Annotated in this window: 32 protein-coding genes and 1 tRNA gene; 20 read left to right on the top strand and 13 right to left on the bottom strand. The window is 59.2% G+C overall.

The genetic code is table 11. The features are described from left to right. Nucleotides 1–792 precede the first annotated feature (792 nt). On the top strand, nt 793–2,148 hold the full coding sequence (locus LHW45_06310; GenBank protein ID MCB5285186.1) for a DUF3987 domain-containing protein: 1,356 nt from the start codon (nt 793–795) through the stop codon (nt 2,146–2,148). 3,360 nt (nt 2,149–5,508) lie between these two features. On the opposite strand, the gene LHW45_06315 is transcribed toward LHW45_06310, so the two are convergent. From LHW45_06315 to phnE, 5 genes are all read right to left on the bottom strand, one after another. Beyond that, nucleotides 5,509–5,961, bottom strand: a complete 453-nt coding sequence (locus LHW45_06315; GenBank protein MCB5285187.1) for a hypothetical protein — start codon at nt 5,959–5,961, stop codon at nt 5,509–5,511. A gap of 7 nt (nt 5,962–5,968) precedes the next feature. Further along, the gene (locus LHW45_06320; GenBank protein MCB5285188.1) at nt 5,969–8,251 is read right to left on the bottom strand and encodes a hypothetical protein; all 2,283 of its coding nucleotides are present in this window, start codon (nt 8,249–8,251) and stop codon (nt 5,969–5,971) included. A gap of 287 nt (nt 8,252–8,538) precedes the next feature. Continuing rightward, complete coding sequence (locus tag LHW45_06325; protein ID MCB5285189.1) at nt 8,539–9,540, bottom strand: serine/threonine protein kinase; 1,002 nt, start codon at nt 9,538–9,540, stop codon at nt 8,539–8,541. Between the two features lie 20 nt (nt 9,541–9,560). After that, nucleotides 9,561–10,862, bottom strand: a complete 1,302-nt coding sequence (locus tag LHW45_06330) for a thymidine phosphorylase (GenBank protein MCB5285190.1) — start codon at nt 10,860–10,862, stop codon at nt 9,561–9,563. Between the two features lie 15 nt (nt 10,863–10,877). After that, on the bottom strand, nt 10,878–11,858 hold the full coding sequence (gene phnE, locus LHW45_06335; protein ID MCB5285191.1) for a phosphonate ABC transporter, permease protein PhnE: 981 nt from the start codon (nt 11,856–11,858) through the stop codon (nt 10,878–10,880). Between the two features lie 150 nt (nt 11,859–12,008). On the opposite strand from phnE, the gene LHW45_06340 reads away from it, so the two are divergent. From LHW45_06340 to LHW45_06350, 3 genes are all read left to right on the top strand, one after another. After that, the gene (locus tag LHW45_06340) at nt 12,009–12,599 is read left to right on the top strand and encodes a hypothetical protein (GenBank protein MCB5285192.1); all 591 of its coding nucleotides are present in this window, start codon (nt 12,009–12,011) and stop codon (nt 12,597–12,599) included. A 53-nt stretch (nt 12,600–12,652) separates the two neighbouring features. After that, nucleotides 12,653–13,483 (top strand): succinylglutamate desuccinylase/aspartoacylase family protein, encoded by an 831-nt coding sequence (locus tag LHW45_06345; protein MCB5285193.1) that lies wholly within the window; start codon nt 12,653–12,655, stop codon nt 13,481–13,483. Nucleotides 13,484–13,761: 278 nt separating this feature from the next. Next, complete coding sequence (locus LHW45_06350) at nt 13,762–15,189, top strand: T9SS type A sorting domain-containing protein (protein ID MCB5285194.1); 1,428 nt, start codon at nt 13,762–13,764, stop codon at nt 15,187–15,189. Nucleotides 15,190–15,468: 279 nt separating this feature from the next. Here LHW45_06350 and LHW45_06355 read toward each other — a convergent pair whose 3' ends face one another. Together LHW45_06355 and LHW45_06360 are read right to left on the bottom strand one after the other, a co-directional pair. After that, nucleotides 15,469–15,681 carry a hypothetical protein gene (locus LHW45_06355; GenBank protein MCB5285195.1) on the bottom strand — a complete coding sequence of 71 codons (213 nt, stop codon included), beginning with the start codon at nt 15,679–15,681 and terminating at the stop codon, nt 15,469–15,471. Nucleotides 15,682–15,781: 100 nt separating this feature from the next. Beyond that, the gene (locus tag LHW45_06360) at nt 15,782–16,648 is read right to left on the bottom strand and encodes a mechanosensitive ion channel family protein (protein ID MCB5285196.1); all 867 of its coding nucleotides are present in this window, start codon (nt 16,646–16,648) and stop codon (nt 15,782–15,784) included. Nucleotides 16,649–16,881: 233 nt separating this feature from the next. Here LHW45_06360 and LHW45_06365 point away from each other — a divergent pair, with 233 nt between their 5' ends. The 8 genes from LHW45_06365 (at nt 16,882) to LHW45_06400 (ending at nt 31,621) form a co-directional block, all read left to right on the top strand. Further along, nucleotides 16,882–19,530 carry a valine--tRNA ligase gene (locus tag LHW45_06365; protein MCB5285197.1) on the top strand — a complete coding sequence of 883 codons (2,649 nt, stop codon included), beginning with the start codon at nt 16,882–16,884 and terminating at the stop codon, nt 19,528–19,530. A gap of 74 nt (nt 19,531–19,604) precedes the next feature. Further along, nucleotides 19,605–19,680 (top strand) — tRNA-Ala (locus LHW45_06370). Between the two features lie 658 nt (nt 19,681–20,338). Then, nucleotides 20,339–22,801 (top strand): extracellular solute-binding protein, encoded by a 2,463-nt coding sequence (locus LHW45_06375; GenBank protein MCB5285198.1) that lies wholly within the window; start codon nt 20,339–20,341, stop codon nt 22,799–22,801. Next, nucleotides 22,798–25,092: a beta-galactosidase gene (locus LHW45_06380; protein MCB5285199.1), complete on the top strand. Its 2,295-nt coding sequence runs from the start codon at nt 22,798–22,800 to the stop codon at nt 25,090–25,092. Before LHW45_06375 ends, LHW45_06380 begins: the two co-directional genes overlap by 4 nt. Nucleotides 25,093–25,103: 11 nt before the next feature. Next, on the top strand, nt 25,104–28,130 hold the full coding sequence (locus LHW45_06385) for a glycosyl hydrolase-related protein (protein MCB5285200.1): 3,027 nt from the start codon (nt 25,104–25,106) through the stop codon (nt 28,128–28,130). Continuing rightward, the gene (locus tag LHW45_06390) at nt 28,127–29,593 is read left to right on the top strand and encodes a beta-N-acetylhexosaminidase (protein MCB5285201.1); all 1,467 of its coding nucleotides are present in this window, start codon (nt 28,127–28,129) and stop codon (nt 29,591–29,593) included. The genes LHW45_06385 and LHW45_06390 overlap by 4 nt, the downstream gene beginning before the upstream one ends. Beyond that, nucleotides 29,590–30,552, top strand: coding sequence for a glycoside hydrolase family 130 protein (locus LHW45_06395; GenBank protein ID MCB5285202.1), 963 nt, complete (start codon nt 29,590–29,592; stop codon nt 30,550–30,552). The genes LHW45_06390 and LHW45_06395 overlap by 4 nt, the downstream gene beginning before the upstream one ends. Beyond that, entirely contained in the window at nt 30,542–31,621 is a 1,080-nt protein-coding gene (locus tag LHW45_06400; GenBank protein ID MCB5285203.1) for a carbohydrate-binding family 9-like protein, read from the top strand. The genes LHW45_06395 and LHW45_06400 overlap by 11 nt, the downstream gene beginning before the upstream one ends. Nucleotides 31,622–31,721: 100 nt before the next feature. Here LHW45_06400 and LHW45_06405 read toward each other — a convergent pair whose 3' ends face one another. Further along, on the bottom strand, nt 31,722–32,543 hold the full coding sequence (locus LHW45_06405) for a hypothetical protein (protein MCB5285204.1): 822 nt from the start codon (nt 32,541–32,543) through the stop codon (nt 31,722–31,724). A gap of 175 nt (nt 32,544–32,718) precedes the next feature. Here LHW45_06405 and LHW45_06410 point away from each other — a divergent pair, with 175 nt between their 5' ends. From LHW45_06410 to rsmD, 5 genes are all read left to right on the top strand, one after another. Further along, the gene (locus LHW45_06410) at nt 32,719–35,979 is read left to right on the top strand and encodes a tetratricopeptide repeat protein (GenBank protein MCB5285205.1); all 3,261 of its coding nucleotides are present in this window, start codon (nt 32,719–32,721) and stop codon (nt 35,977–35,979) included. Between the two features lie 445 nt (nt 35,980–36,424). Continuing rightward, nucleotides 36,425–37,258, top strand: coding sequence for a pirin family protein (locus LHW45_06415; GenBank protein MCB5285206.1), 834 nt, complete (start codon nt 36,425–36,427; stop codon nt 37,256–37,258). 177 nt (nt 37,259–37,435) lie between these two features. Next, nucleotides 37,436–38,008 (top strand): hypothetical protein, encoded by a 573-nt coding sequence (locus LHW45_06420; protein MCB5285207.1) that lies wholly within the window; start codon nt 37,436–37,438, stop codon nt 38,006–38,008. Continuing rightward, the gene (locus LHW45_06425) at nt 38,008–38,181 is read left to right on the top strand and encodes a hypothetical protein (GenBank protein MCB5285208.1); all 174 of its coding nucleotides are present in this window, start codon (nt 38,008–38,010) and stop codon (nt 38,179–38,181) included. The genes LHW45_06420 and LHW45_06425 overlap by 1 nt, the downstream gene beginning before the upstream one ends. A 7-nt stretch (nt 38,182–38,188) precedes the next feature. Next, nucleotides 38,189–38,728, top strand: coding sequence for a 16S rRNA (guanine(966)-N(2))-methyltransferase RsmD (gene rsmD / locus LHW45_06430; GenBank protein MCB5285209.1), 540 nt, complete (start codon nt 38,189–38,191; stop codon nt 38,726–38,728). 40 nt (nt 38,729–38,768) lie between these two features. On the opposite strand, the gene LHW45_06435 is transcribed toward rsmD, so the two are convergent. Continuing rightward, nucleotides 38,769–40,130: a sel1 repeat family protein gene (locus LHW45_06435; GenBank protein MCB5285210.1), complete on the bottom strand. Its 1,362-nt coding sequence runs from the start codon at nt 40,128–40,130 to the stop codon at nt 38,769–38,771. A gap of 172 nt (nt 40,131–40,302) precedes the next feature. Between LHW45_06435 and LHW45_06440 the strand changes: the two genes are divergently transcribed. The 3 genes from LHW45_06440 to LHW45_06450 are packed head-to-tail and all read left to right on the top strand — an operon-like array spanning nt 40,303 to nt 43,444. Continuing rightward, the gene (locus LHW45_06440) at nt 40,303–40,758 is read left to right on the top strand and encodes a transcriptional regulator (protein MCB5285211.1); all 456 of its coding nucleotides are present in this window, start codon (nt 40,303–40,305) and stop codon (nt 40,756–40,758) included. 32 nt (nt 40,759–40,790) lie between these two features. Further along, entirely contained in the window at nt 40,791–42,155 is a 1,365-nt protein-coding gene (locus LHW45_06445) for a TldD/PmbA family protein (protein ID MCB5285212.1), read from the top strand. Then, a complete protein-coding gene (locus LHW45_06450) occupies nt 42,155–43,444 on the top strand; it encodes a TldD/PmbA family protein (protein ID MCB5285213.1) in 1,290 nt (429 codons plus the stop codon). Before LHW45_06445 ends, LHW45_06450 begins: the two co-directional genes overlap by 1 nt. A gap of 44 nt (nt 43,445–43,488) precedes the next feature. On the opposite strand, the gene LHW45_06455 is transcribed toward LHW45_06450, so the two are convergent. The 4 genes from LHW45_06455 to LHW45_06470 form a co-directional block, all read right to left on the bottom strand. Further along, entirely contained in the window at nt 43,489–44,178 is a 690-nt protein-coding gene (locus LHW45_06455) for a gamma-glutamyl-gamma-aminobutyrate hydrolase family protein (GenBank protein MCB5285214.1), read from the bottom strand. A 258-nt stretch (nt 44,179–44,436) separates the two neighbouring features. Then, complete coding sequence (locus LHW45_06460) at nt 44,437–45,888, bottom strand: serine/threonine protein kinase (protein MCB5285215.1); 1,452 nt, start codon at nt 45,886–45,888, stop codon at nt 44,437–44,439. After that, a complete protein-coding gene (locus tag LHW45_06465; protein MCB5285216.1) occupies nt 45,885–47,030 on the bottom strand; it encodes an FHA domain-containing protein in 1,146 nt (381 codons plus the stop codon). Before LHW45_06465 ends, LHW45_06460 begins: the two co-directional genes overlap by 4 nt. 26 nt (nt 47,031–47,056) lie before the next feature. Continuing rightward, on the bottom strand, nt 47,057–48,565 hold the full coding sequence (locus LHW45_06470; GenBank protein ID MCB5285217.1) for a Stp1/IreP family PP2C-type Ser/Thr phosphatase: 1,509 nt from the start codon (nt 48,563–48,565) through the stop codon (nt 47,057–47,059). Between the last annotated feature and the right edge of the window lie 986 nt (nt 48,566–49,551).

The raw sequence follows: 49,551 nt of genomic DNA on the forward strand, positions 1-49,551 counted from the left end.
TCTCACTACCCCCGCCCTGTCATTCCGGGGAAGGGGCCCCGGAATCCAGTCATCATCTCACTACCCCCGCCCTGTCATTCCGGGGAAGGGGCCCCGGAATCCAGTCATCATCTCACTACCCCCGCCCTGTCATTCCGGGGAAGGGGCCCCGGAATCCAGACCATAACCGCCGCGCCCCAAACCTGCGCCCTGGAGTCCAGCGAGCCTGCGAGCATGGACTACAGGACCTCCCTCACCCCGCCCCGAAGCGTCATTCCGGAACGCAGTGATGACGTGGGTGTGGGTCTTGGATTCCGGGGCCCCAGGGGTTGAAACCCCTTCCCCGGAATGACAGCGCGGCGTAGCGCAGGATTCCGATCCTGCGAATGGCCCCGTAGCGCAGGATTCCGATCCTGCGAAAAACCCAAACTCAGCATTGGCATGCTGCGCCACGGCCCCGTCACCCCGTCACCCCGCCACCCCGCCAGCCTCTTAAACCCCTCTTTTATAAGCCTTTATTACCACCGCAAAATACGTCAGCCAAAGTCCATTTTTATGTTGACAGGATACCCCCTGCCGCTATTTTGGTCACGTAATTAACGCTCAGGAACTCAAAGCTTCAGCCAAGGGGGGCTTGACCGCTCCCAACCGTCTGTCCAGGGTCTGGAAACAGGGTCTGACTCCAGCGCTTGATCTCCCGGCATTTGGCCTTGAACCCATTCGCAATCAGGCCCCGGCGCCAGCCGGGATCACAACCCCGTCATACTTGCCATCCCCCCCGGGGGAAATAACGGAAAAGGAGGAAAATTCATTATGAACCAAGCCTTGCTGGAACTCTTTGGCAAACGTCCGTCTGTGCCGCTCAAGCTGGACAGCCTCCCCGATTTCATGCGCGAATACCTGGAGCTCGTCTCCCAGGGCACCGATTGCCGTCCCGGCATCCTGCTCACCGCCTGGCTGCCCTATCTGGCCGCCAATCTGGGCAACCGCGTCTATGCCGAGGTGGGCTCCCTGAGGATCTACCCGAACATCTGGGCCTGCGTGATCGGCCCCAGCTCGATCAGCCGCAAAACCACCGCCCTCCGCTATGCCGGCCTCACCCACAAGCCCTATCAGGACGAGCTGAGCAAATCCGACCCCGCCAGTTATGAACTGCTCACCCTCGTCCTCAACGGCACCACGGCCTCCAAACTGCTCTCGCTGATGCACCTGAACCCCTGCCGCCTTTTCGTGCACAACGAATTCTCGGGCTGGCTGGCCGACATGCAGCAGAGCTACAATAAGAACTACAAGCAGTCGCTCACCGAGATCTACGACGGCGTTACGCGCAACTACATGAACCAGGAACGCAGCGAACTGATCGAGGAGCCGGCCCTCAGCGTGATCGGCGCCTCCACCCAGGACTGGTTCTACGCTACCATCACGAACCGCGACCAGCTGGTCGGTTTCCTCCAGCGCATCCTTTACTGCGTGGTGCGCAAAGAGGACCTTACGCAGCTCGAACTCTCGTCCGCCAACCGCGCCAACAGCCTCGGGGAAAGCCTCGCCGCCTACGACGCCCGCTTCTACCGCGCCTGGCGCGCCCTGCCCGGAAGACACGAACTCAAGATGGACGCCGCGGCCGCCGACGCCCGCGACCAGTACTACGCCCAGGCCTATCACAAGATCAGCGCCTACAACTCCGACAACCTGATGAGCTACTTCACCCGGGTTTACGACGGCTACTTCTATAAATTCGCGCTTATCATCCACATGGCCAAATGCTGGCGCCAAGTGAACGAAGCCATCCGCCTCCACACCGAGGACGCCTGGTTCCGAAACACCCGGATCGAACTGGAAACCATCGTCGAAGCCGCCTACCTTTGCGACTTCTACATGGAACACATTTTCTCGATCCTGGACATCATGGACGAAAGGGACAGCCTGGCCACCGAACGCAAACTCGTGGACCTGCTGGTGAACCGCTTCGGCGGAAAAGCCACCCATTCAGAACTGATGAACGCCTCCCGCCAAAAAAAGCGCGACTTCAAGGACGCCACCGAATCGCTCATCGATCGCGGCGCCATCACGGTGGAAACCGGAGTGGCGGCCAATAACAAACCCACCCGGCTTTACCTGCTGGACCGGGATCTTCTGAGTTCCTGGAACAACAGGCCGGGTAAAAAGTAATCAAGAAAAGAGATACAGGGGGTGGCTCAGGCTACCCCCTTGTCTGTTTAGGCAGCTGATGTTCAACGGAGGGGGTCAAGCCCGCGGGGCGCGAGGTCGGGAGCTTACAGCTGCTCTCAAATGATCATAATTATCTCAGATTCTCAGGGCCCTGTAACTTGCCAACCCGCACTGCCAAAGGGTTTGGGGGTCAGATTCGCAAAATAACAGCACCCCCGCCCCCCTGGCGGCACGGGCACACCTGCTTGATGCAACCTGCATCAACACTGATGCTATCATCTAATGATATATACATATATACTAATATATTATTATATAATTTTATATTTATGTTATATTTATATCTATGGTATAAAGAGCATTCCCTTACCCTGCCTGGCCTCTCTTTCCACCGCTCCCGTACCTGGCCTGTTTCCTTCTTCCCGGTCCCGGTACCTGGCCTGTTTCCCTCCTCCGGGGGTGGGGGTGCTGTTATTTTGCGAATCTGACCCCCAAACCCTGAACTGATGCGGGTTGGCAAGTTACAGGGCCCTGAGAATCTGAGATAATTTGCGGTAATTTGATGGCGGAGGGCTATACCAATTTTTAGCCGGCGGTTGAAACCGCCGGAGATCGTATCCCCCTGGCCGCTGATACCGAGGAACGGTGGCTGAAGCCACCGCCTTCCGTCTCCTGTCCTGGCGGCTTTGGGCATCTTGGCGTTATAGCCGGCAGGCGTTCCCGGCGTTGTCAATTCAAACACCCACTGTGTGTCATTCCGGGGTGGGGGTTTTAACCCCCGGGGTCCCGGAATCCAGACCTTACGGGTAATGCCCTGTTGGCACATCCCCCACTCCGCCCCGAATTGTCATTCCGGGGTGGGGGTTTTAACCCCCGGGGTCCCGGAATCCAGCCATATCATCCACATAGCCCCGCCCTGTCATTCCGGGGTGGGGGTTTTAATCCCCGGGGTCCCGGAATCCAGACCTTACGGGTAATGCCCTCAGAGGGTGTCGATGCAGACCGCGTCTGGATCGACCCCGCCTTGACCCGGGACCGGGACTGGCTATTCCCGCCAAACCTGGATTCCGGGGCCCCGCGTGCTGGCGCACGCCTCCCCGGAATGACAGGCGTTTGGAACGGGGTGGGTGAGGGACAAGCCTTGGCGGAGGGGTAAACCGGTTTTAAACGGCGCGGGAATATCGGCGATGGCCTCAGCCACAATGCAGCCAGACCCCTCGCGCCAAGACGGAAGGCGGTGGCTTCAGCCACCGTACCCCAAAACACCGGAGCCAGAAAAAGACGATGTCCGGTCGGCTTCAGCCACCGGAGTTGGGACCGGCCTGACCTGGCAGCGGAAAACAGACCGGCGGTTGAAACCGCCGGAGATCGTATCTCCCTGGCCGCTGATACCCAGGAACGGTGGCTGAAGCCACCGCCTTCCGTCTCCTGTCCTGGCGGCTTTGGGCATCTTGGCGTTATAGCCGGCAGGCGTCCCCGGCGTTGTCAATTCAAGTACCCACTGTGTGTCATTCCGGGGTGGGGGTTTTAACCCCCGGGGCCCCGGAATCCAGCCATATCATCCACATAGCCCCGCCCAGTCATTCCGGGGTGGGGGCGTCAGCCCCCGGGGTCCCGGAATCCAGACGTTCAGGGTAATGCCCTGTTGGCACATCCCCCACTCCGCCCCGAATTGTCATTCCGGGGCGGGGGGTTTCAACCCCCGGGTCCCGGAATCCAGCCATATCATCCACATAGCCCCGCCCTGTCATTCCGGGGATTAAAACATGAAGGCCCGACCTCGTTGTCATTCCGGGGTGGGGGTTTAACACCCGGGGTCCCGGAATCCAGACCTTACGGGTAATGCCCTCAGAGGGTGTCGATGCAGACTGCGTCTGTATCGACCCCGCCTTGACCTGGGACCGGGACTGGCTATTCCCGCCAAACCTGGATTCCGGGGCCCCGCGTGCTGGCGCACGCCTCCCCGGAATGACAGGCGTTTGGAACGGGGTGGGTGAGGGACAAGCCTTGGCGGAGGGGTAAACCGGTTTTAAACGGCGCGGGAATATCGGCGATGGCCTCAGCCACAATGCAGCCAGACCCCTCGCGCCAAGACGGAAGGCGGTGGCTTCAGCCACCGTACCCCAAAACACCGGAGCCAGAAAAAGACGATGTCCGGTCGGCTTCAGCCACCGGAGTTGGGACCGGCCTGACCTGGCAGCGGAAAACAGACCGGCGGTTGAAACCGCCGGAGATCGTATCTCCCTGGCCGCTGATACCGAGGAACGGTGGCTGAAGCCACCGCCTTCCGTCTTGTCCCCGGGAAAACCGTTTCTCGAACCCCCCAGCTACCCCTTTCGCGAAGCTCCCGGAAAACCGTTTCTCGAACCCCCGGGAAAACAGGTACGCGAAGCTCCCGGAAAACCGTTTCGCGAAGCTCCCGGAAAACCCCGGATCCGCCCCAAGCCTCATCCCCTTCACATCCCATTTACTTCCCGTTTACTTCCCGTTGGCTGGGCGGGAACTCAGGGGGAGGTGAACAGGAAGCTGGCAGGTTGGGCCTCGGGGCCAGGCAGACGGGGGTGGCGGACGTTTGCGCTGACCGCAAAAATGGAGTGGCAGGCCTCCCCGCCATTTATCCCGCCAACTCCGCCCCGCCATTCACCCCACCAACTCCGCCCCGCCATTTATCCCACCCGCCCCGTCCCAGCCTGTCATTCCGGGGTGGGGGTTTTAACCCCCGGGGTCCCGGAATCCAGACCTTACGGGTAATGCCCTGTTGGCACATCCCCCACTCCGCCCCGAATTGTCATTCCGGGGAGGGGGTTTCAACCCCCAGGGTCCCGGAATCCAGACCTTACGAGTAATGCCCTCAGAGGGTGTCGATGCAGACTGCGTCTGTATCGACCCCGCCTTGACCTGGGACCGGGACTGGCTATTCCCGCCAAGTCTGGATTCGATTCACCCCACCGGCCAACAAGTTGTCCGGCGAGGACCCCGACGGACCTCCGGCGCTGAAGCACCTGCGTCCGGAATGACGTGCGTTCGGGGCGGGGGGTGGTGGATGGTTTCTGGATTCCGGGGTCAAGCCCGGAATGACGTGCGTTCGGGGCGGGGTGGTGGATGGTTTCTTGATTCCGGGTCAAGCCCGGAATGACGTGGGTTTGGGGCGGAAAGGTTGCAGGTTCTGCTGGAGTCGATGCCCGTGACTCGCTCGACTCCAGCGTGGAGGGGCTATTCCCGCCCACACGATTTGCAAGAGATTCCAAAAAAAACGGGCGGACCGAAGGTGATCCGCCCGCCATCGTTTTTCTTTCCGGAGGCCGCCCCAGCTTTGGGCCAGGCGTGGTTGGCGGCGGTCCCGGAGCCAAATTCAGGTTTTCAGGGTTCCAGCAGTTCCCCCATTTTGCTCAGTTCCTCCGCCGCGGCGTTGTTCAGCAGGGCGGGGGTGCCGTAGGTGTTGGTTCCGTAGAGGATGAGGGCGCTGGCCCCGTCGGAGGCGTATTCGCCTTTGAGGGGGATCAGCACGCGCTCGAGGCGGTCTTTGGCGCCGAAGGGCAGGGTCACGGTCAGGGTGTCCGGCCAGATGATCTCGAGGGCTGTACCTGAGGCCTTCAGAGAGTCGATGAGGTCGGGGCTGACGATCAGCCGCGCTTCGTCGTCGGCGGTTTGCAGCAGTTTGAGGGCGCTTTGGGCCAGGGAGTCCGCCTGTTCGCAGGGCCGGGCTTCGCCGTCGCTCCAGAGCAGGGCTTTGATGCCCGGCTCATCGGTGGTGGCGATGCAGCAGCCCGTTAGCAGGGCGATCAATCCGACCACGGCCATGAGGCGTTTCACGCGATCCTCAATAGATGGTGATCTCGTCCAGGAGGGCGGCGGAGTCGTAGATGCTGTCGCCCACGTCGCCGATGGCAATTCTGAGGCGCACCACCTGGCCGCGGTAGGCGCTGATGTCGGCCAGGAAAGTTCTCCAGCCGGTCATGTAGCAGCCGCCCTGGTCGAAGGAGATGGGCGGGGTGCAGCTGGTGAGCCCGTAGTCCACGAAGGAATCGGTGCTTTCATAGAAGAGGACGTGTTCCACCCCGAGGCTGTCGGTGAGCGTGAAGGTGAGGTAGTCCTGATACACGGAGCCCACCCATTCCATGAATTCCTCGGAGATGTAGTTCCACTTGATGCTGAGGTTGGTAACGGAATCGGGGACCTTGAAGGGCTGGGAGATGGAGCCGCTGCTGGTGGTGTAGCCGAGGCCGGTGGAGATGATGCCCATGTAGGATCCCTGAGGTGGCGCCTGGTCTCCCAAAACGGTGATCACGCGGCCGTCGCCGTCGCGGAACCAGCCGTTGAGGTTGCCCATTTCGAAGTCGCCGTTGATGAGGTCGTAGGAATAGTGGAGTTCGTTGGTGGTGGAGTTCATGGTGAAGGTGGCGTGGTGGCTGATGGGGTCGGTTTGACCGGCAACGAAGGCCTGGCCGTTGTTTTTGAGGTCCACGGCCATTTTCTGGAAGATCTCGTCGGTTTTGGCCTTGCAGAAGCTGGTGGAGACGATCTTGCTAAAGCCGAAATAGGCCTTGGCGCCTTTGCCCAGGAAAGCTGTGGAGAGGTTGGCGGTTTTGGAGCTTTCGCAGGAGCCGTTGAAGATCAGGCTGTTCGGCATGGTGCCGGCCAGGGAGGCGATGTAGGCGCTGCGGACGCTGAAGACGGTGCCCTTTTGAACAAAGCCGCCCACGTTGGAGTAGGTGACGTTTTGAAAATAGCCGATCTCGTCGTTGAGGATCTGGAGGATGTAGTCCCAGATGTTGTCGTCGGTCATCAGTTCGCCGGTGAGGATGTGTTCGCCGCCGGAGCCGTGGGTGTCGAAGATCACGGTGCCGAATTCGGCGAGGTTGGTAAGGGAGGCGATGGTGCATTGCTGGTTGGTGAGGGAAACGACGTTGAGGCCGAGGTCGCTGTCGGCAAAGATGGTTTCCAGGCTGGGGCGCATGTCGATGCCGAAGGCGTTTTCAAAGGGGGCCCAGATCAGCACATCCTTGTCCTGAATGGCGTTGGGGTCCAGTTCTTTGGCCCTGTTCCAGTTCAGGTTGGCGATGGCGCCCTCGAGGGTGTTTTGCCCTCTGGTCTGTTTGCGCAGGGGGATGTTGGCGTTGGCGCGCGTGGGGGTGGCGGAGCCGCCCTTGGTGGTGATGAAGCCGTCCTCGTCGGTTTCGGAGAAGATCACGCCGCCCTTGATCCCGGTGTCGTAGGTCACCTCGAGGTAGCCGTCCACCATTTCCGCCTTGGTCACTCCAGGTTGGTCTTCAAACCAGGTTTTCAGCTCCTGGGCGCCTTCCTCGAGGGTGTTGGCGTCGGTGGCGTTGAGCGCGGCGGCGATGCCTTCATGGTTGTTTACCATCTGGTCCATCTGGGTCTCGGTGATCTCTTCATGCACGGAAACCATGTACAGGGGCGAATAGTTCGCCACCTTGGCGTCGGAATAGGCCACGATGCGGTAATAGCGGTCTCCGGGAAGGTCTTCGATGATGCCGGGATAACCGGACCAGACGCCGTCGCCGAGGATCTCGTCGTGATGGTCGTAGAGGTTGCCGTCGTCATAGATCTGGCCGATCTCTTCGATCACGGCGAAGGTGGAATCCACCCGGGCCACCTTGGCCTCGGTGATCCCGCGGGTGGTGGCGGCCAGGCTTTGGCGCACCACGGTGTAGCCGGTCTGGCCGGCGAAAAAGCTGCTCTGGCTGAAGTAGGGATGGCCGGTGAACTCGACGTCCGTGTTCCGGGTGACGATGAAGGTGGCGGTGCCGGAGTTGCCCTTCTTGTCCTTGGCCTCGCAGACGATGATGTTGTCGCCCATGGCCAGGGCGATATCGGTCAGGCTCCAGCTGGTGGTTCCGGTGGCCGCCACGGGAGCCGCGTCGTTGACCTTGATGGTGACGGATTTGATCTCTTTGTTGTCAAAAGCCGTTCCGGCCAGGTCGAGCGTGGCCTGGGTGGTGGCATAGGAAAAGTAGTTGGTGGGGGATGAGATCTGTATGACCGGGTTTTCGTCATCCTTGGGCAGGAGCCAGGCGCAGGCCCCCAGCAAAAACAGCAAACCGATCAACAGGACTGGCGCCAGTCTTGTCAAGCTTTTCATAAGTTCCTCCTTCAAGGACGCATAATGTTTGGCGATGATCCTCCCCCGCGCTGGCGGTGGGCGAACCCTTTTTGCGCAGAATATTCACCAACAAATAGCTGTCAAGTGAAAAATCGCGGGTTATCGCGGGAGCGTGCTTGTTTGAGGTCTCAGCATTAGGGTACGATGGGCCGGAGCTTTGGCCTCAATTCCTTTTCAGACAAAGGTTTGGGGTGGACGTGGCCTGGGCTTCGCTGAGGAAAAATTTCCACAGGGGGATTGACGGATAAAGCTGCCGTATTGCTGGATCAGGGAAAGACCAAGGATTTGACGATCAGCATGATCACAAGGCCGATCAGGATAACCAGGAGGAAGGTTCCGCAACTGGCCCAGAATCCTGTGGGTTTGTCTGCGGTCACATGTTCCTCATCCTGGTCGGAGTCGTTTTCCTCCCCGCCGCCATTTGGCCCGGAGTAGTCCTCGTAATCCGCATCGCCGGTGAAAAGTTCTTCAAAGCTGGAAGGCCGGTCACCCCGGTCTTTGGCTGTCATCCACCCCACCAGGTCCACGATGTCGCCCGAGATGTGGGGATAGATCGCGCGGGGATCGGGAATGGGTTCGTTCACGATCTTGGTTTGCACGACGAAATCGCTGTCGGTGTCGGAGGAGAAGGGCAATTGGCCGCTGAGCATCTCGTAGAGGACCACACCGGTGGAGTAGATGTCGGAGCGGCGATCGATGTCCTTTTCGGCGCGGACCTGTTCCGGGCTCATGTAATAGATGGTCCCCATCCGTGTTCCGGTGCGGGTGAGGTGACCTTCTCCCAGCAGCCGCGCGATCCCGAAATCCATCACTTTCACGGCATCGTTGCGCTCGGGATCCACCATCACGTTGGAGGGCTTTACATCACGGTGGATGATACCTCCGGCATGGGCATGGGCGAGGGCGTCGGCCAGCTGTTCAAAGATGCGCAGGGAGCGCCTTTCGGGGATGGGCCCGGTTCGGTTGATCAGCTCGCGGAGCGTGATGCCCCTGGCGTACTCCAGCACCATGAAATAGTTACCCGCCTCTTCAAAGAAGGCGTAGAGGCTGACGATGTTCGAGTGGGTGAGTTTGGCCTGGATCCGGGCTTCAGTGCGGAAGCGTTCGGCAAACTGGGGGTCTGCGGTGAGCTGGGGATTGAGGCATTTGATGGCCACTTCGCGGTCCAGATGGATGTCCCGGGCCAGCCAAACCTCGCCCATCCCGCCTTCGCCAAGTTGGCTGATGATCTCGTAGTTGTGAAGTGTGTAGCCTGGTTTGAGTTGCATAGTTGCTCCTTGATATATGCTCAGATGCTGTCGAGGATCAGGTCTTCCCTGGGCACGGATTCGGGGCTGAGAGTGTAAGCCGCGCGGATGAGGCGGGCGACTTCTTCAGCCTGGGCGGGGTCGTTGGCATGGACCTCGCCGAGGGGTTCGCCGGCTTCCAGGAAATCGCCGACCTTGGGGATGAGCAGGGCTCCGGCGCCGTAGTCCAGGGTGTCGGTCAGCTTCATCCGGCCGGCTTTGATCCGCACCAGGGCGTAGCCGATGGCGCGGGCGTCGATGGCTTGCACCCAGCCGGCGGTTTCGGCCAGGATGGGGATTTTCACGGAACTGGTTCCCAGCAGGCTGTAATCCTCCAGCGCGCGGGGATCGCCGCCCTGGGCGATGATGATCTCCTCCAGCTTGGCCAGGGCCCGGCCGCCGGACACGGCAGCCTTGATCATCTCCACGGCCTGGGTTTCGCTTTGGGCCAGGCCTCCGCTCAGCAGCAGGCGGGAGGTGAGTTCGGTGGTGAGGGTGCAGGTGTCGGCCAGGGGATTGCCCTTCAGGTATTCGATCGCCTCCACCATCTCCAAGGCGTTGCCCACAGCCAGACCGAGGGGGGAGTTCATATTGGAAAAGACCACCCGGACCTTCTGGCCGAAGCTGGCGCCGGTGGAGACAAGCAGTTCCGCCAGTTCGCGGGCCCTGTCCAGATCGGGCATGAAGGCGCCGCTGCCGATCTTGAGGTCGATCACGAGGTGTTCGGCGCCCTCGGCGATCTTTTTGCTCATGATGCTGGCAGTGATGAGGCCGGGGCTTTCCACGGTGGCGGTCACGTCGCGCAGGGAGTAGATCCGCTTGTCGGCGGGCACCAGTTCCTCGGACTGGCCCACGAGGGCGCAGCCGTGTTTTTCCACCAGGGCCTTGAATTCGTCCGGGCCGTATTGGGTGCGGAATCCGGGGATGGATTCCAGCTTGTCCAGGGTTCCGCCGGTGTGGCCGAGGCCGCGTCCGGAGATCATCGGCACGCTGAGGCCCAGGGAAGCCGCGATGGGGGCGAGCATGAGGCTGATCTTGTCGCCCACGCCGCCGGTGGAATGTTTGTCCGCGACGATCAGTTCCGCGGGAAAAGCGATGGTCTGGCCGCTGCGGATGTAGCTTTGGGTGAGGGCGGCGATCTCTTCCGGGTTCAGGCCTTGGAAAAATATGGCCATCAGCAGGGCGCTCATCTGGTATTCGGGGATGGAGCCCTCCAGAAAACCGGTGATGAAGGCGGCAATATCAGCTGGGGAAAGGGTTTTGCCTTCGCGCTTGGCGAGGATGAGTTCCACGGGATTCTGCATGAATGTGTTCCTTTTTTAGGTGGAGACCAGTTTTTCGCGGATGTAGCCGCTGAAGATGTCCATCACCCAGACCACGATGGCGATCAGCCACATGATGAGGCCCACGTTCCGCCAGGCCAGCATTTGCTGCTGCTGGTTGAGGGCGAGGCCGATCCCGCCGCCGCCCACGAAACCGACGATGGTGGCCATGCGCACATTGATGTCCCAGCGGTAGATGGTGAAAGCCAGGTAGGGGGCCAGGATCTGGGGGGTGACGGCATAGCGCCAGACCTGGAGGGTGGAGGCGCCGGTGGCCTTGATGGCCTCCACGGGGCCGGGATCGATGTTTTCGATCTGTTCGGAATAGAGCTTCACCAGCGCGGCGATGGAATGGATCCACAGCGCCAGCATGCCGGCAAAGGGCCCGATCCCCACCCAGACGCAGAAGATGATGGCCCAAACGATGGCCTCGATGGAGCGGAAAATGGTGGAAACGGTGCGGATCACGACGTAGGCGATCTTGCCCTGGGTGGAGCCGTACATGAGGTTCTTGGCGGCGAAAAAGCTGAGCAGAAAGGCGAAGGGAATGGCGAAAACCGTGGCCAGCAAAGCCAGATAGATGGTTTCCATGAGGGCGGCAAGCATCGGCATCAGTTCCCGCAGATTGGGGTTGAAGATGCCCTTGATGATGTTCTGGGCGTTGCCCGCCTGGGTGAGGAAAGCCAGCGGCTTCACCTCCACGATCACCCAGCCCACCACGAAACTGATCAGGACGGCCAGGCCCAGCTCCGCTTGCCAAAGCTGGAACCGGGGCTTTTCCCCGGAAACGGCCACCAGCCGGCCCAAGCTTCCGGGCATTGATCCTGCCAGCAGAGCAAAGGCCACCGGCAGGCACAGCAACAGCCAGGCCGGGGCAGGCGTGGAATAGGCCCCCAAACGGAACAGCAGCCAGGCCAGGCAGCCCAGGATGTAGAGCCAGAGCAGATATTCGATCGCGCTTGCTTTGAGATACTTCATGGAGTGGTACGCTGAAAAAGGGGGCGGAAAAGTCAAGCAGTTTTTGTTCCGCCGCCCGTGAACCGGCGGCGCGCAAAAAAAGATTGACACAAAGCCAAGCCTCGCGAGCATCGCCACCTTGGCAGATATCTTCTCAGGCAAGGAGAAAGCATGGAAAAGCAAAACCATCAACAGTCCGGCTCAACGGTGCTTCTGGTGGCGATCCTGGTGGCCCTGATCATCCTGATCGGACTGGCTGTGTTCTTCATTTTGAAGCAGAACAAGGAAAAGACGGCGCCCCCGCCGGCGGTGGCGGCGGCACCTGCCAGCCGGGAGATCAGCACTCCCCAGGGCTCGGCCGAACCGATCAACGCCCAGACGGAGATTGACGAGGGCGAGATCAGGAACTTTCTGGACCGCTGGGTTACCGCTTGGTCCAACAAGGACATCAGCACCTACAGCTCCATGTACGATCCGGACAAGTTTGTGGGCTACAGCGTTTCCTCGAAGAAAGCCCGCCGGGAACTCCGCTACGAAGAGTGGATGGATGACAAGTACCAAAAATTCTATGAGGCAGGCTACATCAGCATCGAACTGGAAAACATCATCATCAAATACATGGGCAACAATACGGTGGAAGTGAAATTCGACCAATATTACTACACCGAGGGATACCAGGACCAGGGCAAAAAGATCCTGCGCCTGGTGACATCGAACTACGGCTGGCGGATCATCTTTGAAGACTTCCAGCTCTACAACTGAGCACGGTTTCGGAGGAAGAGGTTTTCCCAAAAAGCGGGGTTCGGGGTCCAGAAATGAATAGGAGCGCGGCAAACCTCATTCGGCTGGGCACGGCCCTGCTGGTGCTGGCGCTGGGGGCATGTTCCTGCCGGGCCAGGCTGGACCAGGCGTCCCTTGAAACCGGCCCGGCGGAGGCCTCCGAACAGCCGGCGAAGCAAACCGGAACTGAAGCTTCCGCGCCCACCCCAGGCGCGCCCTTTCTCGAACCCGGAAAATCCTTCCAGGGCAGGGAGATAACCGTGCACCGCTTCGCGGGCAGCGGGTCCAGGAAGATCCTCATCGTGGGCGGCATTCACGGCAACGAACCGGAAAGCGAGATCTTCGCCAGCGCTCTGGTGCAGCATCTGCGCGGTTTGGAGCCCGGCAGCCTCAGCAAAAGCCTGGTCGTGGTGCCGCTGCTCAATCCGGACGGCAGGATCGCCAATACCCGCAAGAACGCCCGCGGCGTCGATCCCAACCGCAATTTCCCCACCCGGGACTTCAGCGTGGGTGACCCCAGGCACAAGTATTACGGCGGCGCGCAGGCGGGCTCGGAGCCCGAGACGCAATTCCTGATCGCCTTGATGGAGCGCGAAAAACCGGAGCTGCTGGTGATGCTGCACACCCCCTACGACTTCATCAACAGCGACGGCGACACCCAGGGCCTGGGGCCCGGCCTGGCCAAAACCCTGGGCATGGAGTACCACGCCTCGATGGATTATCCCACCCCCGGCTCCGTTGGCACCTACTTTGGCAAGGAACGCGGCGTGCCGGTGATCACGGTGGAGTTTCCGTCCCGGGCGGACGTCTGGGCCAGATACGGGGAAAAAATGCTGAAGTTCTTGCTGGAGGCAGGAGGGGACTGAGCAGCGACCAAAGCCGCGACACCCACCATTGTTGGACGGGTGTCATTCCAGGGTGGGGTCTTGTTTGACTATTCCCGCCAGGCCTGGATTCCGGGGCCCCTTCCCCGGAATGACAGAAAGGTGGGGTTTTGTTTGACTATTCCCGCCAGGCTTGGATTCCATCTCTTCGCGCCGAAAGCGCTCCGTTCCGGAATGACAAAATGAAAAATTCCTTGCCAAGATCGGCAGGGATGATAAATGTGGTTTTTAGCCTTAAATTCCCACAAGGAGAAACGATAATGAAAACCAAGCTTTCGCTTTGCAAGCGGCTGGCCGGCACCCTGATGCTGGTGCTGATGGCCGGATTGCTTTCCGCGCAAACCCCTTTGTTTACTTTTAACGTGGATGACCTCGAAGCCACCGAACGCAACACGGTCTGGCTCTTCGATTTTGACAGCCCTTCCTTTCCCACCCATGACGGGGACTGGTACAGCTTCGGCGACACCCCGCTATATCTCGCTTATCCCTTTTTGCACTACTACGCCGAGGACATCGTGCGCATGGGCAATCCCACCAACGAAGGCGGGCTGACCGTGATCACCTGCGGCCAGGAAAGCATTCCCTTCACCGACGACCCCAGCCAGATCGGCATCACCTTCTCACCTTTTGGGCTCATCGATCTGGACCAGGTGAATCTGGTGAATCCGGGCAATCCCTGGCAAACCCCGGGCGAATCTGGAGACATCCGCACCTATTCCGGCTCCAGCGGCTACATCACTTTTGGAGGTGAAAACAAACTCCGCATCCTGGATCTGGAATATGTGATCACCACCCCCTATCCCACCGGACAGGAAATCCACGACTTCATTCAAACCCTTCCCTACTCCCTGCCCTACGGCTGGGGCACAACCGAAAATATCGGTCCCGGGATCTTTTACGGCCAGACCGGCTACGGCACCGGAATTGTGGATGTGTTCAACAGCGATCCCGCCTGGGCGGCGCTGTTCGAGGACGTGGGCCATGTGGTCACCATCGAGATGCGGAACATCGTTTCCCGCACCACCCTGAACTCCACCTACCACGATTTTGACATGCTGCTCTATGCCGGCACCGAGCCCAACGTCCCCGTGGTGTTGAGCGGCTTCACCGCCGCGGTCAACGCCGCCAACCAGCCGGTGTTGAACTGGAACACCGCCTCCGAGAACGACCTGGTCGGCTTCCGGGTGCTGGGCTCCACCGCTTCGGCCATGGCTGACGCCATCAACCTCACCCCAGTCCTGATCCCGGCCCAAAACTGCAGCTGCGGCGCTGACTACAGCTTCACCGCCTGGGAATTTGACACTCCCGGCACCTACTGGTTCTGGCTGGAAAGCCTGGACATGGTGGGGACAAGCGACTTCTTCGGCCCCGTCTCCGTGACCGTTGGCGCCACCCAGACCCCCGCCCTGCCGGAGCGCAGCAGCCTGGGCAGCGTCTATCCCAACCCCTTCGCCGGCGGCGCCACGGCCAGCATCCCCGTCGAGATCAAAGCCGGCGACAGCGGCGAGCTAAGCATCTACAACCTCTCCGGCCAGCGCGTGGCCTCCTTCCCAGTGCAGCAGGGCAGCCAAACCCTCTCCTGGAATGGCCTGGACCTCAGCGGCAAAGCCTGCGCCAGCGGCATCTATTTCTACCGCCTGAGCGCCGGCAATCACCAGGAAACCAAAAAACTCATCATCCTTAAATAATACCGTCTTCCATTCAGATAGAAGGACCCGGCCCCAGCGGCCGGGTTTTTTCCTGCCATGAAAAAAGCCTCTCTTTCAAACTGGGTGGGTAAAGCTCGGAAGGTCGACGTCCCCGTCGACCAAAAGCCCCAGGGCTTTGCTACCTCCTACGAACCAACTGCCTGGAGAAAGCCAGCTCCTGCGGAGCTTGGTCGACGAGGACGTCGACCTTCCATTCCTCAAAGAAAAAGCCCCTGCCAAAATGGGGCAGGGGCTTCAAATGGAGATCGGATCAGCCTGTCAGGCTTTCTTCCAGTGGAATTCCTTTTCCAGATAGAGGTAGAAGTTTTCCCGGTTGTGGGGCTTGTAGCTGTCTCCGGCTTTGTAATCCTTGCATTTTTGCTTGATGTCGGCCAGGTTGGCGTCGGTTTTTTCGCGACCATAAACCTTGAGGATATGAGCCATTTCGTGTTCCTGTTCGCAGGCAACGAGGTTCGCGTCTTGGTTTGCCATGTTTTACTCCTTGTTATTATATTGTTTGATAATATACTAATCCGCTTGGCTGGCGCTGGCAACTTTCCCGGTCATTTTGCGGCGCGGACGAGGGCTCACTTCACCAGGCGGTAAGTGGGATAAGCCAGATCGATTTTTCCTCGGCGCCAAAGCGGGTGAGGATCTGTTCCCAGATCTTCTCCGCGCCGCCCCTTCTTTTTCTGATCTCGGTCAGATACCTGATCGTGAGCATTACGCCGCTGTCTTCCACGGAGGTGTAAACAATGGGCGTGATGCTGCGGTAATAGATCAGGAATTTCCTGGCTGAGGCGATTATCTCCTGCTCGGCCTCCTTGATCATGGGGCCGGAATGCTCGTCGATGATGCTTTGCAATATGGCCTTGGCTTTCTGCCAATCGCTTTCAAAGGTGATCAATACCGGGATCTCGTTCCAGATGTATTTGAAACCCATGTCGAAATTGCACAGGGCCTGCTCGAACACCTTGCCGTTGGGGATGTGGATGATCCTGCCTGTGCTCTGGTCTGCCTGCACCCAGTTGCCGATCTCCAGGATGGAAAACTGAAAGACCCGGATGTCGATCACGTCTCCGGCATGCTCACCAACCTGGATGCGGTTTCCCACCACAAAAGGCTTTCTCCACAGGATAAAGATCCAGGCCACAAAATTGACCAGGGGGTCCCTCAGGGCGATGGCGATGCCGGCGCTCAGCAAACCCAGGAAAGTCGCGGCGGATTCGAAAGCCTGAAACCAGATCCTGCCCACCACCAGGATCCCCAGGGTCACCAACACATAGCCGATCGTCTTTTTGAGGTTGTAGCGCGTTTTGGGGTCTTCCACCCGCCGGTGCGTAATGCTCACCAGCAGCCAGTGGATCAGCCAAAACAGGGCGATAACCGCCACCGAACCAAGGATCTTGCGGATCATGGGATCCTGGATGAAGGGGATCAGGTCGTTCAGTTTTTCCATATCTTTTCCTGCCTTGTTTTAGGCTTTGGATTCCACACTTCTCACAGAGATCATCCCTGTCAAGATTTCTCTCACGGCCCGTCTTTGCCTGGGCTTGTATCCCGTTCTCCACTGGCTTTGGGGCCTTTTCCCGGTTTTTTTGCTTGACAGCACCGGGGCGTGACATTTTTGGGTCATTTTATCGCATAAAATCAAGCGATCCCGCTTTTTGGGATAAAGACAAGGTGACACCGATGGAGATCAGCAAAACCTACGCAGCAACTCAGATCGAGCCGAAATGGTATCGCTTCTGGGAGGATAAAGGCTATTTCAAGCCGGGCGGAGACGCGTCCAAACCGCCTTTCACCATTTTGATACCGCCGCCCAACGTGACCGGCATCCTGCACATCGGCCACGTGCTCAACAACACCCTGCAGGATGTGGTGGTGCGCTATCACAGGATGCTGGGCGAACCCACGCTCTGGCTGCCGGGCGTCGATCACGCCGGCATCGCCACCCAGAACATGGTGGAAAAGGAACTGGCCAAATCCGGCCAATCCCGCCACGACGTGGGCCGCGAGAAACTGCTGGAACTCATCTGGGCCTGGAAACAGGAAAAAGGCGACCGCATCATCGACCAGCTCAAGCTGCTGGGCTCTTCCTGCGATTGGGAGCGGCTGCGCTTCACCATGGACGACCAGCTTTCCCGCGCCGTGAAAGAGGTCTTCGTGAGCCTTTACGAGCAAGGCCTGATCTACAAGGGAAAATACATCATCAACTGGTGCCCGCGCTGCGTGACCGCCCTGGCCAACGACGAGGTGGAGCACGCCGACGAAACCGGCAAACTCTGGCATATCCGCTATCCCTTTGCCGACGGCAGCGGCCATCTGGTGGTGGCCACCACCCGGCCGGAAACCATGCTGGGCGATACCGCCGTGGCGGTGAATCCCAAGGATGAACGCTTTCAAAACCTGATCGGCAGGGAAGTGCGGCTGCCCCTCACCGGCAGAACCATCCCCGTGATCCCGGATGAGTATGTGGAGATGGAATTCGGCACCGGCTGCGTGAAAGTGACCCCCGCCCACGACCCCAACGACTTTGAGATCGGCCGCCGCCACGACCTGCCCCAGCTGCTGGTGATGGACGAGCACGGCGTGATGAACGCCGCCGCCGGGGCTGATTTTGAGGGTCTGGACCGCTTTGCCTGCCGGGAAAAGGTGGTGCAGCTGCTCACCGCGCAGGGCCTGCTGGAAAAGATCGAGAACCACGAGCACGCCGTGGGCCACTGCTACCGCTGCGACACGGCGATCGAGCCCTATCTTTCGGACCAGTGGTTCGTGAAGATGAAGCCTCTGGCCGGCCGCGCCATCGAGGTGGTGGAAAAGGGCGAAGTGCGCTTCCAGCCGGAACGCTGGACCAAAGTTTACATGCACTGGATGAACAACATCCGCGACTGGTGCATCTCCCGCCAGATCTGGTGGGGCCACCGCATCCCGGCCTATTACTGCCTGGAATGCGGCGCCATGGTGGTGGCGAAAGAGGCTCCGGCCGCCTGTCCGGATTGCGGCCACACGGCTTTCCGCCAGGATGAGGACGTGCTGGACACCTGGTTCTCCAGCTGGCTCTGGCCTTTCTCCACCCTCGGCTGGCCCGGCGAAACCGCGGACCTGAAACGCTTCCTGCCCACCCAGGTGCTGATCACCGCCCCGGAGATCATCTACCTCTGGGTGGCCCGCATGATCATGAGCACCCTGCATTTCAGGGATGTGATCCCCTTCGACACCGTCCTGCTGCACGGCACTGTGCGCGACGAACTGGGCCGCAAGATGAGCAAATCGCTGGGCAATTCGCCCGATCCCATCGACATCATCAACCAGGTGGGGGCCGACGCCCTCCGCTTTTCCATGGTCTTCGGCACCCCCAAAGGCGCCGATGTCATCTATTCCGACGCCATCCTGGAAACCGGGCGCAACTTCGCCAACAAGATCTGGAACGCCTACCGCTTCATCATGATGAACGTGGCCGAGGGCGAGAAGCTGCCGGCCAAAGAGGATCTGCGGCTGGAACTGGCCGACCGCTGGATCTACTCCCGGCTGAACGAAACCGCCCGCGAAGCCGCCGGACACTATCAGAACCTGAGGCTCAACGACGCCGGGCAGTGCGTGTTCCAGTTCATCTGGGACGAATTCTGCTCCTGGTATATCGAGCTGTCCAAAGACCGCCTCAATTCCGAGGATCCCGCCGCCCGCGGCACCGCGCTGTATATCCTGCTCGACGTGATGCAGTCCGCCATGCGCCTGCTGCATCCCATCATGCCCTTCATCACGGAAGAGATCTGGCAAAGCGTGAGTTGTGTGTTTCCCCAGCCGGAGGAGGCCCTCATCGTGGCCGCTTTCCCGGTCTGTGACGAAGCTTTGGTGGATCCCGCCATCGCCGATGACATGGCCTTCATGCAGCAGGCCATCTCCGCCGCCCGCAACCTGCGCAAGCAGATCAACCTCAACCCCGGTGCCAGGATCAACCTTGCCATCAGGGTCACTGCTGAGGAGCAGAAAGACCTCTTTGCCAGCTACGCAGCCTATTTCGGCAAACTGGCCAAGGTGGACGAACTCGAGGTGGCCACCGATCTGGCCAAACCGCCGGCCTCCATCGCCGCCGTGGTGCGCAACATCGAGATCTTCCTGCCCCTGACAGGGCTCATCGACCTCGAGGCGGAACGCGCCCGCCTGGGCAAACAGATCGAAAAAATGGAGAAGGAACTCGCCGGCGTGAACGCCAAACTCCAGAACCAGAACTTCCTGGCCAACGCCAAAGCCGAGGTGGTGGCCAATGAACGCCAGCGCTTTGCCGACCTCGGCACTAAACTGGACTTGACAAAAGAGCTGCTTAAGGATTTGAGGTAACCAGCAAACATTTTCCCGGCCCTTCCCAAAGGCCGGCACCGCGGCCCTGAAAGCCGCTTACAGCGATAGAGAGTGGGGCTATAGCTCAGTTGGGAGAGCGGAACGTTCGCAATGTTCAGGCCAGGGGTTCGAATCCCCTTAGCTCCACCACTCTTGCTTTCGCCGCCGGTTATTCCAGACCCCCTTTTTCCCACCCTCCCAGGCAAAAATCCAACATCGCCCCCAATATCAATACGGTATCAATACGGAATCAATACGGATTTCATCCGTAATGATTCCGTATTGATACCGTATTGATGCTTGGGGCCCAACCGTGGAAAATCAGATTGATCTGCCCCTGTTTATACTGATCGAAACCCTGAATGATACCCTGACTGATACTCTGAATGATGCCCCGTTTTACCCTGATGTGAAAGACGGAAGGCGGTGGCTTCAGCCACCGTTCCCGGGCATCAGCGGCCAAGGAGATACGATCTCCGGCGGTTTTAACCACCGGCTTGTTTTACCGCTTAGGGGCAGGCCGATACCAGTTCCGGTGGCTGAAGCCGACCGGACATCGTCTTTCTCATGCTCCGGTGTTTCGGAGCACGGTGGCTGAAGCCACCGCCTTCCGTCTTTCTACCAGGGACTAACTCTCCCTCACCATAACCTGTAACGCTCCGGGCCACACCTCCACAACAAATCTTCACTGAGAGCCGAGCTGACCGAAGCGCAGCAAATGATGACAGACAGGCCCGAACATGGGGAAATGCCAGCAATTTTGTGCTTGACAGAAGCGGCGCCGCGGATGAGGTTGCGAAATAGGATCATGCGAAGATTTTCGGCTTTCCTTCTGCTCGCGGCGCTGCTGATTGCGGCTCCCGCCCTGGCGCGGGCAAAAACCCCGCAGAGGGTGGTGCTGAAAGTTTTTGAGCTGCCGGATCCCCGCAAAACGGATGCCTATTCGCGGGCCAATCTGGCGGTGGTGGAGGCCTTCCGCGAGCGGTTCCCCCACATTGAGCTCAGGGCCTTTTCCGGCATCCAGATCGAAAACATGGACCTCGACGCCGGGCCGCTGATGGCCATCGCCGGAGGGGTGGCGCCGGATATCCTCTATGTGAATTTCCGCCAGAGCGACACCTATATCCAGAACAATTTCCTCTATCCGCTGGACGGATTTCTGGCTTCCGAAGACCCTGAAGCGCTGTCTCTGCGGGTGGAAAAGCCTGTCTGGCAGGTGATCCGCCGCGCGCGCAAGGGTGAACAGGCGCAAAAGACCTGGATGCTGCCCTACGAGACGCTGGTGCGGGTGCTGATGTACCGCAGGGACGTGTTTCGCCGGGCAGGGCTGGACCCGGACAAACCTCCCCGCACCTGGGACGAGTTTTATGCGTACGCGCGCCGGCTTACCGATCCGGAGCAGGGGGCCTGGGGCACGGTCTTGGCCTCCGGGCCTCAGGCTGCCTACGATTGGCTGCCTTTCTTGTGGGGCGCGGGCGGTGACGCGGTCACCTACGATCCCCAAATGCAGGAATGGCGGGCTTCTTTTGCCGGTCCCGAGGGTGTTCGGGCTCTGGAATTCTACCTGCGGCTCGTGGCCACCAAATGGCGTGACAACCAGGGCCGGGAACAGACCGGTTTCGCGCTGCGCGAAGGAGATTGGGGCTATCTCTGGCAGGAAGGCAAGATCGGCATGCGGATGGACTATCTTTCCCAGCAAAACCTTGGCGGAGCCTACGATCCGAACCTCTATGGCTTCGCGCCCGCCCCGGCCGGGCCTTCCGGACGCGGCGGCAGCGAGATCAACTGCCGCATGATGGGCATCTTTTCCGGGGCCGGGATCAGCAACAACTCCGGCCTGGGCGACCGCGATCCCGAGGCAGTGCGCCAGGCCGCCTGGGAATACATCCGCTTTTACGATTCCGAGCAGGCGCGCCGGATCCGCACGAAGGTGATGGTGGACAGCGGCTATGGGCGCATGCAAAACCCTGTGTTTCTTAAGCGTTACGGCTATGATGAATATCTGCGCTACGCGCCCGCTGGCTGGCTGGAAACCTTCGAGACCGCCATGCGCGAAGGGCGTCCGGAACCCTTTGGCGACAACTGCCAGAAGGTGTACGAATACATGACACATCCCCTTGAGGAGCTGGTGGCGCGGGACCTTAAGGGCAGGCTGCCACAGGACCAGGAGCAGCGGCGGAAGCAGATCGCGTCCGTGCTGAGCCAGGGTGAAGCGCGCACCAACCAGGAAATGATAGGCCGGATCCCGCCCGAGACCCAAGCCTTTCGGGAACGGCTGGCGATGCTGATCGCCAGCGTGATCCTGCTGGCCTTCTGCTTCACCCTCTGGCGGGTTTGGAAACTCCTCACCCCGGAAGCGAAAAGCTCTGCCAAATTGAGATTTAACCACCGCTTTTGGGTGGTGTTGCTGCTCGCCCCGGCGGTGCTTGCCGTTCTGGTCTGGAAATATCTGCCCATGGTTTCGGGCTCGGTGATGGCCTTTCAGGATTACCATATCGTGGGGGCCAGCCCCTGGATCGGTTTTGGCAATTTCGCCGCGGTGCTGTTTGATCCGGCCTGGTGGGCGGCTGTGGGTAAAACACTGTATTACATGGCCTTGCTGCTGGGGCTGGGGTTCCTGCCGCCGCTGGGCCTGGCCATTTTACTGCAGGAGGTTTCGCGGGGGAAAATGCTCTACCGGGTGATCTACTATCTGCCCGCGGTGATCAGCGGCGTGATCGTGATCTATCTCTGGAAGCTGCTTTACGACCCCTCCGACGCCGGCATCCTGAACCAGCTTCTGCTGGCCCTGGGCCTGCCCAAAAGCATGTGGATCAAAGACGAAACGCTGGCCATGCTCTGCGTGGTGTTGCCCACCGTCTGGGCGGGCGCGGGGCCGGGTTCGCTGATCTATCTGGCCGCGCTGAAAAACATCCCCCACGAGCTCTATGAGGCCGCGGACATCGATGGCGCCGGCTTCCGGGCCAAACTCCGCCACATCGTGCTGCCCAGCCTGAAAGGGCTGATCATCATCCAGTTCATCTCCGCCTTCATCGTGGCGGCGCAAAGCAGCGATTTCATTCTGGTGATGACCTTTGGCGGCCCGAATGAGGCCACCCGGGTGGCAGACCTGATGATCTTTGAGAAGGCCTATCTCTACCTCCGTTTTGGCTTGGCCACGGCGATGGCCTGGATCCTCAGCCTGCTGCTGATGGGCTTCACCGTCTGGCAGATCAAATATCTGTCCCGCATGGAGTTCCGCACCGCCAGAGATGACCGGGAGGCCGCATGAGCATCATTGGCAAAGTGGGGCGGCGCTCAACCAAGGTCCGGGCGCTGAACCTGAGCATCCACCTGGTGCTGCTCCTCGGCGCCATTACCATGGTCTATCCCTTTCTGCTGATGATCTCGGCCTCGCTGCGCAGCAACGTGGACAGCGGCCGCCTCAGCCTGCTGCCACAATATCTGCACAACGACGAGGCGCTGTTCCAGAAATACTTGGAATCCCGCTACAATGAAGAAAGCAGCCGTCTGGCGGACAACCATGCCGGACGCTGGCTCTCCTTTGCCGAGTCGCGTTTGCCTCAGAAGCTGCATCCCTCTCTGCTGAAGGATTGGCAGGAATTCCTGGCTGCCCGGCCGCAGTCAGTTTACGATTACTACGTGGCCGAACATTACGGAAGAGGGGTCTATCCGCTCAACCAGCGCCGCTACCGCAAACTGCTCCGGCAGGAAAACGGCAACGACCTTACCGCTTTCAACCGGCGCTACAACACCGGCGCCCAGAACTGGGAACAGATCGTGGTGGAGGAAAAGGAGATCCTGGGCCGCAACTACGTGAGCGTGAACGACGGCTATCTGGGCCGTTTCCAGGCTTTCAAGAAAGACGTCGGAGAGCGCCACCGCAACCATGTGAACCTCGACGGCGCCTTTGTGCAGATGGAGCTGGCCCCCGCTTACGGCGGCGATCTGGCCGCCTTCAACGCCGCCAGCGGTTTGGAGCTGAACTCTTGGCAGGAAGTGGTTTTGAGCGAGTTCTGCCCCGCGGAGGGAGATCCTCTGCGACCCGCCTGGCTACACTATGTGCGGGAAGCCCTGAACATCCATCACATCAGCCTTGATGCCTCTGCAGACCCCGCCTTTCAAGCCATGCTGCGGGAAAAATACGCCAGCATCTCGCTGCTCAACTCCACCTGGCACACAAGCTATGCGGATTTTAGCGCGGTGCGCGTCCCCAGGCAGATCCCGGACAGCGGCGCCATGGTGGAGGACCTCACCTGGTTCGTGGAAAACGCCACCGCGCCGGAACATCTGCGGGTGCGCAACCTGGGCAACGAATTCCGGGCCTGGCTGCGGGAAAAATACACGAACGTGGCGGCCCTTAACGCCTCCTGGGAGCAGGGTTTTGACCGCTGGGAGGAGATTCCGCTCCCGGCCACCACTCCGACGGATAATCTAGCCTGGCAAAGCGACTGGCTGGAATTTGCCCAGGGCCCGGGCCAAAGCTGGCTGGAATTGCTGCCCAGCGCTCAAAGCGAGTGGCTGCTTTTGCTTGCGCAGCGTTTCCCCGGGCAGGGCGGTAAACTGGATTTGGGGAAGGTAAACCAATATTTGGGAAGCAATTACAGATCCGAAGAAGATATCTATCCCAGTCCCCGCCTGCCCCGCGATCCCCACCCGGCAGAGCTTTGGCGGGAATTTGTGGCCCAGCGTTCCACTCCCCATCAGTTGAAGTTTTCGCCCGCAAAGGAAGCGGTGCAGACCTGGCGGGAATTTTTGCGGGCAAGATACGCTGCCACAGATAGCTTGAACCGCGCCTGGCATCTGGTCCCGACAAGCTTTGAGGATATCCCGCTACCCGTCCGGCAGATCGAGGCGCAAACCTTCCTGAAGCACAAAAGCGAGATCAAAAGGGAGTTTCTCACCCGCAATTACGCCATGGTGCTGGACCAGATGTTCAACGACGCCCGCTCCCTGCGCAACACTGCCATCTATACCCTGCTGGCCATCCTGCTGGCCGTTACCGTCAATCCCCTCGCGGCCTACGCCCTCAGCCGCTTCAAGCCCCGGCTCAGCTATCAGATCATCCTGCTGTTCATGCTCACCATGGCTTTCCCGGCGATGGTGATGGGCATTCCGAACTTCCTGATGCTAAAGCGTTTGAACCTGCTCAACACCTTTTGGGCGCTGGTGCTTCCCGCCGCCGCGGACGGATATTTCATCTTCCTGCTAAAAGGCTTTTTCGACAGCCTGCCGCGCGAGCTCTATGAAAGCGCCAGCCTCGACGGGGCCGGGGAATTCCGCCTCTTCTGGCAGTTCACGCTCTATCTTTCCAAACCCATCCTGGCCGTGATCGCCCTCGGAGCCTTCAACGCCGCCTACCGCAATTTCCTCTTCGCCTTCATCGTTTGCCAGGACCAAAGCATGTGGACCCTGATGGTGCACATCTACGAACTGATGCAGCGGGCCAGCCTCTCGGTGGGCTACGCGGCCCTGGTGATCGCCGCCATCCCCACTTTGGCGGTCTTCGTCTTCTTCCAGAATATCATCATCAAGGGGATCGTGATCCCGATGGAAAAATAAAGAGGTTTCAGATGCACAACGAAAAGATCCACCTCACCCGGATCAAACGCCTGCTGGAGCGGCAGAAACCGCTTCTGATCAAGGACAAGCTGCCCCTCGAGGCCGGATTTTCCGCCACCGGCGGGGATTTTCAGCCCCTGGCGCTCAACGCTGTCTGGGGCAAGCCTTGGCAGACCGGCTGGTTCCGGATCAGCGGCAGGATACCGGAAAGCTTTGCGGGCCAGGATTACAGGCTGCTCTTCGACTGCGACGGCGAGGCCTGCTTGCTGCTGGATGGAGTTCCATACCAGGGTTTCACGCCCAAGGTGGACTGGTATCACAAGGCCGCCAAGAATCTGCTGCCCCTGGCCTCCATCCGCAAGCCCGGAGAGGATCTCAGCCTGCTGATCGACGCCTCCGCCAACGACCTCTTCGGCGCGCAGAAAGAGGAATACCGCCTGCGCGAGTGCGCCCTTGTTACCTTTGATGAGCCTCTGTATCAAAGCTTGCTGGACATCGCCCTGCTGCTGGATCTGGCGGAAGCATTGCCCGAAAAAACTGTCCGCCGCCAGCGTCTGATCTTTGGCCTGGACCAGGTTTGCAATGCCTGGAACAGCGATCAGGAGAGGGTGAATGCCATCCTGGGCGACCTGCTGTCCGCGCCCGCCCATGCCAGCGCGCTCACCGCCTTCAGCGTGGGGCACGCGCATCTCGATCTGGCCTGGCTGTGGCCACTGAGAGAAACCCGGCGCAAGGGTGCCCGCACCTTCGCCAACGCGCTGAGGCTGCTGGAGCAATATCCCAGCTACGTATTCGGCGCTTCCCAGGCCCAGCTGTACCAGTGGATCAAAGCAGACCATCCCGCCCTTTACGCTCAGGTCAAGGAGCGGGTGAAAGAAGGCCGCTGGGAGATCCAGGGCGCTTCCTGGGTGGAGTTTGACACCAATCTCATCTCCGCGGAATCGATAATCCGCCAGTTCATGTATGGCAAACGCTTCTTCGAGAGCGAGTTCGGCCAGGCCCCCCGCGTTTTGTGGCTGCCCGACTGCTTCGGCTTTTCCGGCAATCTGCCCCAGTTCCTCAAAGGTTGCGGCGTGGATTGGTTCATCACCCAGAAACTAAGCTGGAACGAGACCAACACCTTTCCCCACCACCTCTTCGTTTGGGAGGGGATCGACGGTTCGCGGGTGCTGGCGCATCAGCTTCCCACCAACGATTACAACTTCTCGAACAACCCCTCCTCTTTTCTGGAAACGGAAAAACGCTATGCCCAGAGCGAGCTCTGCGACGCCTTTCTGAACCTCTACGGGATTGGCGACGGCGGCGGCGGGCCCACCCGCGACCACATCGAATATGGCCTGCGCCAGCAAAGCCTCGAGGGCGTGAGCAAATTCCGCAGCGCCAGCTCGGCGGATTTCTTCGCCCACCTCTCCGGGCTGGATCCCAGCCAGCTGCCGGTGGCCTATGGCGAGCTCTATCTGGAATTTCACCGCGGCACCTACACCACCCAGGCCCGCATGAAACAGGATAACCGCGGCAGCGAGAAGCTCCTGGCCGCGGCTGAGTTCATGGCCGTGCTGGCCGGACATGCCTATCCGGAACCGCTGCGGCGAATCTGGCAGGACACCCTGCTGCTGCAATTCCACGACATCATCCCCGGTTCTTCGATCACGCCGGTTTACGAGGATGCCCACACCATCAGCGCCGCCAATCACGCGCAGCTGAAGGACTACCTGGCCGCTACGGCGCGCGAGCTTGCGGATAGCGGAACACCTTGCCAGGAAGCCAGTTATCTGGTGTTCAACCCTTCCAACCAGGAACTGGATGAATGGCACGCCTTCCCCCAAGAACTCCAGGGCCTGGTGCCGCTGAATGAATACAGCACCGAACTGGCCTCTCTGGAAACGGAAAACGCCCTGTTGGCCAGGATCCGGGTACCGGCCTGGGGTTGCCTGCTGCTGCAATTCTCCCCAAACGGCTATCTGCCCAAAACCGAGGCCAGTACAGCTTCCCTGACCCTGGAGAACCGCTTTCTCAAGGCGGAATTGACCGAGACCGGCGGCATCAGATCCATCTGGGATAAAGAACTGGAGCGCGAACTGCTGATTTCGGAATCCAACCTGCTCCTGCTCTGGGAAGACGAGCCCAACAACTGGGGCGCCTGGGACATCAATCATTTCTATCGCGACACGGCACCCCAAACAGCCGGCGGCGCAACTTTAAACCAAGCCCTCAGTTTCACGCTGGAAGGGGAGTTCAGCCGCGTGGTGCAGGATATCCGCATCGGCAAATCCAGCCTGCGCCAGACCATCGAATTGCGCTGTGATGACCGCCTGCTGCGCGTCAGCCACGAGATCGCCTGGCAGGAAAAGCACAAAATGCTGCGCACGCATTGGTTCACCGCGGTGCACAATGGCATCGCCAGCTACGGCATCCAGGCCGGCGTGATCAAGCGCAGCAGCAAGCCTAAAAGCGCGGTCGAGGCAGCCCAGTTTGAGGTTCCCGCCCAACGCTTTGCGGACCTTTCCCAGCCGGATCACGGCTGCGCGCTGCTCTGCGACGTCAAATTCGGCTACCGCATCATGGACGGCCAGATGGAATTGAACCTCCTGCGCAGCCCCGCCGACGTCGATCCCACCGCCGATATCCACAGCCACAGCTACAGCTACGCCTTTTATCCCCACAGCGGCGATTACGAACACAGCGATGTTTTCCGCCAGGCCGAGCGCCTGGCCCACAGCCTGATCGTGGTGCCGCTGCAAACCCTGCCCGAAAAGTTGCCGCAGCCCCTGTTCCGCTTGGACAGCGACCACGTGAACCTGGATACGGTCAAGCCCGCGGAGGACGGCGGCGGCATCATCCTGCGCTTCCACGAATACAAGGGCCAAAGCGGCACCGCGCTGCTTTACTGCGCCCAAACCCAGTCCCAGGCAAGAGTTACCGACCTGCTGGAGCAACCGCTGGAAGCGGATCCGATCCAACTCGACCCCTACTATCCGCTCAGCCTGGAATTCCGGCCTTTCGAGGTGAAAACCATCCGTTTGGAGGAACTGCCATGATCCCCCGTCCAAAACAAATGCGCGTGTTCAAAAAGCGCTTCTGGATGACCTCCAGGATCGATTACCAGCGCAACGCGGAGCTGCCTGAGAAGCTCTTCCGCTTTCTCGCGGCGGACCTCGACGCTTACTATCACAAGCTGATCGGCGTGGGTTTCCTCGACGACGACCACAGCACGAGCGTCAGGTTCACCCTCGCCCCCTTCACCAGGAAAGTGCCGCCCGAATATTATTTCCTGAAGGTGGACACCCTGGACATCCAGATCCAGGCTGAATCGCCAAGCGGCCTCGTCCACGCGTTGCAAACCCTGAAACAGCACCTGTACCTGGCCTATTATTACGTCCAGGACGAGTTTGGCGAACCCGGCGACCTGCCCTGCCTGGAGATCCGGGACTGGCCCAGCTATCCCTGGCGGGGGCTGCATCTGGACGTGAGCCGACATTTCTTTGACTTCAGGTTCGTGCAGCGTTATCTGGACTGGATGTCGCGGTCCAAGCTGAACAAGTTTCACTGGCATCTTTCCGATGACCAGGGCTGGCGCCTCGAAAGCCGGAAATTCCCCCGCCTGCATGAAATCGGCGCCTGGCGCAAAGAGGCTGACGGCAGCGTCCACGGCGGCTGGTACACCCGCCGCCAGGTGCAGGCGGTGCTGGATCACGCGGCCCTGCGCGGGATCGAGGTGATCCCCGAGATCGACATCCCCGGCCACGCCATGGCGATACTGGCCGCCTATCCTGAACTGGCCTGCGTTCCGCGGGATTTCGAGGTCCCCTGCGTCTGGGGCATTTTCGAAGACATCCTCTGCGCCGGCAAGGATGAGGTGATCGATTTTTTGAAAGAGCTGTTCAGCGAAGTGGCGGAACTCTTTCCCGGCCAGTATGTGCATCTGGGCGGCGACGAAGCTCCCAAGCAGCGTTGGAAAGACTGCCCCCACTGCCAGGCCCGGATCAAAAACCAAGGCCTCGCCGGTGAGGAAGAGCTGCAGGGCTGGCTGGTGAAAACCCTCGCCCGGCACCTGCGGGGCCTGGGCAAAACGGTGATCGGATGGGACGAGATCCTGGACGGCCAACCGTGCCAGGATCCAGTGGTGATGGCCTGGCGCGGTGACGGGATCGACGCCGCCCGCAAAGCTCACGACAACGGCAACCGCTACATCCTCTGCCCCTACACCAAGCTCTATTTCGACGCCCGCAACAATGAGTACGAAACCATCGGCACCGACCAGATCATCCTTTGGGGCGATGTGCTCAAATTCCGGTTCCAGGACTACAGCTTTCAACGCAAGGAACTCCTGCTGGGAGCCCAGGCCAACGTCTGGACCGAACATCTGGCCAATAAAGCAGACCTGAAGGAAAAGGTTACCCATCGCCTTCGTCCCCTGGCGGAAATTCTCTGGAATGGCGAACCCGTCGAAGACGTCCGGGAATTCTGGGATCGCTGGAGAGATCTGAATTTCACGCTATGAAACGCCACCCCGGCAATCCGCTGATCACCAGGCGGGACATCGTTTCCAGCCATCCCGCCCTGCGCGACGTTTCCTCGGTCTTCAATCCCGGCGGCACTTGGTTCGAGGGGCAAATCCTCCTCCTGCTGCGGGTGCAGAACCGCGCCCGGGAAACCTTGTTCGTGAAAGCCTGGTCGGAAAATGGCGTGGAATTCCGCGTTGAGGGGGAACCGCTGCCGCTGCTGGGCTTGGAAGCCTGTCCCCACCTGATTTACCACGTTTACGATCCCCGCATCACCCATCTGGAAGGTATTTACCACGTGATCTGCGCCCTGGATACCGATCAGGGCTGCTGCCTGGGCTGGTTTTCCACTCCGGATTTTGCCGCTTTGGATTTTCGCGGCCTGGTTTCGGCTGCCGACACCCGCAACGGCGTCCTCTTCCCGGAGCGGATAGGCGGGCGCTATCTGAGGTTCGAACGCCCCAACACCACGATGATGGCCGACGGAGTTAAAACCGGGTCCCGCATAGTCTGCTCCTCATCGGAAGACCTGCTGAACTGGTCTGCCCAAGAGGAGGTGTTTTCCGGCCGGCCCCACTTTTGGGATGAACTGGTCGGTTCCGGTCCGCCGCCGCTGAAAACCGCGCAGGGTTGGCTGCACCTCTATCACGGCGTGGCCACCCATTTCGGAGCCGCAAATATCTATCAGGCAGGCGTTTCCCTGCATGATCTCAAGCGACCCTGGCTCACCCTCGCGAGGGGTAGATACAATGTTCTGGAACCCCGCGAAAGCCATGAACTCTGCGGCCAGGTGCCCAACGTGGTTTTCCCCACCGCCGCCCTGGCACTGCAAACCGACAGCCGCGGTTTTGTGGACCCAAGCTCCGATATATACGTTTATTACGGCGCGGCCGATACCTGCGTCTGCCTCGCCACCACCAACGTTGAAAAACTTTTGGAGGCCGTCCATGCGCCCTAAAACACTTGCCGCATTGTTGTTAACGCTCTGCGGAACCCTGTTCGCGGAGACTTTTCCCGTTCCGGGCCTGCCCTTCGCTCCGCTTTCCTATCCCTGTTTTCCAGCCCCTGAAACCCCGCGCATCGATGGCTGGATCGATGACCCCGCCTGGTCCGCCGCCCCTTGGAGCGCCAGCTTCACCGATATTGAGGGCAGCCTAAAACCCTCTCCCCACTTGGATACCAGGTTTAAAATGCTCTGGGACGGCGAGGGCCTCTACATCGCCGCCAGGCTGGAGGAACCGCAGCTCTGGGCCACCCTCACCGAGCACGACGCCGTGATCTTTTGGGACAACGACTTCGAGGTTTTCCTCGATCCGAACGGCGACACCCACCACTACTTCGAGCTGGAGATCAACGCCCTGAACACGCTTTGGGACCTCTTTCTGGTGCAGCCCTACCGCGACGAACACAGCTCCCTAAACGGCTGGGAAGCCCACGGCGCCAAAACCGCGGTCGGCCTCGAGGGCACCCTGAACGATCCTTCGGACCTCGACACAGCCTGGAACTTGGAGATCTTCCTGCCCTGGCAGGCTGTGGCTGAATTGGCTGGAACGTCCTGCCCGCCGCGCTCAGGCGACTACTGGCGGATCAATATCTCGCGGGTGCAGTGGACCACTGAAGTGGCGGAGGGCAACTATCGCAAAGTGGCCGGAATTCCTGAATTCAACTGGGTTTGGAGCCCTCAGGGCCTCATCAACATGCACTATCCGGAACGCTGGGGCCTGGTTTGGTTTATGGACGCCCCCAGTCCAGACCGCGCTTGGGAACCTTCCCTGCCCGAGATCCTGCCCGCGGAAGAATACCTGCGCCAGGTGTATTACGCCCAAAAACAACACCTGCTGGATCACGGCAGCTATTCCATCTCCACTTCTGAACTGGGCCTGGCTCCTTTTCACCACCGGGGAAAGATCCACCTGCCCCGGCTGGAAGCCACTTCCCGCTCCTTCTGCGCCACCCTGGAAACCGGGGACCTTCCCACCCTGGTCATCACGCAATCCGGACGCCTGATCCGGCTTCCGCTCCGGTGATCAATACGGTATCAATACGGAATCATTACGGATGAAATCCGTATTGATTCCGTATTGATACCGTATTGATATTGGGAGCCGTGCAGGATTAGGTGCTAATTCAGCTCTGTTTTTCCTGGCCGTCGTCCGGAGGAAGGGGGGATTCTTCTGGCGGCCAGCTGCTTTGCAGGGATTTTTGCTCGGGTGGCCAGTCTGCTTCCGGCGGTGCCTGATCCACAGCCTGGGGCTGCGGTTTCTTTTTACGCAGCAGGAAATAGAGGGCAACGCCCAACCCGGCAAGCAGAGGGAGCACCCAGAGCAGGGAACCGAGCTTTTTCGCCGCGGCCGCAGCGGGGCTGGGGACTTTGTATTGCAGATAGATTGAATCGCCCTCGGCGCCTTCGAATTCCCAACTGTAAACTCCCAGGGTGTCGTTCCGGACCTTGGCGTTGGTGCTCACCACCTCGAACGGGACTTTCCAGGTGACCTTGTTTTCCACTGCATTCGCCAGCATCACATCCTTTTCATCTTGCGGCGCGTTGTCGCCAGCTCTCCAAACTTTGAACACATCGGGTTTATAGGATATGGTAAACAAGCTGTGGCCGGTGGTCTTTTCCTCCCTCACCACAGACGGCAGAGGAGCTTTGGTGGTGTCCGCGAGCAAGGGAAACTCATTTAAATCTGATATCCGGGCGAAATGTTTTTCGGATTTGGAGCCCTTTGTCTGCTCATCCTCATAGGCAGTTGTTACCAAGCCATATTTGGCAAATCTGACCGAGTCCTCTTTGACAGTTGCAATATGGTCATCAGCATAGTACTCTTTGGTCACTTTGGTAATGAAGCTAAAATCCACGGAATTATCCTTGTTGACGGTGAACACGGATTCGGTGAAGACGCACCCCGCCAGCAGCAACGCGGCGCAGAGAACAAGGGTCAGGCGCATGAAACCTCCTTTGGTTTGAACCCTGATGGATTGTTTCATCCCTAGCAGGCGGCTGTGGACCGTCAAGCAAAAATTTCCTTGACGCCTGCAGGTTTGTGATAAAGGTTGGACGCAGGCGCTGGACGTGAGATATTTTCGGGAAGCGCAGACATAAGGTGCCACGAGCAAATAGATCATGAAATACATTCCGCCCTTCATCATCGCCAAGCTGCGGCGCGGGAAACTGCGCGGGCGGTTGTATGCCTATATCCTGGTTTGCGAACTGGCCAATCTCGGGCAGTTGACCGCTGGTTTTAAGGCCAGAGGCAAAAAGGGCGCGAAGGATTTAGCCCGGTGGCTGGACGAACTTTGGATGGAGCCGCTGGAGGAAGTTGAGCGGCGGGGCGGCCTGATCGCCAGATGGCAGGGAGATTCACTGTGGGCGCTGTTTCCCCAGGCCAGGCCGCGGGAGACGGTGGCGGCGCTGGAGTTCATCAGATCCACGTTCAGGCAGACCACCCTCAAGCGCGAAAAGCTGGGTGGACCGGTACCCCGGATCAAGCTGCTGGTCGGTTGCGGCCGCGTGGATTGGCAGATATTTTCCAATCAGTTGCAGCATGAATACACATTTTCTGGCCGGGAAGTGGACGCTCTGGAGCTGCTTCCGCGAGGGCGAAAACAATTGCTGCTTACGCCCGCGGCCTCAGCCAAACTGGGCGCGGCGGGTCTGCTGGACTGCAGAGGAAACCCGGTTCGAGGGATCAAGCCGAAATCCGCTGACCAGCCCAAATTGATTTCAGATGAGAACCTCGCCCTTCTGAGCAAGTTCGAGCATCCCCGCTTCCGCGACTGGGGTCCCGGAACAGATTTCCGCCAAGTGGCTTGCTGCCAGATCAAACTCAGGTGGGATGATCCCTCCGCCGTGGACCAACTGATCCAGGATATGGAACTGCTCGCCATCACCTTCGGCGCTTTCGTGCGCGGCGTTCACAGAAGCGGCAACGAATATACCGCCATAGCCTGGTTCGGTGTGCCCCGCATAGACAGCAAAGCGACTTACAACTCCTGCCGCGTGGCACTGGAAGCCAGCAAAAAATACCCCGCCATCAGGCACGGGATCGCTGTGGGGAAGGTGTTTGCGGGAAAAGTGGGGGGAGAGGATTTCAGCCGTTACGCTGTTTTTGGAGCGGTGGAAGAGCAGGCGCGGAAGTTGTGCGCGATGACTCAGCCAGGTGAAACGATCACCGACCAACAGATCCAGGCGGAATTGAGCGATCAGTTCAATTTCCTGCCTCTGGCGAAGTCCGGTCGTTCGCGTAAATCCGGTGACCCCCAAGTTTTCAAACTTGCCGGCATGCCCACTCCTGTCAAGACCAGAGGCATCTTTGTGGGCCGGAAAAAAGAACTGGCTGATTTGAAGACCCTCATCCGGCAGAGCCTGAAATGTGGAAACAACCTGTGCGTCCACATCTGCGGAACCCCGGGAATAGGCAAAACCCGGCTTTCCGAAGAATTGATCGCTTCCCTGAAGAATGATGCCGTCAATGTTTTCAAGCTGTGGTGCGATCCGGATCAGCCCCCGCTGGATCTGCTGAGCCAGCTGTTGAAGCAGCTCTTTCCCATCAGCGAAGATCCCGCCAGGGCCGGGGAGGAATTCAGCGCCCTCTGGCAAAACTGGGCCGGGAAAGACACGGATCTGCGGAGTCACAAAGCGTTCATAGGCAATCTGTTGGGCCTGCATTGGCCGGGTTCGGAGCTGGAACTGACGCCACCGGAACTGCGTGTGGCCAGGATCATGGACTCCTGCGCGCTGGTGCTGCGTGAAGCAGCCTCCCGCCAGCCGCTGCTCATCCAGATCGATGACCTGCAGTGGATCGACGGCCACTCCCGGGAGATCTTTGAACGCCTGGGCCAGGCAGGCATCAGACGCACCTGCATTATGGCCACGTCCCGCTATCTGGAGGATGGCTCCGTCCCCGAGCTGCGGGCCGAAAACTTCACTTCCCACAGGCTGGACCTTGGCCCGCTGAACCGACAGGACACCCTGGACCTGCACAAAACCTTGCTGGGGGTGGAAGCGCTGCCTCCCGCCACCGTTGAGATAATCAACCAGAAATCTGACGGCAATCCCTTCCTGGTGGAACAGGTGATCGCCCTGTGCCTGGAACTGGGGTTGGTGAACGCGCGGGGCGAACTGGACCTGCCGGAGGATTGGGAAAAATATGGCCTGACCGACATTCTGCTGCTGCGCATCGATCGCCTGGCCGCCAAAACCCGCGCCTGCCTTTTCAACGCCAGCGTTCTGGGCATGCGCTTCAATGTCCGGGTGTTGTCGCGGATGCTGAATTCCGACCCGCGTCGGGAATTGGCCGGAGGCGCCCAAAACCACATCTGGCAGGACCTCGGCGAGGTTCTGTACATCTTTTCCCACGTTCTCATCCAAGAAGCCGCCTACGCCCGCATCCAGGGCAAAGAACTGCCCCGCCTGCATCTCAGCGCCGCCCAGGCCATGGAATATGTGTTTGAACTGGAACTGGACGAACATGCCGCCGAGATCGCTCAGCACTATGAAAAAGCGGGCCATCGGGCCAAAGCCGCCGCCTACTACGACCGCGCCGCGGACCACGCCTGGGACAGCAGTTTTCTGGATCGCGCCGAAACGCTCTACTCCAGGGCGGTCGCCCTCAGCGCCGCCGCGGAAGGCAAAACCAGCGCCAACCACTGCGAGTACACCTTCCATCTGGCCCTGCTTTACCACTACATGCTGCGCCATAAGGAAGCGGAACCGCTCTATCTGGAAGTGAGGCGCCTGGCGCGCCGCATCCACGGCGAAGGATCCCCCGCCCTCAGTCCCTATCTGAACAACCTCGGCCGCTTCTATAAAGACACCGGGCGCTTTGCCGAGGGCGAAAAACTGCTGCGGCGCTCCCTGGCCATGGAGCGGGAAATGAACCCTGTGAGCTCCAATGTGGCGGACAGGATAAACAACCTGGGGCACATGCACGGAATTCGGAAGCAGTTTGACCAAGCCGAAAAACTATTTTTGGAAGCCCTGGAAATCATGGAAAAAAACTACTCTCCGGAGCATTTCTTCACCGGCACCTTATGCGGCAACCTGGGCGGGGTTTATTACCAACTGGGACGGCTGGAAGAAGCGCTCCCGCTGCTGGAACGGGCGGTGGAGATCACGCGCAAGAACCATGGTCCCGACCATCCGGTGACGGCCATCTATCTTAGCAATCTGGCCAAAGTGCATCTCGCCTTGAAAAACTTCGGGCAGGCTGAAACGCTCTTTCTCAAAGCCCTGGAAAACATCCTCGGACCCTTTGGGGAACTGCATCCCAAAACCCTGGTCGTGGTGGAACTGCTACAGGCTTTGTACACGGAAATGGGCGATCCGGCCCAGGCGAAATTTTACTCCCGCTGGCTGGGCCGGGGAAAACCGGTTGACGTTTGAGCCGAGGCGCGCCACCAGATTATCCGTTCCCTTAATATTTTTCAATTTCGCAACCTGGAGATTTAATCTCCTGACAAACAGGAGGTTAGAGCATATTATCCACAACTCCCCCAGCCGGTTGAACCAAAAATAGGGAAGATTTAGCTTGACAAAAAACACCTCCCTCTGAATATTGCAACCACAGACCCTACATAGAATGCCCTCCGAGTCCGTGGGGACGCCGCCCGGCGATCCCCACGGTTTTTTTATCTGCCCGGAAAGGGCTTTCTTCCTCCAGCCCCCTGCCTTGGTGCCGCTTTTCCAAATCAATTCCGGCCCCACCAGAAGACCAGCTGAGCCGAAACTGTTGCCTTTGGCCCGGTTCGGGATAGATTGTTTAACAGCCAGGGCGCCTGCCGGGCAGGTATTTTTCCCAGGCAGCAAGCCATGCAAGGAGCAAACCCAGATGCGCAAGATCAGATTGATAAAAAATGCCAGGCCCAGTATCGACGGCGCGGGAGTACACCTCTTCCGGGCCTTCGGCTTTGGCGACGAACGCCTGTTCGATCCCTTTTTGATGCTGGACGACTTTCGCAACGACGACACCCGCAACTATTTGCCGGGCTTTCCCTGGCATCCGCACCGGGGCATCGAGACCATCACCTACATGCTGGAAGGCAGCGCCGAACACTCCGACAGCATGGGCAACAGTGGCGTGATCGGCAAAGGCGACGTGCAGTGGATGACCGCCGGTAAGGGCGTCATTCATCAGGAAATGCCCAAACCGAATTCCCTGGGCCGGATGTATGGGTTTCAGCTCTGGACCAACCTGCCCAAGACAAAAAAGATGATGCCGCCCCGCTACCGCGACATCAAGGCGGCGGACATACCCCTGGTGAAAACAGCCTCCGGCGCCGAAGTGAAGGTGATCTGCGGCACCTATGAAGGCGTGAACGGCCCCACGCGCGACATCATCATCGAGCCCCAGTACTGGGATGTGTACGTCCCGCCCAGCACCCAGCTGGTGCTGCCCGCTCCCAGCGGCGAAACCTGTTTCCTCTATGCGTACGAAGGCGAGGCCAGCATCGGCGAACAGCCGGTGCGAAACCGCCAGACCGCCCTGCTGGACGACGGTGACGAGGTGGAGATCAATGCCTCCGGAGCCGGTTTCCGCATGCTCTTCCTGCGCGGCAAACCGCTAAACGAATCCATCTCCTGGCGCGGATCCATCGTGATGAACACCCGCGAGGAGATCGAAACCGCCTTCCGCGAATTGGAGAAAGGCACTTTTCTGAAGTGATCCTTGGCCGCGGCCTGCCTCCGCTGCGGAGAAGGGCTGCGGGTCCGATAGCGTGAAACCGCTGCGGCAGAATGTGGGTTGGGGACGTTTTTTTGGCTTCGGTTCCGCCAAAGGTTTTCATTGACACAAAAGCGGCACCAGCCAGATTGGAGCCGATGATTCAACAAGGGAGTTCACATGAAGAACAACAGCTCAGGCTGGGCGCCAACCATCACTCTGGCAAAGCTTTTTGAAGAGCAGAACCAGTTTTTTGACGCCCTGTCCGCCTATGAAATGATCAGCCAGACCGATTCTTCGGCGGCCGTGCGGGAAAGCATCGAAGCGCTGCACCAGCGCATTCTGAACGATCCCGCGAGCCGCTATGACCCCCGCATCGAGAAACTTTTCACTCCGGAGGAGCTGGCCTATCTGAGAATCCTGGACCACCAGGGGTTCGAAAATTTGGCCCGGGCCCGGGAAAAGCTGAATGAAGGCTCTTTGGGCGCGGACATCTATATTGAGGAAGACGAGGACTGGATGGACGGGGATGAGTTCGAGACGGACGCTCTGGCGCAGATCCTGCAGGAGATCGAGCAGCAGACCCAGTTGAACCTGGCCGAGGCGGTTCCCGACGCCCGGGAATTCACGGTGAAGGATCTGCTGATGGCGCTGCTGAGCAGATTTGACAAAGATCAGAGGCTCACCGACGTCCGGCTTAGCGATCTGGTGGCCGTGATCCTGGAGATGCAGGGACCCAAAGACAGATCCTGATGCCGGCCAAAGCTGAACCCAAATACAACAAGCTGTGCCAGCGCTGCCGGAAAAAATGCAAACAGGCCCAGAGCGTTACCGTGGTTTCCTGTCCGCATTTTGAGGCCAAGCCTGTGCAAATGGAGATCCCGCTCAAGTTTCCGCGCGGCCGCCCCAAGAAACTTCGCCCCTGAGGCCAGCATGCGCGTGATCACCGGCAAATACAAAGGCCGCAATCTCTTTTCCGTGGAAGGCAAAACCACCCGGCCCACCACCGCTTACAACCGGGCCATGATTTTCAGCGTGTACCCGGACCTGGAGGGGAAAAAGGTGCTTGACCTCTTTGCCGGAACCGGCTCCTATGGTCTGGAAGCCCTGTCACGGGGCGCGATTTGGGCGGATCTGGTGGAATTTGCCACCCCGGCGGTGGCGGTGATCCTCAAAAATGTGGCCCTGTTGGGTTGCGGAGCTGATTGCCACGTCTGGCGCAAACGCGCCGAGGCTTTTCTGAAGGGCACCAAAGACAGTTGGGACGTTATCTTTCTGGACCCCCCCTATGCCAAGGATCTGCTCAATCCCTGTCTGGACCTGATCTATCAGCGCCGGTTGCTGCTGCCTGGCGGAGTGGCCATTGCTGAACACAGTCCCCGGGAACCGGTGGCCGAAGCGCATCAAGGGCTGATCCTGACGGCCAAAACCGGCCGCACCAGCTGTTTCACGCTGCTCCGGGCTGAAGAATAGCCGAAACCCCAGCCATCGGCCATACCCCCCGTTCGGGTACTTAAAACTTCGTTTCCAGCCAGACTTGCACACGGGTTTGCACCCGGGCTTTCTGATCCTCGGACAACCTTTTCTCTAGCTTTTCCCGGTAGGATTGCGCTGTGTCGTTGCCGTTGGCTTCGGCCAGGGTGAACCAGAAGCTGGCTTCCTCATAATCGCGATCCACGCCTTCGCCGTTGGCATAGCAGACGCCCAGGTTGCTTTGGGCCATGGCGTGATCCTGTTGCGCGGCCAGCCGGTACCATTTCACCGCCTCCGCGAAGTCCTTCTTGACCCCGGTGCCGTTCTTGTAGCAGACCCCAATGGTGTTTTGCGCCTTGGGATAGCCCACTTCCGCGGCCAGCATGTACCAGCGCGCTGCTTCCGTCACATCCTTGGCCACGCCGCGTCCGTTCAGGTAAGCCACCCCCAGTCCGTACAAAGCCCGCGGATCGCCCTCTTCAGCCGCCATCAGCCACCAGCGCACGGCTTCCGTTTCGTCTTGGGACACCCCTTCACCCTTGTAATATTGCTCACCTATGTCGTACATCTCGCTGAAATTCTGTTCCCAAGTGGGTTTGGTGCGTTCCGGAAGGAATTGCGGGCTTGATTCCTCCGCCACGCTTTCCTCCTCCGGCTCATCCAAAGGCCACTGGCGAGGCGCCTGATCGTCTTCCGGTATGGCCCCGGGCATCGCCAGGATGCCTCTTCCGGGATCGGGAAGACTTGGCTGCGCGCCGGTTTCAGCCGCGAGGCGGTACCATCTGGCCGCTTCCCGGAAATCCTGGGTGACACCGTACCCGTTGTCGTAGCAGATGCCCAGATTGTACATGGCGCTGGAGTTTCCCTGCTCGGCGGCCAGGGTCCACCAGCGCACGGCCTCGGCGAGATCCTGGGTGACGCCCTCGCCCAGATAGTAGCAATAGCCAAGGTTGCACTGGGCGTTGGGATTGCCTTTGCGGGCGGATTCGCGGTACCACTTGAAGGCTTCCAGCTTGTTTTGGGGCAGGCCGAAACCGTTGTCGTAACACCAGCCCAGATTGTACTGCGCGAAGGCGTTGCCCTTCCGGGCCGAGATCCGCCACCATCTGGCGGCCTCACTGTCGTCTTTGGCCACACCTTCGCCTCTGTAATAACACCAGCCCAGATTGCACTGGGCGTCCGCGTGACCCTGATCTGCGGCTAGGGCGTACCATCTCACCGCTTCCCGCAGGTCACGCACCACGCCTTCGCCGTGATAGTAGCTCCAACCCAGCGAGTACTGGGCATCCGCGTTGCCGTTGAGCGCATCGCGCATCAGTTGGCTGCTGTAGGTAGCCTGGGCAAAGAGGGCAGCGGCCATGGCCAAGAGAGCCAGGACCAGGATCGTTTTTCGTGATATCAAGCTTCCAAACATAAGAAATAAACCAAATCCAAGCTTTGCTTTTGTGTCAAGCAGAAAATTTTGCAGGGCTTCAGAAGGAAACATCTTGACAGAAATCGTATCTTGTAAAACAAGATACCTTGTCTGACAAATATTTACTATGGCTTTGTCAAAGAAGGAGTTGGGATTGAAAGTGAATGCCAGGTTCACACTGGAAGTGATCTCCAAGCTGGACCCTCTACTGAATAATCCAGCTCGCCTGCAAGTGGTCTGGTTGCTTGCCCGCGGCGGGAGCATGGACTATCTGGACCTGATGCGGCTGACCGGTCTGAGCTCCGGCAATATCACCACCCATCTGCAGAAGCTGGTTCGGGCTTCATATATTCTGCAAACCAAGAGTTTTGTGGAAAACAGGCCACGGACCACTTTGCGCCTTACAGACATGGGCAAGGCGGCTTATGAAGCCTGGGGACGGCGTATCCTATACGCGCTGCCAGCCAGCCTTCAAAGAGAGCTTCTGCCCGGGCATCAGCATCTGTGGACGCTGACGGGAAAGCATTGGGACCCGGATGCTCACAATCGTTACTGTTACATCAATCTGGATAAAGGACTGAATCTCTGGCCGCCCATCACATGGTTCAGTCAATGAGTTACACCAACACCAACAAACAAGGAGTTGCCATGATCGAGACCATGAAAGCGATGCTCGGCAAGGTTGAGGCCGATTACGCCGACCTGCGCTACGAGACCAAAAGGGTCCAGCGCGTGGTGCTGAGCAAAAAAGAGGTCCGGAGTTACGGATCGAACTCCGGCGACGGCTATGTGCTGCGGGTGCTGCGCCAGGGCGGTTTTGCCACCGTCTGTTTCACCAAGCCGGAGCAGGCGGAGGAGGCCATCCGCAAGGCCGTGGAAAACGCCGATATTCTTAGCGCGCATCAGCTGAAAAAGAAACAGCTGGCCCCGGCCCCGGTGATCCGGGAAAGCGTGAAAGCCACGCTGCGGGAGGACCCGCGCCATATCCCTCTGGAGGAAAAGCTGGCATTGGTGAAGCACTATTCCGAGCTGCTTTTCGCCCAGCCGGACATCGCCAATGTTGAGCTGGAATACTACGATGTCCATCGCGACAAGTTTTTCATCAACAGCGAAGGCAGCGAGATCAACGAGGAACTGGTCACCACCAAACTGGGCGGCTCCATCATCAGCCAGGCTGGCGACCTCACCCAGACGGTGCGCATGGCTTTTGGCGGCAGCGACGGGTTTCAAAAAGTTCGCGACCGCGAGGATGAAGCCCTGCAGCGCGCAAAGATAGCCTCCGATCTGCTGAAGGCGGAGCCGGTGAAGGCCGGCACCTACAACATGGTGCTCAATCCCGGCATCGCGGGTGTCTTTACCCATGAGGCTTTCGGCCACTTTTCCGAAGCCGACATCGTGCGCAACCTGCCGGCCATGCGGGCCAAGATGCAGTTGGGAACAAAGATCGGCACGGATATCCTGAACATCACCGACAACGCCACCCTGGCCAACCAACTGGGATATTACAAATATGACGATGAGGGCGTGGCTGTGCGCGAAGTGAAGCTGATGACCGCGGGCGTGCTTACTGGCAGGCTGCATGACCGGTTCACGGCAGCCGAAATGGGCGAGCCCATCTCCGGGCACGCCATCGCTGAGGATTTTCGCTACGCCCCGATCGTGCGCATGGGAAACATCTTCATCGAACCAGGCGCTGCCAGCCTGGAAGAGCTGCTCGCCGCCCTCGGCGACGGGCTTTACATCTGCGACGCCATGGGCGGCCAGACCTCCGGCGAAAACTTCACTTTCGGCGCCAACCACGGCTACATCGTGAAGGGCGGCAAACTGGCCGGCATGATCCGCGACATCAACATCGTGGGCAACCTCTACCACACCCTGAACAGCGTGAAGCTGATCGGCAGCGACTTCGTGCTCAACGAATCAGGCGGCTGTGGCAAAGGCCAGACCAACATCCGCTCCTGCCTCGGCGGACCCAGCGTGCTGTTTGAAAATCTCACCGTAGGAGGCAAATGATGGACAAGCTGCTCAAACTCGCGTCCCTGGCCGCCGATCAGGCCGAAGTCTATTATCAGGAAGAAACAGTGGACAGCCTCGCCTTCAGCGATGGTAAACTCGACAACTGCGACAGCGCCCTCAGTTCCGGCATCGCCCTGCGCGTGATCAAAAACGGCAAAATGGGCCTGGCCCACACCCGCAACTTACTCAACCGCGAAGCCCTGGTGAAGCAGGCCCTGCTGAGCGCGGAGAACGGCGTGGAAGTGGACTTCCTGTTCCCCCACACCCAGGACCCGCCCCGTCTCGAGCTTTACAGACCAAGCATCGAAACAATCAGCAAGGAGAACCTGATCGAGAAAGGCAACCGGATCATCGACTACGTTCGCGCCCGGATCGAAGGCCAGATCAACGTCAGTTTCGGCTATGGGACCGGCAGCAGCGGGATCCTCAACAGCGCCGGCACCGAACTGAGTGCCAGGTTCTCAGGATTTTCCACCCAGGCCATGCTGGTCTTTCCCGGCACCGGCAGCGGGCTCTTCACCTTTAAAACCGGGCGCGACCTGCTGGAACTGCAAGAGGCCGATCTGGACGAACTGATCGAACTCTTCCAGCTCAGCCAGAACGAGATCGTGCCGCCCACCAAGAAGTTGCCCGTGATCTTCACCCCCATCTCGCTGTTCGCGCTGCTCTCCAGATTCAGCGCCGCGTCGTCACCGGTGAACATCTACAACCGGGTTTCGCCCCTCTGCGGCAAACTCGGCGAACAGATCGTCTCCGAAAAACTCAGCCTCAACCGCGAACCTTTCGATCTGGAACTGGGATCTGCCGCTAGTTTTGACGACGAGGGCACTCCCACCCGCCGGCTCACGCTCATCGACCGCGGCGTCTTCAGCGCCTTTCCCACCGACCTGAATTACGCTGCCAAAATGAATCTGGAACCCAACGGCTGCGCGGTTCGCCAGTCTGTGGAATCACTCCCGATGGCCCATGCCGGCAATCTGGCGCTGGCCCCAGGCGATGCAAGCATGGCGGAGATGATCTCCGGCATCAAAGAGGGAATCCTGGTCCAGTTCCTGATGGGGGCGCATTCCGGCAACGTTCTCTACGGCGATTATTCCGTCGGCGTTTCCACCGGCTTCATGGTAGAAAACGGCCGCATCACAGGCCGGGTGAAGGATTGCCTGCTCTCCGGCAATGCCTATGAAACCCTCTCCAACGTGGAGGCAGTGGAAAACAAGGCCCTGAACCTCGGTTCTCACAAACTCCCGTCCCTGCTCTGCAAGGACGTGAGCGTGGCGGGAAAATAATGCTGTAACCTAATCTCTGAAGGGGTGCCATACCGGTGCCCCTTCTATGTTTTGGCCAGTTCCGCCAGAAATTCGAACACCGGCCGGCCCACCGCGGGGTCAGCAATCCTCTCCGGATGCCACTGAATGCCCAAAACCATCTGTTCTGAGCTGTATTCCAGCGCTTCCACCATCCCGTCCCCAGTCCGCGCAACTATTTCCAAACCCGCTCCCACGCGCTGGGGATCGACGGCCTGATGGTGATTCGAATTCACCAGTATCCTTTCTTTTCCAAAGATCCGGGGTAGCCAGCGTCCGCCCAGGATCTCCACCTGATGGTACTTTTCACCGTAATGGTCATCAAGTTCAGGGATGTGCTGGATCAAGCCCCCGCCAAAATGGACGTTGAGCAGCTGCATCCCGGCGCAGATGCCCAGCAGCGGTTTTTTCAGCTCCAGCGCGGTTTCCAGCAGGGCCAGATCGCCTTTCACGCGGCGTTCGTGGGCCTCCTCAGTTTGGGGATGGGGGTTTTCGCCATACAAAGCCGGCGGATAATCCATCCCGCCAATGATGATCACCGCGCCCAGGGGCTCCAGATACTGGCGCAGCGCGACTTTATCGTCTGTGCAGGGCAGGGGGCAGGGCAGCGCCCCGGCGGCAACCACCGCGTCTATGTACTTGTCGCGCACGTGAAACTGATGATAGCTGCCCAACTGCATATAGTTCATGCTCAGGCCGATCAGGGGTCGTGGCATGGGATACCTCGCGTTCGTTGTTTGTCTCGCTCACCCATACTGCAGGGCCTAACCTGTCAAGCTGATTCTCGCCGAAAACACAATGTTTTGCCCTCTAAATCCTTAATCGCCCCGGTCAGGACGGTAAGGGTTGATATCCATGGCCAGGCAGGATCATGCTGTCGAAAAGTCAGGCGAAGATGGATAAGTGGCTAACAAACTAAACTTTAGGGCGTTTTATCGGGAGATAATTTGCAGAAAACAAAAGAGGGGCCAAACTCAGTTCAGCCAGGCGGGATCGATGTTGGGCGGGCTTTCGGGATCAGGGTCGTAGATCTCAAAATGTTCGGTGTCGAGCACATAGTAGATCTCGATCCCAGCCTTGCCAAAGGCGCGGTTGCTGATGGCGGTGATGGTGCCGTCGTTCGACCATTCGAAGCTGAATTGGTCGGTGTCGGCCTCCGCGGGGTCCATGAACGTGTCCAGGCTCATGGGCCAGTCGCCGTAGTCATCCTGCTCCCGGTATTCGCGGGCTTTTCTGGCGATGGTGCTGAAGCGGGGCCGGATCGCGCGGACGGCGTTTTCAGCCTCCCTGAGCTGCTGGGCGGCTATGTTGGCCTCGATCTCCTCCTCGCTGAGCGCTTCCTCTGCGGAAACCACTTCTTCGGCGGTTTCCTCTGCCACCGTTTCTTCAGCTCTGGGTTGGACGAGGTTGGGATTGATATCCAGCAATGCTTTGAGCGTGAAACCGAGCGTGGCCAGGATGATGGCGATGATGAGGATGACGAGGAAGGCGCGCAGGCCGGCCGGCATTTTCTTTTTAGGGGCCGGAGGAATGGGTGTGGGGGCCACAGGCGCGATGGGAACAGGTTTATCGGTAAAGGGCAGGGCGGTGGTGATGGAACCCAGGGAACCGGTATCCAGGGCTTTGATGGCATCGGCAGCGCTGGGGCGCAGCGAAGGTTCTTTGGCGGTCATAGCGTACAGCAGGTCCACGATGAGGTCGGACATGTAGGGGTAATGCTCCCTTGGATGGGGCAGGGGGCGCTCCACGATCTCTTTTTCGATGAGGAAATCACTCTCGGTTTCGGTGCTGAAGGGCAGGCGCCCGGTGAGCATCTCGTAGAGGACCACGCCGGTGGAATAGATGTCCGAACGGCTGTCCACATCGCGCGGCGAGCGCACCTGCTCCGGGCTCATGTAATAGATGGTGCCCAGCCGCGAGCCGGTGAGGGTGGACTGCGGGTTGGCCAGAATGCGGGCCACGCCGAAATCCAGGATCTTGAGATCATCGCGGTCGCCGATCATGATGTTCGAGGGCTTGATGTCGCGGTGAACCACACCCTTGGTTTGGGCGTAATCCAGGGCGGCCAGGATCTGGCGGAGGATGCGGCGGGTGCGCTGTTCCGGCACGGGGCCGATGGTGGCGATGAGGTCGCGCAGAGTTTGCCCTTCGGCATATTCCATCACCATGAAATAGCTTTCCTGCTCCAGGAAAAAGGTGAAGAGGCCAACGATGTGGGGATGCTGAAGTTGAGACAGGATGCGGGCTTCATTGATGAAGCGCTGGCGGAAATGCTCCTGATGGGTCACGGCCGGATCGAGCATCTTGATGGCGACCTTGCGCCCCAGCAGCTCTTCCTCGGCGGCGTAAACCTTGCCCATGCCGCCTTCGCCGATATAGTCCAGCACGCGGTAGTTGCGGATGAGGTCGCCGGGTTTGAGGATCATTTGAGGACGCGGCCGCCTTTTTTCGCGCTGTCGGTTTTCACGGCGGCCACCTCAGCCTTGATGGAGTTCAGGGAATCGTAAACTCCCTCAAGGTTGCCCAGCGCCGTGTCGTAGTCGCTGAGGGCCTGGTCCACCGAGCTGTCTATGGTCTCATCTGTCTTCAGACTGTCCAGGGGTGATTTATCGCCCGTGTTGCCAAATTCTTTGAGTAGGTCTATCCCCTGCTTCACGAAATCCTTGGCCTCCGGAGCCTTGCTGGCCAGCTCCAGTTCGTTCTCGCGCAGCTTCAATTCAACCTTGGCCTGGGTCAGTTGCATCTCCGCCTCGCTGATCCGGGCCAGATGCTCCGGCTGGCTCTGCAAATATTCGTAGCGAGAGTTGAAGTCCTTTTCCGTGATGCTGGTGCTGGCGGTGCGCAGGATCTTTCCGGCTTCGTTGCCGGTGGATGGCAGGGTCTGCGGTTCGCCCACCTTCACGTCCAGCAGGCAATAGGCCTGAAGCTGGGACATATCCTTGCCAAACACAGACGGAGCCTTGGCCAGCAGGTCCTCCAGCGTTTCCAGCTGGGACCGGCGTGAAGACATTTCGGGTTCTTCCACGGATTTGATGCTGTAGGTGTATTCTGTTTGGATGTTGAAGGTTTCGCCGCTGCCGGCGGAAATGTCGTCCCAGAAGAGAAAGTAAGCTCCGGTGAGCAGACCGGCCACGCCCAGTACGATGAGGCTGATCAGCAGCGCGGGCGGGAATTTTTTGGGTTTGGGCGCCTCCTGCTGATAGAAGACCGGGGCCGGACGGGGATAGGTGCCGGACGGGGTTCCGGAAAAGGCGGCAACAACTGAGTTCCAGTCCAGTTCAGCGATCCCGCCCAGGGAAACTCTGTCGCCGGGACGGACCAACGCGCTGGTAACCCTCTGTCCGTTCACCTGGATGCCGTTTAGCGAGTTCTGGTCTGTGATCCGGTACTGCGAGCCCTCGCGGGTGATCACGGCGTGCAGCCGCGAGATGCGTTCGTGGTTCACAACGATGTCGTTTCCAGCGTCACGGCCGATCCGCAGCTGCCGGGAAGGGTTGACAGGTTTGCCGCAGACAACGCAGAAGCTGCTGTCCGCCTCGATCTCCGCTCCGCAATTGATGCACTTCATGGTTCTGATCTCTCCGTTTTGTGTGGTCAGGCTTTGTTCAGGCTGATGCCGTAGGGCCCCAGCAGGATGCGGCCGCGCAGGCGGGCAAAGCGTTCGGGTTTGTTGAAGAGTTGGTCGGCGTTGGCCGCGTCGTATTTTTTGTAGAGCTCGCGCGCGGCAGACCAGGTCTGGTCGTCCACCGGGGAAGTGCCGGAGGCGATGAATTTGCTTTCCCAGCCTTCTTTGGCCAGGTTGAATTTGCCGGAGGAGCGCAGCACGGCGATGGCCATCAAGGCGGTGATGTCTTCGGCTTTGAGGTTGGGCACATATTGATAAGCCAGCTTGGCATAGTCCAGATAGATGGTCTGGCCGGGAACGATGTAGATCACCTGGTTGGCTTCGGATTTGCCGATGAATTGGAGGTTTTTGGCCTGGGCGGTTTTATTGCTCATGGCGTTAAATGCTTCCAGATAGGGGTTTTGCGCCGCGTAAGGCCCCAGCCGGCTGGCGATGGTGGCTTCGTCCACCACCAGTTTGGGATCGATGGCCTTCTCAGGAGTCTCCTTGCCCTTGTTCTTCTGTTCCTCTTTGAGGCGTTTCTTTTCCTCTTTGGCCAGGCGTTTGGCCTCGGCCTTGGCCGCTTTCAGGGAATCGCGGGCCGCCGCCACTTCTGGAGAGGGCGGCACCTGGATGGACCTGGCATACCAGAACACGGCGCCCAGAAACACCATCAATGTGGCAATCAGGGCCAGAGGCGGCAGGATCTTTTTCTTGCGCGGGACGGGAAGCTCCTCGCTGAGCGTGAAGGGCGAGCATTGCTGCACCTGCACGATCTGGATGGTGATGTTGTCGCTTCCGCCGCGGTCGTTGGCCATTTCCACCAGGTTCTGGCAGGCGATCTGGGGTTCCTCTTCCATCTGCTGCTGCAGTTCGCTGTCTTTCACATACTCCGTGAGGCCGTCCGAGCAGAGCAGGAAAACGTCATCCTGCTGAAGGATGTGAGGCCCGGAGATGTCCGGCGCGAAGCTGGTGTGGCCGATGGCCTTGGTGATGAAATTGCGGCGGGGATGGGTGGCGGCCTGTTCCTGCGTGATGATGCCGCTTTCCACCATCATCTGCACTTCGGAGTGGTCTTTGGTGAGCTGAATGATCGAGCCGCCGCGGCTGAGGTATATCCGGCTGTCACCGCAGTGGGCGATGTAATAGCTAACGCCGTGGATCAGCAGCAGCACCAGCGTGGTGCCCATGCCCGTGAGCTCCGGCTCCAGCTCCACCCGCTCGTTGATCTTTTGCTGGGCGAAATCTATGCCCTGGGCAATCACGGTCAGCTCTTCGCCGGGAATGTAATTGGTCTCGAAATATTTGCGGATGCTCTCCACGGCCAGGCGCGACGCGACTTCGCCGCCCTCGTGGCCGCCCATGCCGTCACAGACCAGGAAAAGGTCGCCGAATTCGCCCTGAAAATGGCCAAAATAGTCTTCGTTCTTGGTGCGGGCCGGATTTCTGCCAATATCCGAGATGTTCGCGTTCCGAAGGCGGACGGTGTTCTTTTGCATAAGTCACTCCCTGCGTATTCAATTCTCCATGCGGAGGGGTTTTTCCATGTCAATTCACACGGCCACACATTCCGCAATATGTCAAGTTTTTATTTTGGCCGGGCCAGTTCTGGCGGCCTGAGCCCGGTTTAGCAGGCAGGGCAGGCTGGATAACGGCCATGGAGAGTAAGTAAAAACTTCAATTTGGCTCATCGAAAACTTCAAATGGCCATATCCTGGCAATAATCTACCGGCAACCATGAATTGCGCAAGGCATAGAGCGTTGCAATCAAAGCGTAATGTGAATACATCGTTATGGAGGGTTGTTTCCACGGGTTACGTCCAGGTGCTTTGATAAACTCCCATAACTGAAGTCTGTGATAATCCCAACACCTCTGGAATGGTCTGATTTAGTCGATGTCCAAGCCCGAAGCGATATCATTTTAACTGGCTCTCTTTCAAATCGGGTGGGTAAAGCCCAGATGCGGAATACGATAGCGTGAGGGTGAAGTGGCCGGGGACCCTGCGAAGAAGCGAAACGGTGCCCTCTGGCCATAAAGGCCATTTCCCGGGTCCCGGACGCGCCTCCCGCCTGATAGCCGCGTTTGATGCGATGATCAAGCGGGGAGCGTGGGAGGGGGATGGAAGCGAGCGCTCAAGGCGTGACTGACAGGACATAGAGGTGGGTAAGCATTTCTGTCGCCTCCAGGCTTTACCCACCCGGTTTGAAAAAGTGCCTTATAACTACGTACTAAATACTGCAATATCACCAAATGTCCAAGTGAGCTAAGTTAGAGGTTTTGAATGACTCTTTGCATCGGTAAAAGAGCTCTCTGTTGAGTCCCAAATGTTGGTGTAAATTCCAACTCATTGTTTCTCCGGTTGTTTGAGGGCATCTGATATCCCTCGTTACTCACAATCTATGTAAGGCCAAGCGACCAATTGCATTGTTTTCATCTTGTAGATCCAAGTCAAGTTCTTTTTCATAAATAATCTACCTTGCTGCG

The organism is Candidatus Cloacimonadota bacterium (assembly GCA_020532085.1).
GTDB lineage: Bacteria > Cloacimonadota > Cloacimonadia > Cloacimonadales > Cloacimonadaceae > Syntrophosphaera.

Bases quoted from the DNA above. Each gene is read 5' to 3' on its own strand.
- LHW45_06310 (MCB5285186.1), top strand. From the start codon at position 793: ATGAACCAAGCCTTGCTGGAACTCTTTGGCAAACGTCCGTCTGTGCCG.
- LHW45_06320 (MCB5285188.1), bottom strand. From the start codon at position 8,251: ATGAAAAGCTTGACAAGACTGGCGCCAGTCCTGTTGATCGGTTTGCTG.
- LHW45_06325 (MCB5285189.1), bottom strand. From the start codon at position 9,540: ATGCAACTCAAACCAGGCTACACACTTCACAACTACGAGATCATCAGC.
- LHW45_06330 (MCB5285190.1), bottom strand. From the start codon at position 10,862: ATGCAGAATCCCGTGGAACTCATCCTCGCCAAGCGCGAAGGCAAAACC.
- phnE (MCB5285191.1), bottom strand. From the start codon at position 11,858: ATGAAGTATCTCAAAGCAAGCGCGATCGAATATCTGCTCTGGCTCTAC.
- LHW45_06340 (MCB5285192.1), top strand. From the start codon at position 12,009: ATGGAAAAGCAAAACCATCAACAGTCCGGCTCAACGGTGCTTCTGGTG.
- LHW45_06345 (MCB5285193.1), top strand. From the start codon at position 12,653: ATGAATAGGAGCGCGGCAAACCTCATTCGGCTGGGCACGGCCCTGCTG.
- LHW45_06350 (MCB5285194.1), top strand. From the start codon at position 13,762: ATGAAAACCAAGCTTTCGCTTTGCAAGCGGCTGGCCGGCACCCTGATG.
- LHW45_06355 (MCB5285195.1), bottom strand. From the start codon at position 15,681: ATGGCAAACCAAGACGCGAACCTCGTTGCCTGCGAACAGGAACACGAA.
- LHW45_06360 (MCB5285196.1), bottom strand. From the start codon at position 16,648: ATGGAAAAACTGAACGACCTGATCCCCTTCATCCAGGATCCCATGATC.
- LHW45_06365 (MCB5285197.1), top strand. From the start codon at position 16,882: ATGGAGATCAGCAAAACCTACGCAGCAACTCAGATCGAGCCGAAATGG.
- LHW45_06375 (MCB5285198.1), top strand. From the start codon at position 20,339: ATGCGAAGATTTTCGGCTTTCCTTCTGCTCGCGGCGCTGCTGATTGCG.
- LHW45_06380 (MCB5285199.1), top strand. From the start codon at position 22,798: ATGAGCATCATTGGCAAAGTGGGGCGGCGCTCAACCAAGGTCCGGGCG.
- LHW45_06385 (MCB5285200.1), top strand. From the start codon at position 25,104: ATGCACAACGAAAAGATCCACCTCACCCGGATCAAACGCCTGCTGGAG.
- LHW45_06390 (MCB5285201.1), top strand. From the start codon at position 28,127: ATGATCCCCCGTCCAAAACAAATGCGCGTGTTCAAAAAGCGCTTCTGG.
- LHW45_06395 (MCB5285202.1), top strand. From the start codon at position 29,590: ATGAAACGCCACCCCGGCAATCCGCTGATCACCAGGCGGGACATCGTT.
- LHW45_06400 (MCB5285203.1), top strand. From the start codon at position 30,542: ATGCGCCCTAAAACACTTGCCGCATTGTTGTTAACGCTCTGCGGAACC.
- LHW45_06405 (MCB5285204.1), bottom strand. From the start codon at position 32,543: ATGCGCCTGACCCTTGTTCTCTGCGCCGCGTTGCTGCTGGCGGGGTGC.
- LHW45_06410 (MCB5285205.1), top strand. From the start codon at position 32,719: ATGAAATACATTCCGCCCTTCATCATCGCCAAGCTGCGGCGCGGGAAA.
- LHW45_06415 (MCB5285206.1), top strand. From the start codon at position 36,425: ATGCGCAAGATCAGATTGATAAAAAATGCCAGGCCCAGTATCGACGGC.
- LHW45_06420 (MCB5285207.1), top strand. From the start codon at position 37,436: ATGAAGAACAACAGCTCAGGCTGGGCGCCAACCATCACTCTGGCAAAG.
- LHW45_06425 (MCB5285208.1), top strand. From the start codon at position 38,008: ATGCCGGCCAAAGCTGAACCCAAATACAACAAGCTGTGCCAGCGCTGC.
- rsmD (MCB5285209.1), top strand. From the start codon at position 38,189: ATGCGCGTGATCACCGGCAAATACAAAGGCCGCAATCTCTTTTCCGTG.
- LHW45_06445 (MCB5285212.1), top strand. From the start codon at position 40,791: ATGATCGAGACCATGAAAGCGATGCTCGGCAAGGTTGAGGCCGATTAC.
- LHW45_06450 (MCB5285213.1), top strand. From the start codon at position 42,155: ATGGACAAGCTGCTCAAACTCGCGTCCCTGGCCGCCGATCAGGCCGAA.
- LHW45_06455 (MCB5285214.1), bottom strand. From the start codon at position 44,178: ATGCCACGACCCCTGATCGGCCTGAGCATGAACTATATGCAGTTGGGC.
- LHW45_06460 (MCB5285215.1), bottom strand. From the start codon at position 45,888: ATGATCCTCAAACCCGGCGACCTCATCCGCAACTACCGCGTGCTGGAC.
- LHW45_06465 (MCB5285216.1), bottom strand. From the start codon at position 47,030: ATGAAGTGCATCAATTGCGGAGCGGAGATCGAGGCGGACAGCAGCTTC.
- LHW45_06470 (MCB5285217.1), bottom strand. From the start codon at position 48,565: ATGCAAAAGAACACCGTCCGCCTTCGGAACGCGAACATCTCGGATATT.